General features: G+C 65.2%; 37 protein-coding genes and 17 pseudogenes (1 of these 54 only partly in view). 29 read left to right on the top strand and 25 right to left on the bottom strand.

The window, feature by feature from the left end:
- On the top strand, positions 1 to 233 hold a 233-nt coding region (locus tag FQ389_RS04320), incomplete at its 5' end, for a TIGR04255 family protein (protein WP_144206152.1).
- A 59-nt stretch (positions 234 to 292) separates the two neighbouring features.
- Here the strand turns inward: FQ389_RS04320 and FQ389_RS04315 are convergent.
- Positions 293 to 973, bottom strand: a complete 681-nt coding sequence (locus FQ389_RS04315) for a class I SAM-dependent methyltransferase (RefSeq protein ID WP_456085314.1) — start codon at positions 971 to 973, stop codon at positions 293 to 295.
- 131 nt (positions 974 to 1,104) lie between these two features.
- Between FQ389_RS04315 and FQ389_RS04310 the strand changes: the two are divergent.
- A pseudogene (locus tag FQ389_RS04310) lies at positions 1,105 to 1,488 on the top strand (deaminase); the annotation flags it as partial.
- Here the strand turns inward: FQ389_RS04310 and FQ389_RS04305 are convergent.
- A complete protein-coding gene (locus FQ389_RS04305; protein WP_144206150.1) occupies positions 1,467 to 2,531 on the bottom strand; it encodes an oxygenase MpaB family protein in 1,065 nt (354 codons plus the stop codon). The pseudogene FQ389_RS04310 and the gene FQ389_RS04305 overlap by 22 nt on opposite strands.
- A gap of 68 nt (positions 2,532 to 2,599) precedes the next feature.
- On the opposite strand from FQ389_RS04305, the gene FQ389_RS04300 reads away from it, so the two are divergent.
- The 5 genes and pseudogenes from FQ389_RS04300 to phoU all read left to right on the top strand — a co-directional run bounded on the left by FQ389_RS04300 (position 2,600) and on the right by phoU (position 8,051).
- A complete protein-coding gene (locus FQ389_RS04300) occupies positions 2,600 to 3,211 on the top strand; it encodes a TetR/AcrR family transcriptional regulator (RefSeq protein ID WP_144206149.1) in 612 nt (203 codons plus the stop codon).
- 158 nt (positions 3,212 to 3,369) lie between these two features.
- The gene (locus tag FQ389_RS04295) at positions 3,370 to 4,392 is read left to right on the top strand and encodes an acyl-ACP desaturase (RefSeq protein ID WP_144206148.1); all 1,023 of its coding nucleotides are present in this window, start codon (positions 3,370 to 3,372) and stop codon (positions 4,390 to 4,392) included.
- A 19-nt stretch (positions 4,393 to 4,411) separates the two neighbouring features.
- The gene (gene dusB / locus FQ389_RS04290; protein ID WP_144206147.1) at positions 4,412 to 5,545 is read left to right on the top strand and encodes a tRNA dihydrouridine synthase DusB; all 1,134 of its coding nucleotides are present in this window, start codon (positions 4,412 to 4,414) and stop codon (positions 5,543 to 5,545) included.
- 735 nt (positions 5,546 to 6,280) lie between these two features.
- Positions 6,281 to 7,097: pseudogene (locus FQ389_RS23055) on the top strand (LCP family glycopolymer transferase); the annotation flags it as partial.
- Positions 7,098 to 7,385: 288 nt separating this feature from the next.
- Positions 7,386 to 8,051 (top strand): phosphate signaling complex protein PhoU, encoded by a 666-nt coding sequence (phoU, locus tag FQ389_RS04280; RefSeq protein WP_144206146.1) that lies wholly within the window; start codon positions 7,386 to 7,388, stop codon positions 8,049 to 8,051.
- Between the two features lie 3 nt (positions 8,052 to 8,054).
- Here the strand turns inward: phoU and pstB are convergent, their stop codons facing one another.
- The 6 genes and pseudogenes from pstB to FQ389_RS04250 form a co-directional block, all read right to left on the bottom strand.
- Positions 8,055 to 8,831: a phosphate ABC transporter ATP-binding protein PstB gene (gene pstB / locus FQ389_RS04275; protein ID WP_144206145.1), complete on the bottom strand. Its 777-nt coding sequence runs from the start codon at positions 8,829 to 8,831 to the stop codon at positions 8,055 to 8,057.
- Positions 8,810 to 9,764, bottom strand: a pseudogene (gene pstA / locus FQ389_RS04270) (phosphate ABC transporter permease PstA). The gene pstB and the pseudogene pstA overlap by 22 nt, the downstream one beginning before the upstream one ends.
- Positions 9,761 to 10,536, bottom strand: a pseudogene (gene pstC, locus FQ389_RS04265) (phosphate ABC transporter permease subunit PstC); the annotation flags it as partial. The pseudogenes pstC and pstA, both read right to left, overlap by 4 nt.
- Positions 10,537 to 10,719 (bottom strand): hypothetical protein, encoded by a 183-nt coding sequence (locus FQ389_RS04260; RefSeq protein WP_144206144.1) that lies wholly within the window; start codon positions 10,717 to 10,719, stop codon positions 10,537 to 10,539.
- Between the two features lie 152 nt (positions 10,720 to 10,871).
- Positions 10,872 to 11,801: a mycothiol synthase gene (mshD, locus tag FQ389_RS04255; RefSeq protein WP_144206143.1), complete on the bottom strand. Its 930-nt coding sequence runs from the start codon at positions 11,799 to 11,801 to the stop codon at positions 10,872 to 10,874.
- The gene (locus FQ389_RS04250) at positions 11,798 to 12,607 is read right to left on the bottom strand and encodes a winged helix-turn-helix transcriptional regulator (RefSeq protein WP_144206142.1); all 810 of its coding nucleotides are present in this window, start codon (positions 12,605 to 12,607) and stop codon (positions 11,798 to 11,800) included. The genes mshD and FQ389_RS04250 overlap by 4 nt, the downstream gene beginning before the upstream one ends.
- A gap of 143 nt (positions 12,608 to 12,750) precedes the next feature.
- Between FQ389_RS04250 and lmeA the strand changes: the two genes are divergently transcribed.
- From lmeA to FQ389_RS04205, 10 genes and pseudogenes are all read left to right on the top strand, one after another.
- Positions 12,751 to 13,563: a mannan chain length control protein LmeA gene (lmeA, locus tag FQ389_RS04245; RefSeq protein WP_144206157.1), complete on the top strand. Its 813-nt coding sequence runs from the start codon at positions 12,751 to 12,753 to the stop codon at positions 13,561 to 13,563.
- Positions 13,560 to 13,982: a thioredoxin family protein gene (locus tag FQ389_RS04240; RefSeq protein ID WP_144206141.1), complete on the top strand. Its 423-nt coding sequence runs from the start codon at positions 13,560 to 13,562 to the stop codon at positions 13,980 to 13,982. The genes lmeA and FQ389_RS04240 overlap by 4 nt, the downstream gene beginning before the upstream one ends.
- A 5-nt stretch (positions 13,983 to 13,987) precedes the next feature.
- Positions 13,988 to 14,098 carry an Ms5788A family Cys-rich leader peptide gene (locus FQ389_RS22080; protein ID WP_407662756.1) on the top strand — a complete coding sequence of 37 codons (111 nt, stop codon included), beginning with the start codon at positions 13,988 to 13,990 and terminating at the stop codon, positions 14,096 to 14,098.
- A gap of 117 nt (positions 14,099 to 14,215) precedes the next feature.
- Positions 14,216 to 14,704, top strand: a complete 489-nt coding sequence (locus FQ389_RS04235) for a DUF4395 domain-containing protein (RefSeq protein ID WP_144206140.1) — start codon at positions 14,216 to 14,218, stop codon at positions 14,702 to 14,704.
- Positions 14,705 to 14,849: 145 nt separating this feature from the next.
- Positions 14,850 to 15,071: pseudogene (locus FQ389_RS04230) on the top strand (sulfurtransferase); the annotation flags it as partial.
- Position 15,072: 1 nt separating this feature from the next.
- Complete coding sequence (locus FQ389_RS04225; protein WP_144206139.1) at positions 15,073 to 15,375, top strand: DUF1416 domain-containing protein; 303 nt, start codon at positions 15,073 to 15,075, stop codon at positions 15,373 to 15,375.
- A gap of 164 nt (positions 15,376 to 15,539) precedes the next feature.
- A pseudogene (locus tag FQ389_RS04220) lies at positions 15,540 to 16,112 on the top strand (FABP family protein); the annotation flags it as partial.
- Positions 16,113 to 16,363: 251 nt separating this feature from the next.
- Positions 16,364 to 16,888: a hypothetical protein gene (locus FQ389_RS04215; protein ID WP_144206137.1), complete on the top strand. Its 525-nt coding sequence runs from the start codon at positions 16,364 to 16,366 to the stop codon at positions 16,886 to 16,888.
- A gap of 25 nt (positions 16,889 to 16,913) precedes the next feature.
- Positions 16,914 to 17,129, top strand: coding sequence for a hypothetical protein (locus tag FQ389_RS04210; RefSeq protein ID WP_144206136.1), 216 nt, complete (start codon positions 16,914 to 16,916; stop codon positions 17,127 to 17,129).
- Between the two features lie 210 nt (positions 17,130 to 17,339).
- Positions 17,340 to 17,816: pseudogene (locus FQ389_RS04205) on the top strand (sensor domain-containing protein); the annotation flags it as partial.
- Between the two features lie 142 nt (positions 17,817 to 17,958).
- Here the strand turns inward: FQ389_RS04205 and FQ389_RS04200 are convergent.
- Positions 17,959 to 18,819, bottom strand: a complete 861-nt coding sequence (locus FQ389_RS04200; RefSeq protein WP_144206156.1) for an aminodeoxychorismate lyase — start codon at positions 18,817 to 18,819, stop codon at positions 17,959 to 17,961.
- 98 nt (positions 18,820 to 18,917) lie between these two features.
- Here FQ389_RS04200 and ygfZ point away from each other — a divergent pair, with 98 nt between their 5' ends.
- Positions 18,918 to 20,012: a CAF17-like 4Fe-4S cluster assembly/insertion protein YgfZ gene (gene ygfZ / locus FQ389_RS04195; RefSeq protein WP_144206134.1), complete on the top strand. Its 1,095-nt coding sequence runs from the start codon at positions 18,918 to 18,920 to the stop codon at positions 20,010 to 20,012.
- Between the two features lie 147 nt (positions 20,013 to 20,159).
- Complete coding sequence (locus FQ389_RS04190; protein ID WP_144206133.1) at positions 20,160 to 20,339, top strand: DUF3073 domain-containing protein; 180 nt, start codon at positions 20,160 to 20,162, stop codon at positions 20,337 to 20,339.
- Between the two features lie 63 nt (positions 20,340 to 20,402).
- Here the strand turns inward: FQ389_RS04190 and purM are convergent, their stop codons facing one another.
- From purM to FQ389_RS04175, 3 genes and pseudogenes are all read right to left on the bottom strand, one after another.
- Positions 20,403 to 21,497 carry a phosphoribosylformylglycinamidine cyclo-ligase gene (purM, locus tag FQ389_RS04185; protein ID WP_144206132.1) on the bottom strand — a complete coding sequence of 365 codons (1,095 nt, stop codon included), beginning with the start codon at positions 21,495 to 21,497 and terminating at the stop codon, positions 20,403 to 20,405.
- A gap of 71 nt (positions 21,498 to 21,568) precedes the next feature.
- Positions 21,569 to 23,105, bottom strand: a pseudogene (gene purF, locus FQ389_RS04180) (amidophosphoribosyltransferase).
- A 134-nt stretch (positions 23,106 to 23,239) separates the two neighbouring features.
- Entirely contained in the window at positions 23,240 to 23,629 is a 390-nt protein-coding gene (locus FQ389_RS04175; RefSeq protein WP_144206130.1) for a sterol carrier family protein, read from the bottom strand.
- Between the two features lie 85 nt (positions 23,630 to 23,714).
- Here FQ389_RS04175 and FQ389_RS19010 point away from each other — a divergent pair.
- Positions 23,715 to 24,839: pseudogene (locus FQ389_RS19010) on the top strand (MCE family protein).
- A gap of 20 nt (positions 24,840 to 24,859) precedes the next feature.
- On the opposite strand, the gene purL reads toward FQ389_RS19010, so the two are convergent.
- The 4 genes and pseudogenes from purL to FQ389_RS21140 all read right to left on the bottom strand — a co-directional run bounded on the left by purL (position 24,860) and on the right by FQ389_RS21140 (position 27,971).
- On the bottom strand, positions 24,860 to 27,136 hold the full coding sequence (gene purL / locus FQ389_RS04145) for a phosphoribosylformylglycinamidine synthase subunit PurL (protein WP_186296263.1): 2,277 nt from the start codon (positions 27,134 to 27,136) through the stop codon (positions 24,860 to 24,862).
- Between the two features lie 50 nt (positions 27,137 to 27,186).
- The gene (locus tag FQ389_RS21150) at positions 27,187 to 27,333 is read right to left on the bottom strand and encodes a hypothetical protein (RefSeq protein WP_313901954.1); all 147 of its coding nucleotides are present in this window, start codon (positions 27,331 to 27,333) and stop codon (positions 27,187 to 27,189) included.
- A 136-nt stretch (positions 27,334 to 27,469) separates the two neighbouring features.
- Positions 27,470 to 27,628: pseudogene (locus FQ389_RS21145) on the bottom strand (transcriptional regulator); the annotation flags it as partial.
- Positions 27,582 to 27,971, bottom strand: coding sequence for a helix-turn-helix domain-containing protein (locus tag FQ389_RS21140; protein WP_313901953.1), 390 nt, complete (start codon positions 27,969 to 27,971; stop codon positions 27,582 to 27,584). The gene FQ389_RS21140 and the pseudogene FQ389_RS21145, both read right to left, overlap by 47 nt.
- A gap of 381 nt (positions 27,972 to 28,352) precedes the next feature.
- On the opposite strand from FQ389_RS21140, the gene FQ389_RS19005 reads away from it, so the two are divergent.
- Positions 28,353 to 28,493 carry a hypothetical protein gene (locus tag FQ389_RS19005; protein WP_260860485.1) on the top strand — a complete coding sequence of 47 codons (141 nt, stop codon included), beginning with the start codon at positions 28,353 to 28,355 and terminating at the stop codon, positions 28,491 to 28,493.
- A 3-nt stretch (positions 28,494 to 28,496) separates the two neighbouring features.
- On the opposite strand, the pseudogene FQ389_RS22075 reads toward FQ389_RS19005, so the two are convergent.
- Positions 28,497 to 29,560 (bottom strand): annotated as a pseudogene (locus FQ389_RS22075) (phosphotransferase).
- Positions 29,561 to 29,610: 50 nt separating this feature from the next.
- On the opposite strand from FQ389_RS22075, the gene FQ389_RS04125 reads away from it, so the two are divergent.
- The 4 genes and pseudogenes from FQ389_RS04125 (at position 29,611) to FQ389_RS22070 (ending at position 32,632) form a co-directional block, all read left to right on the top strand.
- Positions 29,611 to 30,084: a TetR family transcriptional regulator gene (locus tag FQ389_RS04125; protein ID WP_407662753.1), complete on the top strand. Its 474-nt coding sequence runs from the start codon at positions 29,611 to 29,613 to the stop codon at positions 30,082 to 30,084.
- Positions 30,012 to 30,584 (top strand): TetR/AcrR family transcriptional regulator, encoded by a 573-nt coding sequence (locus tag FQ389_RS04120; RefSeq protein WP_186296258.1) that lies wholly within the window; start codon positions 30,012 to 30,014, stop codon positions 30,582 to 30,584. Before FQ389_RS04125 ends, FQ389_RS04120 begins: the two co-directional genes overlap by 73 nt.
- A 79-nt stretch (positions 30,585 to 30,663) precedes the next feature.
- Positions 30,664 to 31,561: pseudogene (locus FQ389_RS04115) on the top strand (zinc-binding dehydrogenase).
- A gap of 39 nt (positions 31,562 to 31,600) precedes the next feature.
- Entirely contained in the window at positions 31,601 to 32,632 is a 1,032-nt protein-coding gene (locus tag FQ389_RS22070) for a DUF427 domain-containing protein (RefSeq protein WP_407662752.1), read from the top strand.
- Here FQ389_RS22070 and purQ read toward each other — a convergent pair.
- The 3 genes and pseudogenes from purQ to FQ389_RS04090 form a co-directional block, all read right to left on the bottom strand.
- Entirely contained in the window at positions 32,599 to 33,273 is a 675-nt protein-coding gene (purQ, locus tag FQ389_RS04100; protein WP_144206125.1) for a phosphoribosylformylglycinamidine synthase subunit PurQ, read from the bottom strand. The two genes, FQ389_RS22070 and purQ, sit on opposite strands and share 34 nt — an antisense overlap.
- Positions 33,270 to 33,509, bottom strand: a complete 240-nt coding sequence (purS, locus tag FQ389_RS04095) for a phosphoribosylformylglycinamidine synthase subunit PurS (protein WP_144206155.1) — start codon at positions 33,507 to 33,509, stop codon at positions 33,270 to 33,272. The genes purQ and purS overlap by 4 nt, the downstream gene beginning before the upstream one ends.
- A gap of 69 nt (positions 33,510 to 33,578) precedes the next feature.
- Positions 33,579 to 34,166 (bottom strand): annotated as a pseudogene (locus FQ389_RS04090) (ATPase); the annotation flags it as partial.
- On the opposite strand from FQ389_RS04090, the gene FQ389_RS04085 reads away from it, so the two are divergent.
- Positions 34,143 to 34,781, top strand: a complete 639-nt coding sequence (locus FQ389_RS04085; protein WP_144206124.1) for an MBL fold metallo-hydrolase — start codon at positions 34,143 to 34,145, stop codon at positions 34,779 to 34,781. The pseudogene FQ389_RS04090 and the gene FQ389_RS04085 overlap by 24 nt on opposite strands.
- 48 nt (positions 34,782 to 34,829) lie before the next feature.
- On the opposite strand, the pseudogene FQ389_RS23050 reads toward FQ389_RS04085, so the two are convergent.
- Positions 34,830 to 36,176 (bottom strand): annotated as a pseudogene (locus tag FQ389_RS23050) (FAD-dependent oxidoreductase); the annotation flags it as partial.
- A 38-nt stretch (positions 36,177 to 36,214) separates the two neighbouring features.
- A pseudogene (locus FQ389_RS04075) lies at positions 36,215 to 36,922 on the bottom strand (DUF2334 domain-containing protein).
- 176 nt (positions 36,923 to 37,098) lie between these two features.
- On the opposite strand from FQ389_RS04075, the pseudogene FQ389_RS04070 reads away from it, so the two are divergent.
- Positions 37,099 to 38,728: pseudogene (locus FQ389_RS04070) on the top strand (DHA2 family efflux MFS transporter permease subunit).
- 176 nt (positions 38,729 to 38,904) lie between these two features.
- A complete protein-coding gene (locus tag FQ389_RS04065; RefSeq protein ID WP_144206123.1) occupies positions 38,905 to 40,545 on the top strand; it encodes a DHA2 family efflux MFS transporter permease subunit in 1,641 nt (546 codons plus the stop codon).
- Here FQ389_RS04065 and FQ389_RS04060 read toward each other — a convergent pair.
- Positions 40,542 to 41,105, bottom strand: coding sequence for a TetR/AcrR family transcriptional regulator (locus FQ389_RS04060; protein ID WP_144206122.1), 564 nt, complete (start codon positions 41,103 to 41,105; stop codon positions 40,542 to 40,544). The genes FQ389_RS04065 and FQ389_RS04060 overlap by 4 nt on opposite strands.
- Positions 41,106 to 41,197: 92 nt before the next feature.
- Here FQ389_RS04060 and FQ389_RS04055 point away from each other — a divergent pair.
- Positions 41,198 to 41,642, top strand: a pseudogene (locus tag FQ389_RS04055) (DoxX family protein).
- Here FQ389_RS04055 and FQ389_RS04050 read toward each other — a convergent pair.
- Both FQ389_RS04050 and FQ389_RS04045 read right to left on the bottom strand, forming a co-directional pair.
- A complete protein-coding gene (locus FQ389_RS04050; RefSeq protein WP_144206121.1) occupies positions 41,580 to 43,733 on the bottom strand; it encodes a S9 family peptidase in 2,154 nt (717 codons plus the stop codon). The pseudogene FQ389_RS04055 and the gene FQ389_RS04050 sit on opposite strands and share 63 nt — an antisense overlap.
- Positions 43,730 to 43,893, bottom strand: the end of a protein-coding gene (locus FQ389_RS04045) for a phosphoribosylaminoimidazolesuccinocarboxamide synthase (RefSeq protein ID WP_144206120.1). It continues 742 nt past the right edge of the window; the window shows 164 of its 906 coding nt (coding positions 743-906); its start codon lies beyond the right edge, outside the window; it ends in the stop codon at positions 43,730 to 43,732. Before FQ389_RS04045 ends, FQ389_RS04050 begins: the two co-directional genes overlap by 4 nt.

Here is a 43,893-nt window from a genome sequence, read left to right as displayed (position 1 = left end):
GCCCGGGACTGGGCCAGGTGCTCGACCCGAATTACTACCTGCGCCGCACCCTACCCGCCCAGCCCGGACCGTTCTTCCAGCTGGACATCGACAGTTTCTGGACACCGGTCGCGTCCATCCCGGAATACAACCGCGATGCAGTCCGTGCAACGTTCCACAACCTCTACGAGCCGGCCCGGGCGGCGTATCGCGAGCTGCTCACCAGTCGCCTGCACGACGACCTGCTGCGCTGACGAGCTGCTTTCGCGAAAGCACCGCGCTGCTGTAGGTGACACCGGCGAGCCGTACTCGGTCATCCGGTCGTGGTGCGCACGCCATCGTGGGTCGGCGAAAACCGCTGTGTCAGGGACGAACTCGAATGCCAGTCGGCTGCCCGGGGCACTGAGTTCGGTGATCTTGTCGAACAGCACGTCCTGCGCATCGTCCGGCAGGCACACCACCAATCCCCCCGCGCTCCACGCCGATGGGGTCTACGGGTCGAATCCCGCGGCCTGCAGTGCGCCGCCCAATCGTCGCGCAGATCCACTGCGACCGTGCGTCGCTCGGCCGTCGGATCGGCGCCGAGATCACTCAAGGTCTGGGTCTTGAACTCGATCACGTCCGGCATGTCGATCTCGTAGAAGACGGTTCCCGCCGGCCACGGCAGCCGATACGCGAATCCAGGCCCTAAGCGAGGATGACCGCCTGGGCGATGCCGCTCCGGGTGGCGTCGAGAAAGTGCTGGTCGTAGAAACGGGTACGGGTGGCCATCCCTTCTGCCGTGCGCCGCGGGCCGAAATCTTCCGCTCACCGGGATTTCCCCGTTGACCATCCGGACGTACACGCCGATTCCGACCGCACGTACCAACGGCGCGGCGTAGGGGTCGTCGATCAGCTTCTTGTCGTTGGACAGCGCCCGGTGCGCGGCCACCATGGTGGCCGTCGCCCCCACGCTCGTCGCGAGATCCCAGCGATCACTTTCGGTGCGCGTCATGCCGCTCCCTATGTCGAAACCCTATAAATATAGATAAGCTAGTTATTACCACGGGCTCGGCTCTCGCGCCGTACGGAACTACCCTGCGAGCTATCTGACCCGTCTGCGTGCGCCGGAGAATCCGTGACCGACACGCCGAGAACCTCGCGATCCGCGAAGCGTGCATGAAGCTAGGAACCGAGCACCTGGTCGATGCCAGCATCTACGTGCTGGCCCACCCATGCCCGATGTGCCTGGGCTCGCTATACCACTGCTCGCCCAAAGAAGTCATCTTCTTGATCACCCGCGACTCCTACGAGGAGTACTACCTCGATGACCGGAAATACTTCGAGGTCTCAACGTTTTACGACAAGTTCGCAAAGAACTGGGACCAACGCCGGCTGCCGATGCGCTACGAGCCCTACGATACGGCCGCGGACGTCTACCGGTTCTGGAATGAATGCCACGGCGAGCGGCGTGCGTCGACGGTCATCCCACTGGCCTCCAGCGGAGCTCAGGAAACCTTGGGGCAGTAGTGCATCGGGTTGTCTCGCTCGTCCAGCGACGGCAGGTTGCGCGCCGGAGTATGAACGAGCGGAGCGTCGGCCGGGATGCGGCCGGAGGCCCGATCCAATCCCGCCCGCGCCCGCGGGTGCTTGCGGAATCGTGTTGGCACACAGGCGAACACGATGCGAATTAGGTCGCCGAGGAGCCGGTGCAGCCACTCGTCGCGGCGCGACCATCGGTAGCCCATCAACCGGCGCACCGGAGGATCGTAGAGACCGACGGTGAACCAGACGAAGAACGGTGCCAGCAGTTTGCGTTGCGCGGCCCACAGCATGTCCGGAAGCCATTGTGCAAAAGTAGGTTTGGGCAACTCGGTGAGGTCGAGTACCGCACGAGCTGCCCAATTGTCCTCTAACACGTTATTACACATGTGGTCCCAGTAGGCCTGAAACTCCTCCCATGACGCCGGCACCGGCCGCATGCTCATTCCGTACATTCGATACCACTGGACGTGTTCGTCGAATAACTGACGCTTCTGCGCTTCGCTCAGTCCTCCGCAAAATCGTTCTGCCACAATGATTGTCCCGACGAAAAAGGTGGCATGCGCCCAATAGAAAACGTCAGGGTTCAGCGCGTGATAGCGGCGTCCCTGCGCGTCGACACCCTTGATGTTCACGTGGTAATCGCGCACCTCGGCGCCGGTGATCGGCGCCCTGTCCCCATCGAAGACGACGCCGCCGATCGGATACAACGACCGCAGTAGCCGGGGCCAGCGCTCCCGAAAAAACGTCGAGTGATCGATGACCGCGGCACCGAGCTGGGGATGCATGTTTTGCATCGAGCCCGCCCACGGACCCTGCAACATGCCGCGCCAATCGCCGAAGTACCGCCACGTCAAAGACTCTGGACCCAGGGGCGTCGGCGGGGCCTGATACCCCTCCGCAGACACCGGGCAGCCGCCGGCGACGGCCTCGGAGGCGCCGGGTCCAATTGCCACCTTGTGGACCGTGGTCGTGTCCCTACCAGCTTCGGCGCTGGTCAGTGGGCAGGTTGCGGACGTATCTTGGGTCATTGTTGGGGTTCCTACGTTGTGTCCAAAATTCTGACTACGAGTGTTGTCATTTTAAGCTTAGGAGCGATGTGCAGACCAGTCAACGACGGGGCCGTTGGTCGGGCGTCCCCCTGGAAAGTCGCCACGCCCTCCGTCGCGACAACCTCATCGCCGCCGGCGTGCAACTGCTGGGCAGTGAGCGGGGGCCAGCGCTGACCGTCCGCGCGGTATGTCGCAAGGCGGCGCTGACCGAGCGATATTTTTACGAGAGCTTTTCCGACCGTGACGAATTCGTCCGCGCCGTATACGACGATGTCTGCGCGCGCGCTATGACGGCGCTCACATTCGCGGACACTCCGCGTGAAGCGGTCGAGCAATTCGTGGAATTGATGGTCGACGATCCAGTCCGCGGGCGGGTGTTGCTGCTGGCTCCCGCCGTCGAGCCGATCCTGACCCAATCGGGCGCCGAGTGGATGCCCAGTTTCATCGATCTGCTGCAACGCAAGTTGTCCAGCATCGGCGATCCCGTTCTGCAGAAGATGATCGCCACCAGCCTCGTCGGCGGCCTGACAAGCCTGTTCACCGCCTACCTGAACAGACAACTCGGAGCCACCCGCAAACAGTTCATCGACTACTGCGTGAACATGCTTTTCAACACCGCGGCCCCGTATGTTCCGCCGACGGAAGGGGTATCCGGATAGCGACGATTTCCGTCCGGGCGAGAGCAGTCGTTGGCATTAGCCAGCGGCTGTCCTGTGTAGGCCGAATCGTGATCGACGCGCCAGAGCGGAAACTTGATGCAACTGACCGACACAGATATATTGACTGCAACCATTAGACACAGATAACTGGGGGTGTCATGCGAGCCGAGTTTACGGACCTGCACCTTTTGCATGAGCTGGAGCCGGTCGTCGAGAAGTACCTGAACCGGCACCTCTCCATGCATAAGCCGTGGAACCCGCACGACTACATCCCGTGGTCGGACGGCAAGAACTTCTATGCGCTCGGCGGGCAGGACTGGGACCCCGAGCAGAGCAAGCTTTCCGATCTCGCCCAGGTCGCGATGGTGCAGAACCTGATGACCGAGGACAACCTGCCCTCATATCACCGCGAGATCTCGATGAACTTCGGCCTGGACGGCGCGTGGGGCACCTGGGTCAACCGGTGGACCGCCGAGGAAAACCGGCACGGCATCGCGCTGCGCGATTACCTGGTGGTGACCCGCGCGGTGGACCCGGTCGAATTGGAGAAGCTGCGCATCGAGGTCGTCAACCGCGGGTTCAGCCCGGGACAGAACCACCAGGTCCGGGACGACCTGTTCGCCGAGAGCCTGTTCGACTCGGTCATCTACGTGACGTTCCAGGAGCTGGCCACCCGGATCTCACACCGCAACACCGGCAGGGCCTGCAACGAGACGGTCGCCGACCAGTTGCTGGGCAAGATCTCGGCCGACGAGAACCTGCACATGATCTTCTATCGGGACGTCAGTGAGGCCGGGTTCGAGGTCGCGCCGAACCAGGCAATGGCGTCGCTGCACAAAGTGTTGCGCAACTTCCAGATGCCCGGCTTCCAGGTGCCCGAATTCCGGCGCAAGGCCGTCTTCATCGCCGTCGGCGGGGTGTACGACCCTCGCATCCACCTCGACGAGGTCGTGATGCCGGTGTTAAAGAAGTGGCGCATCTTCGAGCGGGAAAACTTCACTGGCGAGGCGGCCGCGATGCGCGACGACCTTGCGCTGCTGATCAAGGAGCTCGAGCAGGCCTGCGACAAGTTCGAGGTGTCCAAGCAGCGCCAGCTCGAGCGGGAAGCCCGCACCGGCAAGAAGGTCACCGCGTTCGAGCTGCACCAAACCGCTGGCAAGCTGGCCATGAGCCGCCGCTAGCCTGGCACCGGACACAGAATTGCAGATCGGTCCGATCACGCTCGCCAGCCCGGTGGTGCTGGCCCCGATGGCGGGTGTGACTAATGTCGCATTCCGGACGCTGTGCCGTAAGTTGGAGCAGGCCAAGGTCGGCACGGTCAGCGGGCTCTATGTCTGCGAGATGGTGACGGCGCGTGCGCTGGTGGAGCGCCACCCCGTCACCATGCACATGACGACGTTCGCGCCCGACGAATCGCCCCGCTCGCTACAGCTTTACACCGTCGACCCGGCCACGACGTACGCGGCGGCCAAGATGATCGCCAACGAAGATCTCGCCGACCACATCGACATGAACTTCGGCTGCCCGGTACCCAAGGTCACCAAGCGCGGCGGCGGTGCCGCGCTGCCTTACAAGCGGCGGCTGTTCGGCCAGATCGTGGCCGCCGCGGTCCGCGCGACCGAGGGCACCGACATCCCGGTGACCGTCAAGTTCCGCATCGGTATCGACGACGAGCACCCCACCCACCTCGACGCCGGCCGGATCGCCGAGGCGGAAGGCGCTGCGGCCGTGGCGCTGCACGCCCGGACGGCGGCCCAGCGCTACAGCGGCACCGCCGACTGGGAGCAGATCGCCCTGCTCAAGCAGCACGTGCAGACCATCCCAGTGCTCGGCAACGGCGACATCTACTACGCCAGCGACGCCCTGACGATGATGGCCAGTACCGGCTGCGACGGTGTCGTCATCGGCCGCGGATGCCTGGGCCGGCCCTGGCTGTTCGCCGAACTGTCGGCCGCGTTCACCGGCAGCCCCGCCCCGGCGCCACCGACGCTCGGCGAAGTCGCCGCGATCGTGCGCCGACACGGCGAGCTGCTCATCGCGCATTACGGCGAGGACAAGGGCATGCGCGACATCCGCAAACATGTCGCTTGGTACCTGCACGGCTTCCCGGTTGGATCCGACCTGCGCCGGGCGCTGGCGCTGGTCAAGACGGTCGACGAGCTCAACGGGCTGCTGGACCGGCTCGACGCCGCCGTCGCATTCCCGGAGGCGGCCAACGGGCCGCGCGGCCGGCAGGGATCCGCTGCCCGAGTCGCGCTGCCCGAAGGCTGGCTGGACGACCTCAACGACTGCATCGTCCCGGCGGGGGCAGACGTCATGCACTCCGGCGGCTGAATCCCGCTCGAAATAGCGCCCGGATGGATTAAGTAAGTACGATATGGACCTTGCTGGATTGCACTTGGGTGGCGGTCCGGTTCGTCGGTTACCCAGGGGCTACTGAAGACAGCGTGACCTGAGCAATAGCGAAGTTGCAGCGCTTTGGCGGGACACTGCGGTGATTTTTGACGCACGGACATCACTGACGGCGGCTCAAGGCTTCGGAGGCGAGTGAAGACATTAGTAACGGCGAGGTTAGACGCCACTCGGGCTATCGCCGCTCCCCCGACCGGCAATCGGCCGGCATCGTCGTTTTGGGGGCGGCGCCCTGGGAGCGGTTCTCTGCGCCGCCGCCCGACAACACCGTTCACCGCTGGCACTGCCCGCCCACGGCCGCGGCCGGCGTCGGCAACAGCGAAGACGGTACCCACAACGACACCCGGGACGACACCGTCAAGCCATCGGCGTCCAGCGGCAGCGACGCATCGGGCGGTCAGCGTGGCCGACCTGATCGCCAAAGTCGGTGCCGACACCGGCGGCCGCCGCCACCGCCGGGCAGCGTTCGACGACGAGCAATCCGTCGACGAGGAAGCCTTCGACGCCCAATCCTTCGATCGGGACGCGGACCTGTTCGTCGACATGCAGGACACCCAGGTCATCGATCCCCCGTCCTACTCGCACGCCGTCGTCGCCGAGATTCCGGAATTCGAGTCGCCGGATTCCGCGACCGCCGACGAGGCCAAGCCGGCTCCGGTCAGGCACAAACGGTTCCGCCGAGCGAAATCTCTCGATGCGCCGAAACCTAAGTCGCGCCGTCAGGGCATACTGCTGGCCGCGCGTTCGCTCGCCGCGCTGGTGGCGGTCCTGGCACTGGTCCTGACCGGCGGCGCCTGGCAGTGGAGTGCGTCGAAGAACCACCGGCTCAATATGATCAGCGCGCTCGATCCGCACTCCGACGACATCGTCGACCCGAGCAGCTAGTACGGAGACGAAGACTTCCTGATCGTCGGCATCGACTCCCGGTCGGGCGCCAACGCCGACATGGGCGCGGGCGACAGCGAAGACGCCGGGGGCGCCCGCTCCGACACCGTGATGCTGGTCAGCATCCCGGCGAACCGTAAACGGGTGGTGGCCGTCTCGTTTCCGTGGAACCTCGCGATCACCCCGATCCAGTGCGAAGCATGGAATCCCGACACCCAGAAGTACGGGCCGCTCTATGACGAGAAGTCAAAGACATGGGGCCCGAAGATGGTCTACACCGAGATCAAGCTGAATTCGGCCTTCTCCTTCGGCGACCCTAAATGCCTGGTGAAGGTCATCCAGAAGCTGTCCGGGTTTGAGCATCAACCGGGTTCATCGCGGTCGAATTCGCGGGCTTCGCGAAAATGGTCGAGGCCCTCGGCGGTGTCGAGGTGTGGAGCAAGACTCTCCTACACGACTACGGGCTCGGCACGGTGCTGGAGCATTCGGGACGCAGCTCATCGACGGTCTGACGGCGCTGAACTATGTGCGGTCACACCAGGTCACCACCGAGTTCAACGGTGACAACGAGCGCATCAAACGCCAGCAGCAGGCCGCCGCGACGGTGGCCTCCGCATTCGCCATTCAAAGGTCGCGCGAGTTTCCGGCTATGGGCAGGTCGTGCAGGTGGTACTGGAGCCCGACTTCAGGTCGGTCAACCCGCCCGCACCCAGCGGCTCGTCGCTCACCGTCCAGATTGACCACAGCCCGGGGCAGCGCACCCACCAAATTGCCGGACGACCTGACGGTGACGAACGCCGCCGATACCACCTGTGAATAACGGGATTTCGCCGCGCTAGACCACCGTTTTCGACGCCGGGAAAGTAGGCTTGGCGTCATGCGGACCGCCTACCACGAGCAACTCTCGGACTTATCCGAGCGGCTGGGCGAATTGTGCGGGCTGGCCGGGGTGGCCATGGAGCAGGCCACCCAGGCGCTGTTGCAGGCCGACCTCGTCCTGGCCGAACAGGTGATCTCCGGCCACGAAGAGATCGCGCGACTCAGTACGCGCGCCGAAGAAAGCGCTTTCGTATTGCTTGCATTGCAGGCGCCGGTGGCCGGTGATCTACGGTCGATCGTGAGCGCCATCCAGATGGTCGCCGACATCGATCGCATGGGTGCACTGGCCCTCCACGTTGCCAAGATCGCCCGCCGACGGCATCCACAGCACGCGTTGCCCGAGGAAGTCAACGGTTACTTCGCCGAAATGGGCAGGGTGGCAGTCGAATTGGGCGACAGTGCGCAAGAGGTCGTGCTGTCTCGAGACCCGGAGAAGGCCGCGCGGATACGCGAAAAAGACGACGCGATGGACGACCTGCACCGCCACCTGTTCTCGGTGCTGATGGACCGCGAGTGGCGGCACGGCGTCGCGGCCGCCGTCGACGTGACGTTGTTAGGGCGGTTCTACGAACGCTTCGCCGATCACGCGGTGGAGGTAGCCCGGCGCGTCATCTTCCAGGCGACCGGTCGATTGCCAGAGGACGAGACGACTCCTACGCCGTAGCCCTCAACCGAAGCGCCCGGAGATGTAGTCCTCGGTCGCCTTCTGGGACGGGTTGGAGAAGATCTTCTCGGTGTCGTCGATCTCGATGAGCCGACCGGGCTTTCCCACCGCCTCCAGATTGAAGAACGCGGTGTGATCGCTCACCCGGGCGGCCTGCTGCATATTGTACGTGACGATGACGATCGTGTAGTCTTGTTTCAGCTCGCTGATCAATTCCTCGATCGCCATCGTCGAAATCGGGTCCAGCGCCGAGCACGGCTCATCCATGAGCAGAACGTCGGGTTGCACGGCGATGGCCCGCGCGATGCACAGCCGTTGCTGCTGCCCTGCGGACAGTCCGCCACAGGGTTTGTTCAACCTGTCCTTGACCTCGTCCCACAGGTTGGCGCCGCGCAACGAGTGCTCGGCGACCTCGTCGAGCAGCTTGCGGTTGTGCACCCCTTGCAACTTCAGGCCGGCCACCACATTGTCGCGAATCGACATGGCGGGGAACGGGTTTGGCCTCTGGAACACCATACCGATCGTGCGGCGCACACCGACCGGGTCGATCCCGGACGCGTAGATGTTCTCGTCGTCGAGCAGCACAGTGCCCTCGACCCGGGCCCCGGGGATGACCTCGTGCATCCGGTTCAGGGTGCGTAGCACGGTCGTCTTACCGCAGCCTGACGCTCCGATGAACGCCGTGACACTGCGCGGCAAAATCGACAGCGTCACGTCCGCGACCGCCTGAAACGATCCGTAGTAAATGTTGACGTCTTTCAAGTCCAAGCGCTTGGCCACGCAGCACTCCTCCTTAGGACTTTTGGAGCGAACATCATTGACACAACCCTGGCTCCGATATTGATCACCGCGATCAGCAAGATCAGTGTCAACCCGGCGCCCCACAGCCGCTCCGTGGGTACTGGGTTGACGCCCGAACCGGCCGCCGTCTGATTGACCATCATGCTAGGCAGCGTCCCCATGAATCCCCGCAGTAGGTCGAAGTTCATGGCCTGCGAATAACCCACTAAAATCAGCAGCGGTGCCGTCTCTCCCATCACCCGGGCACCCGGGCCACCCCCAGCGTGATGACAGTGATGATGCCCGAGCTCCCCGTCGTAATCACCACTCTGACAACGGTTTTCCACTTCGGCGCCCCCCAGCGCATAGCTGGCCTCGCGGAGCTCTATCGGAACGATCCGCAGCATCTCCTCGGTCGTGCGCTCGATCACCGGGAGCATCAACAGCACCAACGCCAACGCCACCGCGAAGCCCGAACGCGGCAGGCAGAGCGTAGCCACACACAGCGCGTGATGAACAACGCCGCCACGATCGAGGGCACGCCAGACAGGATGTCCACCATGAAGGTCGCCACCCGGCCAGCCGGGTGCCGCCGCCATACGCGACCAGGTAGATGGCGAGCATGACACCGATCGGGATGGAAATCGCCGCAGCCACCAAGCCCTGCAACAAGGTGCCCACGATCGCGTTATATGCACCGCCGCCGGGCAGAAACGGCGTCGTCCCCGCCTGTGAATGCGTCCACTACGCCGACGACGCGACCGCGCGCCAACCCTTGGCGACCACCGCGTACAGAAGCCACAGCAACGGGGTCAGCGCGATCACCATCGACAACGAGACCAGCACTGCCGCAATGACGTTCGCGACCCGACGACGCCCGCCGAGGCGGGACAGTTTGCGCGCCTTGAGTGGACGGTCGAAGATCGAGGTCATCGCCTGCCCCTGACGGCGCCGGCGACCACCCCTCGTGCGAGGGCGTCGACCACGAAGGTCAACAGGAAAAGCACAACCCAGCGGCGGATGTACGAACCGGCCTTGTAGCGGTCGTTGAATTCCCATGCGGTCGCGGCGATCTTGGTCGCGAACGTCGAGCCGCCGTCGAACAGTGACCAGCCGCACGACCGTTGCGTGCCACGCAGAATGATCAGCAGCTCGACCGTTTCTCCCAGTGCGCGGCCCAGACCCAGCATCGCCCCGCTGACGTACCCCGAGCGCCCGAACGGCAACACAGTGGTCTTGACCACCTCCCATCGGATCGCGCCGAGCGCCAGCGCGGCCTCGATCTGGTCGACGGGTGTCTGCACGAAAACCTCACGGGTGACCGCGGTGATGATGGGCAAGATCATCACCGCTAAGACTAGCCCGCCGGTGAAGATGGTGCCGCCGCCCGCGGCCGACGCACTGCCGTTAGCAAATAGTGAAGCACCAGCCCAGTGAGTGATTCAGCCAAGTCGCAACCGGGCGGAGTTGCGGCGCGAGGACGTAAAGACCCCATACGCCATAGATGTATCGAGGGAACCGCAGCCAGCAGGTCGACCGTGTACGCGAGTGGCCCAGCAAGCCGTCGCGGTGCGTACTGTCTGAGGAAGATGGCGACTCCCAACGCGAACGGCATGGCCAGGACCAAAGCGAACAACGACACCAGCACCGTCACCTGCAGGAGGTCCATGATCCCGAAATGCATGGCCGAGGTGTCGCTGGTCACTCACTGCAGTCCGGTGGCCCCTTCGGCCGTCAGCTCGGCCTTGCCGTCACACGTAACGGTGCCGGGGTTGACAGTCGCCGCGCCGTGGTGATTGTTGTCGTCGCCGCAGGCTGTCAATCCTGAACACGTCATCGTCACCGCCAACCCCGCCGCCAGCGTGTTGGCCGCACTGTGAAGCCTCACCGATCTCGCTTTCTGATGCAGACCGTCGCATGCAACCGACGCTGGAAACTATGCGCCGACGCTGCTCGCACAAGAGTGCCTAATCGGTGAATCCGAGATGAATAATCCGAGATGAATAATGTGCTTGCACAGCACGTCTGCCTGCGTTTTCGTCAGCCCGGAGCGTACGCGGTGTCGACGCTGTAGGTGGTGAAGCCCTGTCGTTGATAGGTCCGCATCGCGGGCAGATTATCCGATTCGACATAGAGCAACACGGTGACTTCGTTTGCGACACCGCCGGAGTCCGGTGTCCCGAACAGTCGGCGAGCCAGCGACTCGATTCCGACTGCCGTCAACATCTGCCCCAACCCGCGTCCTTGCGCTGCGGGATCGACACTAAGGACGTACACCTCACCCAGTCCCGGTTGATCGAGGTGCAACTTGGTCCAGTGAAAGCCCAGCAGCCGTCCCGCGTCGCAGAACGCCAGGAACAATCCCGCCGGGTCGAACCATGGCTCGCTGCGCCGCTCCACCAGATCGGCCTCCGTCCAGCCTCCCTGCTCGGGATGATCGACGAAAGCGGCGTTGTTGACCCGCAACAGCTCGGCGTCATCGTCGATGCCCGCATAGGTACGCACCCGCACATCGGGCATGGGATCCACCGGCTTGGGCACTTCACGAAGCGTCCGCCGCATCTGGAGGAGTTCGCGCACCGGAACCAGACCCAGCGCCGACGCGGTCGCCTTGGCCGGGTCGAGCGTGCCGTGCGCCCAGAACCGATTGGTGCCACCGGTTTTTGCGATGGTTGCGTGCGCCATCGCCGCGCCGATGCCGCGCCGACGGGTCCGCGGATGTACCACCATCTCGGCCATCCCGGGGCTATCATCCCGCGGTGGACTGAGGTTGAGATAGCCCTCGATGGTGTCGTTCTCGGTGACCAGCAGATGGTGGGTGCGATCGTGGCCGAGTTCGCGCAGGACCTGTTCACCGACGGGTGCGATCCCATCGAATTCGGTTACCGCAGAGATCAATTCGCGGACACCGTGCTGTTCTTCCGGGGTCAGTGCGGAGCGCCAGTCGGGCCTCCAGTCCGACCACGTCACTGACTGTGCAACGGGTCGGCCAACGGGTCTTGCAATTCTTCTGCGTCGCCTTCGTCGTCGTCGACGTCGTCGGGCGCCGCGATCGGCGGTCGACCGCGCGCCGGCCGGACGGCCTTGTAGCCGACGTTGCGCACCGTGCCGATCAGGGCCTCGTACTCGGGTCCCAGCTTGGCCCGCAACCGCCGGACGTGGACGTCGACCGTGCGGGTGCCGCCGAAGAAGTCGTATCCCCACACCTCGTGCAGCAGCTGCGCGCGGGTGAAGACCCGGCCGGCGTGCTGGGCGAGGTACTTGAGCAGTTCAAACTCTTTGTGGGTGAGATCGAGCGGGCGGCCCCGCAGTCGGGTGGTGTAGGTGCCTTCGTCGATCACCAGCTCGCCCAGGCTGACCTTGCCCGCGCTCTCTTGGTCGGCCAGCCCGCCACGACGGCCCACCACCAGCCGAATCCGGGCGTCGACCTCCGCGGGCCCTGTGGCGGGCAGCAGGATCTCGTCCAAACCCCAGTCGGCACTGACGGCCACCAGGCCGCCTTCGGCCACGATTGCCACGACCGGAACCGACCGGCCCGCCGTGCTGAGCAGCCGGCAAAGCCCGCGCGCCGCCGACAGGTCGGTGCGCGCATCAACCAGCACCGCGTCCGCGGTGCCTGCCTCGAGTAATGACGATGGCTCGGGCGGCGCCGTCCGCACGGTGTGAGGGAGCAGTGACAACGATGGCAGGACCGGGTCCGGATGCAGCTCCGAGGTCAGTAGTAGTAGTAACTCCAAACAAGCCCCTCCAGCTCCGGGGGGAAAGGCATCTCCCATATTCGCAAGCCACACGGCGTTAGTGGCCAGGTCACCCTACGATAACGTGCCACTAGGCGTTTGTGCGTGTGGATGTTACGTACTGTGAGAGCCGCCACGAGGTGCGAGGGTCCGGGGATCCTCACCGCGAACTGCGTCACAATATGCGGGTGCGCAGGGTCCTGACCGGTGTGATCGCGGCGGTATCCGCCGTGGCGGCGCTCGTTTTCGGTGCTGTCGGCGTGGACTACGGAACCAGCATCTACGCCGAATACCAGCTCTCGCGCAGCGTGCGCAGCGCGGCAAACCTGGGCTCGGACCCGTTCGTGGCCATCCTGGCCTTCCCCTTCATCCCGCAGGCCTTGCGCCGTCATTACAACGAGCTGGAGATCAAGGCGAACGGCATCGACCACGCGGTGACCGGGAAGGCCACCCTCGAAGCGACCATGCACGCGATCGACCTGACGTATGCATCGTGGCTGATCAGGCCGCATGCGAAGCTGCCGGTGGGCAAGCTGGAGAGCCGCATCATCATCGACTCGACACATCTGGGCCGGTACCTGGGCATCAACGATTTGATGGTCGAGGCGCCGCCGGCCGAGACCAACGATGCCACCGGTGGCACCACCGAATCGGGGATCTCCGGCAGCCACGGGCTGGTTTTCAGTGGCACACCGAAATCCGTCGGGTTCGACCATCGGGTCAGCATCTCGATGGATCTCTCGATGGACCCCGTGGACCCGGCGACGCTGGTGTTCACCCCGACCGGCGTCCTCACCGGGCCGGACACCGCCAACCAGGTCGTGCCCGACAACCAGCGCGAAGCGGTGCTGCGGGCGTTCGCCACTCGGCTGCCGAATCAGCGCCTTCCGTTCGGCGTAGTGCCGCGCACGGTGGGTGCGCGCGGTTCCGACGTGATCATCGAGGGCGTCACCACGAGAGTAACCGTGACCCTTGATGGGTTCAAACAATCATGACGACTGTTGTCGTGGCTATCGTGGCTGCGCTTGCCCTGGCCGCTTTACTGGGCTGGTTGCTGACGCGTCGCGCCGGGAGCCTCACCGAGGTGCCGGCGGACTCGAGCCGGGCCGCCGCGGCCGACACCACTGACCTGGGGCTGTCCACCAGCGGACCGACCGTGGTGCATTTCAGCGCACCCTGGTGCGGACCCTGCGACCGGGTACGCCGGGTGGTCGACCAGGTGTGCGAAAACATGGGCGACGTAGCGCATGTCGAAGTCAATATCGACGCCAACCCCGCGGTCGCACACCAGTTTTCGGTACTGTCGCTGCCGACCACGCTCATCTTCGACGTCGACGGGCAGCAGCGTTACCGCTCGTCCGGTGTCCCGAAGGCCGCGGACCTGCGTTCCGCGCTCGAACCGCTGTTGGCTTGATCCCGATGTCATTAGGTAAGCTGACCGATGTGTCATCCCGCATGGAGCTCATGCTCACCAAGCGCTGCGCAGTCGATCTGTGCCGCGTTGCGGGTTGTTGTTGCTGTAGCTGCTGAGTAACTGTTGCTGTAGCTGCTGTGAGTAAGTTGCGTCGCCCGCGCCACACTCAGACCAGCCCGGAGCCCCCTGGTGTGTCTACACTTTTCCGTACAACAGGCAATGAGGAATCATTCGTGTTAAGCAATAACACCACCGCCACGCCGGACCGAGTGGACGTCCGCGGTCCCAGGTTCGCGGCGTGGGTCACCACCGTGGTCCTGGTCGCCACGCTGATCGTGTCGGCGTCGAGCTCGCTAGCCGGCGCCATCATTCTGGGGCTGCAGGTCGTGGTCTTCGCCATCGGCGCCGTCGGCGGCCCCCGCCGGCATCCGTATGGCCGCCGGCATCCGTATGGCCGGGTGTTCGCCACGCTGGTGGCGTCCCAGCTGGGTCCCGTCAAGGAGCGCGAGCCAGCACCGCCGCTGCAGTTCGCCCAGCTGGTGGGGTTGATCTTCGCGGTCGTCGGTGTGGCCGGGTTCGTCCTGGGCGCGCCCCTGTTGGGCGTCGTCGCCACGGCTTTCGCACTCGTGGCCGCGTTCTTGAATGCGGCCTTCGGCATCTGCCTCGGCGGTCAGCTGTACCCTCTCGTGGGTCGCCTACGACCGTCTGCCGGTCGCGCGTAATCCCCCGATCCACTACGTAGTGAAAGGACCCCTACCATGGCACGTTCCGACGTCCTGGTCTCCGCCGAGTGGGCTGAGAAAAATCTCGACGCCGCGAACGTCGTATTCGTTGAAGGTCGACGAGGACACCAATGCTTACGACGACGGTCACATCGCTGGAGCGATCAAGCTCGACTGGCGCACCGATCTGCAGGACGCGGTTAAGCGCACAAAGGAAACGATTGCCTACTGCCGAATTGGGGAACGTTCGTCGCACACCTGGTTCGTTCTTCAGGAATTGCTCGGGCACAAGAACGTCAAAAACTACGACGGCAGTTGGACGGAATACGGCTCCCGGGTGGGTGCCCCGATCGAGTTGGGAAGCTGATATGTGCTCTGCACCTAGGCAAGGACAGACGTTGCCCGCCAGTGTCGACCTCGAAAAAGAAACGGTCATCACCGGCCGCGTTGTGGACCGCGACGGCCAGGCCGTTGGCGGCGCGTTCGTTCGCCTGCTGGACTCGTCGGACGAGTTCACGGCGGAGGTGGTGTCCTCGGCGACCGGTGACTTCCGGTTCTTCGCGGCGCCGGGCGCGTGGACGCTGCGCGCGCTGTCCAAGGCCGGCAACGGCGACGCGGTCGTGACGCCGTCGGGCGCGGGGATCCACGAGGTCGACATCAAGATCGCCTGACCGGCGGCTGCGCGCGATGTGGTCCCCCGGCGGCGCGGTCCCCGGCAGCAGGCGAATAGACTGGCCCACGTGGTGCTGTTCTTCGAGATCTCACTGGTCGCGGCCGTTGTGGTCATCTCCTGGTTCGCGTTGTACACTCTCTACCGGCTCATCACCGACGAGTCGTGACTCCCGGCAAGGACCCTAAGGGACCGACCGGTTCCACGGGTTCCGCCGAGCGAGCTAAGGTGACCGCCGACCGCAATATCCCGGCCTTCGACGACCTGCCCGTCCCGGCCGATACGGCGAACCTGCGCAAGGGCGCCAACCTCAACGACGCCATGCTGCCGCTGGTCGGAGTCTGGCGCGGCGAGGGCGAAGGCCGCGGTCCCGACGGTGACTACCGGTTCGGTCAGCAGATCGTGGTCTCCCACGACGGTGGCGACTACCTGAATTGGGGAAGCCCGGTCCTGGCGGCTCGACGCCGGCAGGAGCCCGGCTTGCGCGAGACCGGCTACTGGCGGTTCGTCCGCGACCCCGACGACCCGAGCGAATCCCAGGCCATCGAGCTGTTGCTGGCGCATTTATCCGACTATATCGAGCTGTTCTACGGGCGACCGCGTAACCAGTCGTCGTACGAACTGGTGACCGATGCCTTGGCGCGGAGCCGGTCGGGTGTTCTGGTCGGCGGCGCCAAGCGGCTGTACGGCATCGTCGAGGGTCGCGACCTGGCCTACGTCGAGGAGCGGGTCGACGCCGGATCTCAACACCAGCATCAACGACGACTCGATCCAGGTCGTCGGCCGGTTGCAGTCCTAACTCGCTATTGCTCGACACCCAAGAGGGGCAGGTGCAAGACGCCTGGGAGCGCGCGGCACGGTTGATCCACGAACGTTACGTCTCAACGATCGACCCGGACGGTCCGCGCTCTCCGGCCGCGATGCCGTGGAGCGATCTCAACGAGTTCTAGCGCGGGTCCAACCGGCGGCAAGTCCGTAACGCGTTGTGGATGGTCGAGCTGATCGCCGGTCACACCTGGAACACGTGGGGCAGCCCACCCGCGCAGCTATCCAGCAGCGCGATGGCCGAATTGGCGCCCCTCGAGCAGCTCGACCGGATGGGCTTCGACCACGACTCGGCGCTGCGCATGGCCCGGGTCGAGCACGAGGACTGGTGCCGCTACTACCGCCACAACGGCTGGCGACGCGACTCCCCGCGCGACGACTCCCGCAAGATCCACAACAAACTGGTCGACTGGTCGGAGATGGAAAGTGACCCGGAGCTGCTGAACGCCGCGGTACGTAGCCTGGCGGGCACGCTGTGGAGCCTGCGTCGGCTGGGTTTCCGTTCCCGGTCGCTGTGGCAGTTCTTCACCCGGGTGGGGACCGTCACCGCCGAACAACGAAGCGCCCCATGGACATGGACGTCGACTCTGGGCACAAGATGCGTACCTCGAGCAACTGGCTGCAGTCCAAGCCGAGTCAGGCGGAGTTGCGTTACGCCAGGCCCAGGGCCGTCCGATCCTTCCCGTTAGGATCGGCAATGTCGACAGCATGCGCGTGAATCCCATTGCGGCATTACAGATCATCGACTACCGTGAACCGACCGTTGACGCCGGTATCCAGTTGGTCACCGCGGTGCACGGGCTGCGCAGCAAGCCGGTGCCGCTGCCCGAAGAACCGCCGGTGCCGTTCGGTTACATCACGCGGCTGGGGAACAACAAGACAAGACCAAGTCGGCGTCGCGCACCGCCAACGCGAATTCTGCTCCGATAGAAGAAAATTCGCCTCCGAGTGCGGGAAAGCTGGACACCCTGCTGATCAACGCGCAAGACGTCGGCAGCATTGTGGCCGACCCATCGCTGGTGCCGGGGTGAGAGAATCAACCAGCTGCGCAACCCCAGGTGGACGCTGTACGACCCCGAGTGTGCGCCGGCACCTACGAACCCGCCGTAGCGGCAGTATACCAGGGCGCGGCCGGGCTTCACCGCGGTGAGCGGTCTGATCGTGCACACGCCCGCCCAGGACCCGCCGAACCGGATCATCGAAACGGTGGCGCGGTTCTCCTCGCCCGACAGCGCCAGCGCTTTCGTGCAGGCGTCGGCGGGCAAATGGCGGGCCTGCGCCGGGAAATTGGTGACGGAGACCCTCAAGGGCCTCGACTTCGACTGGAACTTCGGGCCGGTCGAGGGGACCGTGCCAAGGATAGCGCAGCAACACACCCGAGGCGACAACGTCAAGACCTGCCACCACGTGCTGCACGCGCAAGGCGCTGACTTGATCGACGTGACGGTGTGCGGCCCGAACGCCGCGCCCGGCCAGGCGAGCAAGATCGCAGCACATCGCGGCGAAGACGGCCCAATAACGGCCCCAGACATGGAGCGACCCCCGAGCAAGGTCCCTGGTTGGACAGACCGGGATGCTCGGGGGCCGGGTAGCTACAGGGAATTCGCAAGCGCGTAATTTCGCCAGCTCTTCCGAGCCATGCAGCTAGCGTGTAGCCACCTCACATGTCCATGAAGCTATCAATTTCGCGGACCACCTCCTTACCTGTGTAGGGTCGACCGTACCCGCCGTTTTACGAGCCGACAACACAATTCGGCGTTCAGCGATCGCTGATGATCGCGGCATCTACCAGTTCGGCGAACTCGTCGGCCATCGGCGAGCGAAGCAGTCGGCGACCGTCGAGCGTGTGCACGCGGGCCGCCAAAGTCATGCTAGATACCAACCAAATCCCTTGAGCGGCATGCAAATCCGCGACACGCAACGCGCGGTAGTCACAGTCGTAGCCTTTGCTTCGCGCCACCTCAAACAACGCCTGCTGGGTGGTGCCGCGCAAAATCAGATACCGCGGTGGTGGTGTCAGTAGGCAGAGGTTGCCGTCGGCGCCCGTTTCGGCGATCACCACCGTCGAGCGCGGACCTTCGAGGATGTAGCCGTCCGTGCTGACGAAGATGACGTCACCGGCGCCTTGGTCGGCCGCGTGCCGCAACGCGGCCATGTTCACCGCGTAGGACAAGGTTTTCGCGCCAGCCAGTAGCCACGGCATCTCGTCGATCCCGGTCGCGGGCAACCCCCGGGCCAGGCTGAGGGCGGCAACGCCGTCGCGGCGCACCGCGGCGACCCGGTCGGGCACGTCGGTGATCATCACGTATGCCGTCGGCGCCGACCCGCTTTCGCGGCCGCGGCTATAGATCAACCGCAGCGCGCCTTCGCGCGCCGAACCGTTCCATTCCCGGATCGCGGTGTCGATGGCATGCCGCCACCGCGGCAGGTCCGGCTCCGGCAGGTTCATCAGCTTCGCCGACTGGGTCAGCCGCTGCAGGTGCGGCTCAACCAGGCAGGCGCGGCCGTCGCGCACCAGCAGTGTCTCGAAGGCGCCGTCGCCGCGCACCGCGGCGAGGTCGTCGGCGTACAGCAGCGGAGCACCGGGTGGGTGAACCGCGCCGTCCAGCGTGACGAGCACACCCGTCTGACCTGCCATGTCGACTGAGCCTAGCGGTCGTGTGCGGGTGCTGGCCGGGTGCCCGGATCGGTCGAGTTGACATCCGTAGAGTTGACGTTGTGCCTCCCGTTCCCGCACCCGAGTCCGGTCCCGACGCCAGCGCGATCTGGCATTACGGAGATCCGCTGGGTGAGCAGCGCGCTGCCGAGACGGATGCGGTGTTGGTGGACCGCGCGCACCGTGCGGTTCTCACCCTGACCGGTGCGGACCGGCAGAGCTGGCTGCACAGCATCTCGACCCAGCACGTCAGCGCGCTTCCCGACGGGACCAGCACACAAAACCTCAGTCTGGACGGGCAGGGTCGTGTCGAAGACCACTGGTTGCAGACCGAGCTGGGCGGAACGACCTACCTCGACACCGAACCCTGGCGGGGCGAACCGCTGCTGGCCTATCTGACCAAGATGGTGTTCTGGTCCGATGTCCAGCCCGCCGCCGCGGACCTGGCGGTGCTTTCCCTGATCGGTCCGCTGCTGGCCAACCACGCGGTGCTTGATGCGCTCGGCCTGGACGCTCTGCCCGGGGAGATGGTCGCGGTCCCGCTGACCGGCGGCGGCTTCGTCCGGCGGATGCCCACCTCACCTGCCGGGCAGCCGGAGCTCGACCTGGTGGTACCGCGCGGCGATTCCGCAGACTGGCGGAGCCGTCTGGACTCGGCGGGCGTGCGGACGGCCGGAGTGTGGGCCTACGAGGCACACCGGGTGGCCGCGTTGCGTCCGCGTCTGGGCGTCGACACCGATGAACGCATGATTCCGCACGAGGTGCGCTGGATCGGGGGTCCCGGCGTCGGTGCCGTCCACTTGGACAAGGGTTGCTATCGCGGCCAAGAAACCGTCGCACGCGTGCACAACATGGGCAAAGCTCCCCGAATGCTGGTACTGCTGCACCTCGACGGCTCGGTGGAGCGCCCGTCGACCGGCGACCCGGTGCTCGCGGGCGGCCGCGCCGTCGGGCGGCTGGGAACGGTCGTCGACCACGTGGATCTGGGCCCGATCGCGCTGGCACTCGTCAAGCGCGGGCTGCCCGCCGACACCGAGCTCGCCACCGGTCTGGGCGGGGCCGTCGCGGCGGTCATCGACGCCGATTCGCTGCCTCCCGCCGAGCAGACCGGGGCGGGGCGGCTGGCCGTTGAACGCTTGCGGGGCGGTGCGGGATAATTTCCGACGAACTCCAACACGGCGGGCAGGGGGCACCGACGGCCCATCCCCGAGGCACGGTAAACTCTTGGCAGGACAATAACGACACCAGAGATCGGAGCCGCCTACTTGTTAGGCCGCTTCGTTATTGCGCGAGGGGGTCTCCCCATGGGCCGCGGCCGGGCGAAGGCAAAGCAGACCAAGGTTGCTCGAGAACTCAAATACAGCTCCCCGCAGACCGATTTCGATCGGCTTCAGCGCGAGCTGTCGGGGACCGGTGCGAGCGAACCCGGCGACCTAGAAAGCGACGACGAATCCTGGGATCGCGACGACGACTGGCGCCGCTAGAACTTACTCTGTGCCGATGCCGCGGTCATCGGCACAGTGTTAGTCCCAGTTAGGCGCAGATTTCTAAAATCTCGGGTGTTGCCCCACGAGCTTTGCGCGGGGTCCCTCTTTTCCGCCTTTGCAGACGGTGCCCAACACCCAGCAGTTCAGATGCCGTGCGGTCAAGATGGCCAGCGCGCGATCGGTGTCCTCGGGGGCGACGACGGCGATCATGCCGACGCCCATGTTGAAGGTCTTCTCCATCTCCTCGCGGGTGACCCGGCCGCGCTGGGCGATCATCGCGAACACCGGGGCGGGTGTCCAGGTGCCCCGGTCGACCTCGGCGACCAGCCCGTGTGGGATGACACGTTCCAGGTTGCTTGCCAGCCCGCCGCCGGTCACGTGGCAGAATGTACGGACGTGGGTTTCGGCCCTCAGCGCCAGGCAGTCCTTGGCGTAGATCCGGGTCGGTTCGAGCAACTCCTCGCCCAGGGTGCGGCCGAACTCCTCCACGTAGCCGGCGAGGTTCATCCGGTCGATCTCGAGCAGTACGCTGCGTGCCAGCGAGTATCCGTTGGAATGCAGACCCGAGGATCCCATCGCGATGATCACGTCGCCCGGCTTGACCCGGTCGGGTCCCAGCACGTCGTCGGCCTCGACGACGCCTACGCCGGTCGCGGAGATGTCGTAGTGATCCGGTTCCATCAGCCCGGGATGCTCGGCGGTCTCACCGCCCAGCAACGCGCAGCCCGCCAGCACGCACCCCTCGGCGATACCGTTGACGATCGCCGCCACCCGTTCAGGCACCGTGCGGCCGACGGCGATGTAGTCCTGCAGGAAGAGCGGTTCGGCGCCGCAGACCACCAGGTCATCGACCACCATGGCGACCAGGTCGAGGCCGACGGTGTCGTGCTTGTCCATCGCCTGGGCCACCGCAAGCTTGGTGCCGACACCGTCGCTGGAGGCCGCCAGCACCGGTTCGCGATAGTCACCACGCAACGCGAACAACCCGGCGAACCCGCCCAGCCCGCCGCGCACCTCAGGTCGGGTGGCTTTTGCCGCCAGTGGCTTGAACAGATCGACTGCGCGCTCGCCGGCCTCAACATCCACCCCGGCCGACGCGTAGGTAATGCCCTGGCTGCCCGGTTCTGCGCCGGGGCTTTTTCCGGGATCGGTCATCGCGATAAAGGCTACAGGTAGGCGCTTCGCGCCGGGATCAAACCTGTTTGACCTACCCGCGCGAAGCTCGGTCAGTGGTTAACTGGAACTTTGTCGAGCCACGAGTTCGCCAAGCTCCGCGCCGCGGGCCGCGTTGGCCAGCATGTGCTCGATGACGTTCTTGCCCAGTGCCGTCTCGCTGGGCAGTTCGATCGGATACTTGCCGTCGAAGCATGCGGTGCACAGCCGCGAGGCGGGCTGCTCGGTCGCGGCGACCATGCCGCGCAGCGAGATGTAGCCCAGTGAGTCGGCGCCGATGGCATGCCTGACCGCTTCGAGCATCTCGTCCTCGTCCTCAACGGCGTTGGCGATCAGCTCGGCCGGCGACGGAAAGTCGATGCCGTAGAAGCAAGGCCACTTCACCGGGGGTGAGGCTATACGCACATGGACCTCGACGGCGCAGGCCTCGCGCAGCATCCGCAGCAATGCACGCTGGGTATTGCCGCGCACGATCGAGTCGTCGACGACGATGAGCCGCTTGCCGCGGATCACCTCTTTGAGCGGATTGAGCTTCAACCGGATACCCAGCTGGCGGATCGTCTGCGACGGCTGGATGAAGGTCCGGCCGACGTAGGCGTTCTTCATCAGGCCCTGGCCATAGAGGATGCCGGACTCCTGCGCGTATCCGACCGCCGCCGGGGTGCCCGATTCGGGCACGCCGATCACCAGGTCGGCCTCCACCGGAGCTTCGCGCGCCAACCGGCGGCCGATCTCCACCCGCGCGCCGTGCACGGAGCGCCCACCGATGGTGCTGTCCGGCCGGGCCAGGTAGACGTACTCGAAGACGCAGCCCTTGGGGGTGGGGTTGGCGAACCGGGTGGAGCGCACGCCGTCGGCGTCGATCGCCAGCAGTTCGCCGGGTTCGATGTCGCGGACGAACGAGGCGCCGACGATGTCGAGCGCCGCGGTTTCGGAGGCCACCACCCAACCGCGGTCCAGGCGCCCAAGCGAAAGTGGCCGCACCCCATAGGGATCGCGGCAGGCATACAGCGTGGTCTCGTCCATGAACGTCAGGCAGAGGGCGCCGCGCACAGTCGGCAGCAGCTCCAGGGCGGCCTGTTCCAGCGTAGTGTCGGCCGCGCCGTGCGCGAGCAACGCGCCCAAAATGTCGGAGTCGGTCGTCGCCGGGGCGGGGGCGCGGTTGGCGATGAGTCCCGCGTCGCGGGCCCGTGCGGCCAGCTCGGCGGTGTTCACCAGGTTGCCGTTGTGGCCCAACGCGACGCCGGTACCGGCCGCCGTGTTACGGAACACGGGCTGGGTGTTTTCCCAGGTGGTGTCGCCGGTGGTGGAGTAGCGGCAATGCCCGATGGCGACATGGCCCGGCATGGCCGCCAGTGTCTGCTCGTCGAACACCTGACTGACCAGGCCGAGGTCCTTGAAGACCAGCACCTGGGATCCGTCCGCCACAGCGATACCGGCGGCTTCCTGACCGCGATGCTGCAGAGCGTAGAGACCGTAGTACGTGAGTTTGGCGACTTCCTCGCCGGGCGCCCAGACGCCGAATACGCCACACTCTTCGCGGGGTGAGTTCAGGTCCTGCTCAGGTGCGTCTGATCCGGCGACGGTCACGGTGGGCGGCTCCCTAGAGAGTGGTGACGTATCCGGAGTTTACGGCCAGGACCGGCACCGCGACGAATTCGCGCGGCGTGTTGAGCGGTTGAGTTTTCGGCGTGTCACATTAAACCTGCAGTTTAGGGTTATGCTCAGCACACATCGAACAACGGCAGCCAGTAGCCCATTTCACCCGCCCGCGCGCCCGATGACCGTAGCGCCCCGCTCGCCTGGGCGTCGGTGAGCGACAGCATTCCGGTGACCAGCATCAGCCACGTCCGCGGGTCCGTCTCCACCACGTTGGGCGGCGTGCCGCGGGTGTGTTTCGGGCCGGCCACGCATTGGACCGCGACGAACGGCGGGATCCGCACCTCGACGCTGGCTCCGGGCGCGAGGGCGGCCAGGGTGCGGGCCGTGAGCCGGACGGCCGCCGCGAGGGCGCCGCGCTCCGGCGCCGGGCAGGATTCGTCGCGCAGCCAGTCCGCGACGGCGATCACGGCTGCACGCGTCTTGGCCGGATCGGCACTATCACAGGCTGCCATACCTTAGGGTCTCAAAGTCTTGGAGCGTCGTCGCTCGCGGCCGCCGCCCCCTTACAAGGCCGTCGTCCTCTTGACGATCGTGGTCATGGGACTCGTCGGGTTGACCCTGCACGCACAGTTCCGCGGCGACCTCACCCCGAAGACGAAGCTGACCATAGTCGCCCCGCGGGCCGGTTTGGTGATGGATCCCGGCTCCAAGGTGACCTATAACGGGGTCGAAATCGGCCGGGTGTCCCGCATTTTCGCGATCGACCGCAACGGCAGACCCGCCGCCAAGGTGGGCTGGACGTGATGCCGAAATACGTGGCGGCGATTCCGGTCAACGTGGTGGCCGAGGTCAAGGCGACCACCGTGTTCGGCAACAAGTACGTCGCTCTGCGATCTCCGAACAACCCTGCGCCACAGTCTGTTATGCCGTCGACCGTGATCGATGCTACATCGGTGACAACCGAATTCAACAGCTTGTTCGAGACACTGACCTCGATCGCCGAGAAAGTCGATCCGGTCAAGTAAACTTGACGCTGCCCAGGCGTTGACGGGGCTGGGCGAGAGATTCGGCGCCTCGTTGATCAACGGCAACGCGATCCTCGATGACCTGAACCCACAACTGCCCACGCTGCGTTCCGACATCGCGCAGCTGTCGGCGCTGGGTTACACGTACGCCGACGCCGCACCCGAGTTGTGGGACGCGCCCGACCATGCGGTGACGACCGCGCGGACGCTCGACCGGCAACAAGGCGACCTGGACGCGGCGCTGCTGGCGGCGGGTTGGGCGATAGCGGGGCCGATGTGTTCGCTCGGGACGGACCGTATCTGGCCCGTGGGGCGGCCGATCTCACTTCCTCCAGCCAGCTGCTCGTCGAGTACATCTCCGAGATCTACTGCACTATAAGCAATTACAACTAGGTTGCGCCGATATTAACAATGCGCTCAGGGACAACGGCTATGCGCTGGGCGCCCACTCCTCGGGATCTGTTGCGGGAGCACCGAATCCGTATATCTATCCGGAGAACCTGTCAACTCCAGGGGCGGGCCCGGTGGGCGGCCTGGTTGCTGGCAGTCGATCACCCGCACGCTGTGGCCGGCGCCCTACCTGGTGATGGACACCGGCGCGAGCATCGCCCCGTACAACCACTTCGAGGTTGGTTCACCGCTGGCCGTGGAGTATGTGTGGGGTCGCCAGGTGGGCGACAACACGATCAACCCGTGAACCGTCACAACTGGCGTGGCTCAGCCAAACAAGCGCGGCAACACCGCTTCGGAGGTCGCACGCAGTTCGGCCAACGGCACCGTGAACAGGCCCTGGACTTCCACTTCATCCGAATCCTGGTCGACGACGCCGATGCGTACGGCCGGAAGCCCCCGCGCCTCGCACATTGACCGGAATCGACTTTCCTCGGTGCGCGGCACCGCCACCATTACCCGGCCGGCGGATTCGGAGAACAGCATCACAAACGGATCGGTGCCCTCGGGAAGGACTATGCGGCAACCGGTTTCGTCGGCCAGCGCCGATTCCACGATGGCTTGGGCCAGGCCGCCTTCGGACAGGTCGTGGGCGGCGGTCACCAGTCCGTCGCATGATGCCGCGTTCAGCACCTCGGCCAGCAGCTTCTCCCTGCCCAGGTCGACCGCGGGGGGTACCCCACCCAGGTGCTCCGCGTTCACCTGCGCCCAGATCGATCCGTCGAACTCGTCACGGGTGTCGCCGAGCAGCAGCAGGCTCTCCTCCGGCTCAGTTCCGAAGGCGATGGGGATGCGCCGGTCGACGTCATCGATCACACCGAGCACCCCGACCACCGGAGTGGGCAGGATTGCGACCGAACCGGTCTGGTTGTAGAAGCTGACGTTGCCTCCGGTCACCGGGATGCCCAGGGCCACACAGCCATCCGCGAGACCGCGGACGGCTTGGGAGAACTGCCACATCACCCCGGGGTCTTCGGGCGAACCGAAGTTGAGACAGTTGGTCACCGCGACCGGGACGGCGCCGGTGACCGCGACGTTGCGGTAGGCCTCGGCCAGCGCCAGTTGAGCGCCGGTATAGGGGTCGAGCTTGGTGTAGCGGCCCGAGGCGTCGGTCGATATCGCGATGCCGCGGCCGGTGGATTCGTCGATGCGTAGCACCCCGCCGTCGGCGTGCTCGGCCAGCACGGTGTTGCCGCGCACGTAGCGGTCGTACTGCTCGGTGATGAACGCCCGGCTGCACAGGTACGGACTGCCCAGCAGCGCAAGCAAGGTCGCGTGCAATTCGTCGCCGGTGGTAGGCCGCGGCAGCTCGGCCGTGGTGTCCGCGTTCAAGGCGTCCTGCGATTCGGGGCGGACCACCGGACGCTCGTACACCGGGCCCTGGTGCGCCACAGTGCGGGGCGGCACGTCGACGACCGTCTCGCCGTGCCAGGTGATTTGCAGCCGGTCACCGTCGGTGACCTCACCGATGACCGTCGCCAGCACCTCCCACTTGCGGCACACCGCCAGGAACGCGTCGACGTTTTCGGGTGCGACCACCGCGCACATCCTCTCCTGGGACTCACTGGACAGGATCTCGGCCGGGGTCATGTTGGCCGCCCGCAGCGGAACGGTCTCGAGCTCCACGCGCATCCCGCCATCGCCAGCGGATGCGAGTTCCGAAGTCGCACAAGATAATCCGGCACCGCCGAGGTCCTGGATGCCAATCACCAGCCCGGCCGCGTACAGCTCGAGGCAACACTCGATGAGCACCTTCTCGGTGAACGGGTCACCCACCTGCACCGATGGCAGCTTCTTACGGCCGGGACCGCCGCCCTCGTCGCCGCCGAAGGTGTCCGACGCCAGGACGGACACGCCGCCGATCCCGTCGAGGCCGGTGCGTGCACCGAACAGGATGATCTTGTTCCCGGCGCCGGAGGCGAACGCGAGGTGCAGATCTTCCTTGCGCAGCACCCCCACGCACAGCGCATTGACCAAGGGGTTGCCGGCGTACGACGCGTCGAAGACGGTCTCGCCGCCGATGTTGGGCAGACCCAGCGAGTTGCCGTAGCCGCCAATTCCGCGGACCACGCCGTCGAGCACCCGGCGGGTGTCCGGCGCGTCGGCGGCGCCGAAGCGCAGCTGGTCCATCACCGCGACCGGACGTGCGCCCATCGCCATGATGTCGCGCACGATGCCGCCGACGCCGGTGGCCGCGCCCTGATAGGGCTCGACGTAGGACGGATGGTTGTGCGACTCTATCTTAAAGGTGACGGCCCATCCGTCGCCGATGTCGACGACGCCCGCGTTCTCGCCGATCCCGGCCAGCATCGCGGCGCGCATCTCTTCGGTCGTGGACTCACCGAAATAGCGCAAGTGGACCCTCGACGACTTGTACGAGCAGTGCTCACTCCACATCACCGAGTACATCGCAAGCTCGGTGTCGGTGGGCCTGCGACCGAGGATCTGGCGAATCCGCTGGTACTCGTCGTCCTTGAGGCCCAGTTCGTGGAACGGCTGCGGGTGATCGGGGGTGGCGGCTGCGTGTTCGACGGTGTCCGCCACGTGGGTGCGGGCGCTCGTTCCGGAGACAGTCACGCCCACAGTCTAGAGAGCTAACCGCCACGCAGCAGGCGGTCGCTTTCGGGGTCGGCCGGATAGAACAACTCGACGGCCAGTTCGGCAAGCGTGATGTCGAGCGGCGTGCCGAACGTCGTCAACGTGGTGAACATCGACAGGCGGCGGCCGCCGGCGTCGAGCACGAACGGAACCAGCAGCGACGCCCCGTCCAAGGGCGTGGTTCGCGCTCGCGCGGCCGCCGCGACGCCGGGGTACCGGCCGGACCTCTTCGCCGAGCGTCTGCAATCCCGGGTCACCGGTGAGCGCGATGGTGCGGCGCAGCTGGTGCAGCAAATAACCCGCCCATTCGGCGAAGTTCAGGGTGCGGGCGACGAGCCCGTCGGTATGCAGGCACAACCGGTAAACGTTGGCGGGCGGTCTGAGCAGTTCCTCAGACAGTCCCGCGGTCAGCGCGGACGCGGCGGCGTTGGCGCCCACGATGTTCCAACAGCGATCGATGACCACACCCGGATACGGGGTCGTGCGTGTCGAGGAGACGCTGCACCGCGTCGCGTGCCGGGGACAGCGCGGCGTCGTCGAGCGGGCGCGCCTGATAGCGCTGCGCGAAGCCGGCGGCCAATAACAGCGTGTTGCGCTCGCGCAGCGGGATGTCGAGACCTTCTGCGAGCGTGAGCACCATCTCCGGGCTGGGCCGGGAACGGCCGGTCTCGATGAACAGATGCCGCGCCGACACTCCCACGCTCAGCGACAGGTCGAGCTGGCTGACCCGTCGACGGGTCAGCCATTCACACAACAAGGCACCGACCGGCGCATGGCTCATGCCCTAACGGTAGCCAGCGGTGGTAGCCACCGCGATGACCTCGGAGGTAATTGTGCGCCGCACCGCGCCGGAACACGCTGGGGGCGAACGTGCTCGAACGAAGCGCCCGAGGGATGGAGGAATCATGACCAACACCGCATCCGCCGCACCGCGGTTCGGCGCCGAGGTGTTCGCGGCGTTCTGGGCCGCTCCCGACATTTCGCGCGGGTTGCCCATTTTGGCCGACGACATCGTCGGCTACTGACCGAGCGACCCCAAGCCGGTCCGGAGCATCGAGGCATACACAGCCTAGATCACCGAAATACTTTATGCTGCACCGGATTTTCAGCTCGAGGTGGTCGACAGCGCGACCGTCCCGGGCGCGGTCAAGGGAGGGGAACTGTGTTCTTGCACTATACTGGTCGGGGCACCGGGCCGGCCGGCCCGTTCCGGCTGCGGGGGTTGGACCGGGTTCGTACCCGCGACGGGATGGTCGTGGAGAACGTCATCCGCTACGACCCGCTGTTCCTCGAGCAGCGCTGAGGCTCATTCGACGATCTGGGCCAGCGCCGAGGCGGTGTCGAGTTCGGCGTAGCGATCGAATACCGTTGCGCCAGTGTGACAGACACGTCGGTGCGCTGCCACGCCCCGGCGCTCGCAGTGACCAGCCACAGCGTCAGCCCGTGGGCGACGGAGCCCGGTAACGCAACCAGATCTCCTAGGCGCCGGGGAGCTCGTCGGCCGGCAGACCCAGCGCGTCCTGGTATTCCGTGAGCAGGTCGCGCTCGCTGCGCCACCGGTCCTCGACGGTCAGCGCACCCTGAAGGAAGTAGCCCAGGTCCAACGACCAGTTGCCGCGGCGAGTGACCTGCCAGTCCAGAAAGCCGACCTCGCCGCTGGGTAGCAGGTAGGTGTTGCGATGTGCGGGTCGCCCTGCAACAGGGTCTGAGGCGCGGTGGTCAGGGTCGCGACGTAGGGCTTCCAGATCGAGTCGATCAGCGTGTCGATTGTCAACGACGTCACCGCGGCGGGCGTGTCGGCGCCGAGTCGTTCGAGCGCGACCGGCAACGGCGCCGCCTCCATGCCCCGCCACGGCAGGAATGGCTCCAGCCAACCCAGCACCGGCTCACGCCGCACCCGCTCACCAGTGCCGGCCGGGTGCATGCGGGCCAGGCCGCGCACCCCGGTGGCGGCCTGCTCGACCGTCATCGGTCGGGTGCCGTCGCGCGGGTCGACACCCCTCGCCCGCAAATCCTCCATCACCATCACGAAGTCGTAGTCGGCCTCATCGATCAGCGGCGTGGACCACCGGATGCTGCCAGCGGCAGCTCGATCCCACACGTGAAAAGCCGAGGTTCGTGAAACTTGCCGCTGGTCAGCCGGATCAGCATCTTGTGCGCGGGGTCGGCGGCCTTGACGAAGACGGTGGCCGGTCCGTTGCCGTGCCAGTAGGTGATACGGAGCCGCGCCCGGCGGTTGGTGCCGTCATCACGCAACTCAACGGTGACGGTGTCGACCACCGCATCGAGAAAATCCGCGGCCAGCGCCGCCGACAGCCGCGCCGGCGTGATCTCTTCCCAGGTCCTCGGCACGGACAACGACGCACTCACCGGTGAGTCCTTTCATAGAAACGACACGTATCGTTTCCTAACTCGTCACGATGAAGGTAGCCGACCCCGCGCCGGTGCCCGGCGAACGGGTGGGGCGTCCGCGCGACAGCCGATTGCACGACGCGATTTTGGACGCCACCCGCGAACTCCTGACCACGGGCAGTTACGCCGAATTGTCGATGGAGAGTGTCGCGGCCCGCGCGGGGGTGGGAAAAAGACGCTGTACCGGCGGTGGACGTCGAAGGCGCCGCTGGTCGCCGAAGCGGTGCTACAGGCGTACAGACGGTCGGGGTCGTTCCGGTCGCACAGACCGGGCCATCCGCGACGACCTTCAAACGCGGCTCGACGAGCACGCCGAGTTCTTGGCTGAGCCGTCCAACGCCGCACTGGTGCGAGCGCTCGTCGCCGACACCAGCGGCCCAATGGTGGAACCGCACGGCAGGCCGGCGCGATGCTCGGGCGCAAGGCCGCGTCGGTCAGCGGGTCGCAGCTCACCCACTATTTCGCAGACAAGGGCACCTTGATCCGCGAGGTGGTCAGGCGCCAGATCGCTGGGGTGCTCGACTTCCATCGGCAGTCCAGCCGGGACCTGGATTCATTCACCGATTTCGAGCGCTGGATCGATCTCAACATGCGCTACCTGCGACGTATCGGGACCTCCGGCGGTACGCCCACTGACCACGCACTGGTTGCGCAGTTGGCCAAGTCCGACGACACGACGCGCGCCACCCTGGCGACCGGCTACTGGCAGTGGGTGGCGTTACTCGAATCCGCGATCCAGCGCATGAAGGGCAACGGCGTCCTGATCCCCGGCGCCGATCCGCGACGCCTGGCCCTGGCCATCATCACCGCGCACCAGGCGGCGGCACCTGCGGGTGGCGGTCACCGCCGCCGTCGACTACGTGCGGTCCCTCACCGTCGAGGCAAGCAAACGTCGGCCGTCGATCGTCGCACAGCGGCAACGACGCAAATCCTGAGCCACCCGCGCCAGCACTGGACATATTTGGGTCTTCCAGCCCAATAATTATTGGGTCAGACGGCCCATAATTGCTGCGTGTGTCGATATCAACGTCTCCTCGTCGATATCGAAAAGAGGCAGTTCCATGAGCACCACCAGCGGCACCCTGCCCACCGCCCCAGCCGTGTTACGCGAGCAGCCCGGCGGGGAAACCATGCGCTCCATCGTCCTGAACGGGTTCGGCAGACCCGACAGCCTGGTCTACACCGAAATTCCCAAGCCACGGCCCAAACACGGCGAAGTGGTGATCGAGGTGAAGGGGTTCGGGATCAACCATGCCGAGCTGCACATGCGCCGCGGCGAATGGGCCGAGGCCCGGAAGTCAGCGGCATCAAATGCATCGGGATCGTCGATTCCTGCCCCGGCAATGAATTTCCGGTCGGCGCCAAGATCGCCGCGCTGATGGGCGGCCTGGGACGAACGATCAACGGAAGTTACGCCCAATACACGCGGGTGCGGGCAGCCAACCGCCTGCCCTATCTGGCTTTGGGCTGTGGGGCCGGTGCGAATGTCATTGCCACCGCACGCAACCCGCAGCGCTTTGCGATGCTGGAGGGCTTGGGCGCCGCACGTGTCGAGCAGGAAAGGCGCGACCTCGCGGCGCACATCGCCGAATCCAAGCGGATCGATGCCGTGCTGGACCTGGTCGGCAACAGCACTATCCTCGACTCGCTGGACATGCTGCGCCGTGGCGGCATCGCCTGCCTCGCCGGATGGCTGGGCGGACTCGACCCGATCGGCGACTTCAATCCGCTGCTGCGCATGGCCAGCGGTGTGAACCTGAACTTCTTCGGCAGCTTCGTTTTCGGGACGCCCGGCTTCCCCCTGTCCGACGTGCCGCTTCAGGACATCGCGCGGCAGGTGGCCCAGGGCGAGCTCGACGCAACGCCGTCACGCGTCTTCTCGTTTGACCAGATTCACGAGGCACACCGGATCATGGAGGCCGGGCAGGCCGACAGAAAATGGTCGTTGTCATGAACTGAAACGGTGTAACCACACACCGTCTCTGACAACGACTTTCGATGAAGGGGGTGACGACGATGGGATTGTCATGGCAGCAAGGTCCTCTGGACACCGGATCGGTCGGCCAGTTCCTGACTGCGCAACCGTTACCGCCCCGGCTGCTCTACGCCGAGCCGTTACGTAGCCGCATGCGGGTCCGCTTTGCGGACCGGTGGATCGCCAACAGCGAGGACGTGGTGCTGCTGCATGAGCCGGGACGCTATCTGGTCGCGTATTTTCCGGCAGCGGACATTGACGGGGACGTCCTGGTCACCGAGGACTGGGTGACCGCGCACCAAGATCTCGGGGCCACCCAGTGGTTCACCGTGCGAGCCCTGCAACGGGACTTCGCGCACGCGGCGTGGCAGCACATCGCCCTGCCTGAGCATGCCGCGCTGTTGGCTGGGCGTGTGGCGTTCGGGTGGCGCGCCATGGACGCCTTCTACGAAGAGGACGAACGCATCGTCGGACGCGTCCGGTGCCTATCATCGCATCGACATCCGCTCCACCTCACGTCATCTCGTGGTGCGACGCCGATCGGGTGGTTGCCGACACACCGCCTGTTGGCATTGTACGAATCCGGCTTTGCGCCACGTTGGTACGTGCCGCGTGACGATATCGACGACTCGGAACTAAAACCCGTTGCGGGACGACCTCTCGGGTCAGCACTTTGCGGCCCAAATCCTCTACGGCCCGCGCCGTCTCCGCTAACTCCTCGGAGGTGGCGGGGGTACCACACTGTGGTGGAGACCGGGGCGCACACATCGACGGCGAGCCCGCGCGCGGCTCCGGTGACGAGCGCGACCTGGCCTTCCAGACTCTTGGTTTCTGCGTTCACGGATTCCCCCTCTACTTCGATCGTGAGCACCGTCAGCGGCCCTGACAACGACGCGCTAACTCGATGGAGGCTGCGCCTCCTACCCGTGAGGGGACCGCAGGCGACCCATAACAAACTCGGAGGAGACGGATGCGATAACCGATTCACTGAATCACGCAGTGCCGCAGCTTTCCCGTGTCGTCAGGCGGTCAGGATGGCGTCTAGGGCCGAGTAGAACAGACCCAGCCCGTCGTCGGACGGCCCGGTCAATGCCTCGATCGCATGCTCGGGGTGCGGCATCAGCCCGACCACCCGTCCGTTGGCCGAGCTGATTCCGGCGATGCCGCGCATCGACCCGTTGATGTTCTCGTGGTACCGAAAGACCACGCGCCCCTCGCCCTCGAGCTCGTCGAGCACCTTGTCCGGCGCCACGTAGCGCCCTTCACCCGATTTCAGCGGAATCAACAAGTCGGCGTCGGCATCGAAACGCGACGTCCAGGCCGTGGCATTCGAGGCGACCCGCAGCCACACGTCGCGGCAGACAAAGTGCAAACCCGCGTTGCGGACCAGTGCACCGGGCAACAGCCTGCTCTCGCAGAGCACCTGAAAACCGTTGCAAATTCCCAACACCGGCATACCCCTGCCTTTGTCGTGGATCACTTCGGACATGACGGGGGCAAGTCTGGCGATGGCACCGGCCCGCAGGTAGTCGCCGTAGGAAAACCCGCCCGGCACCACCACCGCGTCGACCTTCTTCAGGTCGGCGTCGGCGTGCCACAGGCTGATCGCCTCCGCACCGACCCGGCGTACCGCCCGAGCGGCGTCGACGTCATCGAGCGTTCCGGGGAAGGTGATGACGCCGATCCGCGCGCTCACAGCGCTTCCCGGCTGATCGACCACTCCTCGATCACCGTGTTGGCCAACAGCGATTCCGCAATCTCGGCGAGCACGGAATCGTCGACGGAATCGTCGATCTCCAGCTCAAACCTTTTGCCTTGACGGACATCTGAGATTCCGGGATGTCCAAGTCGGCCCAGCGCGCCGACAATCGCCTGTCCCTGCGGGTCGAGAATCTCCGCTTTGGGCATCACATTGACGACCACCCGTGCCACCGGCGTTCCTCCTGACGATTTGCTACCGGCCCCAACTCTACCGGCGGTCACCGGCCCCGCGCGGCTTACGGGGCCGTAGGCGATGTAGGCCCCACACAGCGGCGCCGTCATCGCATCCAGCTGTTTCGTGTCGGGCATCGACGGCCAGGGCACCTGGGGCGGCCCCGATGACCACAGCCTCAACTCGCTGATCGTGCTGCTCGCGACGTGTGCGGCCAGGTAGGTGTGCATAATCACCGGTCCGCTGATCACCGCGGCCATCCGGTTTGTCTCGTCGGTGGTGATCGACGGTGATTGCAGCGGCGCCCCCTGCTGGCAGGCTCGCAGCACCGCGACGGCATTGGTGAACACCGATTCCGCGATGGCGCTGCCGTGCGCCGTGTCGCCGCGCCAGTGCAGGATCTGGGCCTGTAGCTGCTACTGTCCGTCAGGCTGCACGACCGTCGTGACGGGTCGAGACCGCCGAGAGGCGGGGGTCCTGAGGCAGCGGCAGCGTTGCGCACAGCTCCTCGAACCGAAACCGCGGGCCCGGCCTGATCCCCGTCGTCTGTACCCTCCACCAGGCGACGGCGACCGGTATCGTCGCGAAAACTACCCGCACACAACCACCCTCGTCAGGGCACAATCGTAGACATGCAACTGACGCATTTCGGGCATTCATGCCTACTTGCCGAGTTCGACCACACTAGCGTGCTCTTCGATCCCGGCACTTTCGCGCACGGCTTCGAAAGAATCACCGGCTTGTCCGCCATCCTGATCACCCACCAGCACCCGGATCATGTCGACCCGGCACGGTTGCCGGCGCTGATCGAGGCCAACCCCGATGCCGCGCTATACACCGACTCGCAGACGGCGGCGCAGCTGGACGCACCGTTTCAGGTCGTGCACGTGGGGGACGAGCTGCAGATCGGCGAGCTGAACGTCCGGGCCGTGGGCGGACGGCACGCGACCATTCACCCGGAAATCCCTGTGATAGAGAATCTTTCGTATCTGGTGGACGACGGGGACCACCGGGCCCGGTTGATGCATCCCGGCGATGCGTTGTTCGTGCCCGACGAGCCGGTGGACGTGTTGGCCGCGCCGGCTGCCGCGCCGTGGATGAAGATCGCCGAGGCCATCGACTACCTGCGCGCGGTCGGCCCGGCCCGGGCGGTGCCGATTCACCAGGGCATCGTCGCACCTGCGGCGCGCGGCATCTACTACAGCCGCTTCGCCGAGATGACCGACACCGATTTTCAGGTGCTGCCCGAAGAATCCGGGGTCGCCTTCTAGCGCTGTGCACGTCGAATCAGCTGATGTCGTCGGCGCAGCGGCCGGCGACCCGGCCTTCGGGTCGGTCAGCCGGTGCGGCGGCACCACCCGGCCCAACCGGTCACCCAGGTATCCGTGGGCCTCGCGGATCGCGGTGATCTGACCGTCCCTTGCTGAACTTGTTGGTCACCTCGCGGTCACGCGCGGTGACCTCGGCCTCGAGCTTCGCATAGTCCAGTGGGATCACGTCAGGCAGCTTGTTCATCCCGGTTACCAACTTGCGCAACAAGTTTGCGCTGACGAAGTCCACCCCTCGGTCGACGAAGGCTTGGACCGGACCGTGCGCACCGGAACTGACCCTGTTACGCAGCAGCGCCCGCACACTCTGACCGGTCAGATCCGGATTCTGCTCCTGCCCGGAAAGTGCGAATTCTTTCTCAATGATCTCGACGTTCAAGATGAACCAGGTGTAGTCGTACCCGGATCTGGTGATGTACTCGCAGGTGCCCAGAGTGTCGAAGCCGGAGTATAACGGAACCGGCAATCGGGTCGTAGTTGGTGATGCCCTCGGTGTAATGCCACATGCGGTCCGGGTTGATCACGCAGGCCCCCGCCTGCTGGGAGATGCCGAGCTGCGGCCGTCCACGTGCGCCAGCACCCCACTGAGCATCTGCTCGGGCACCCGGCCCATGCGTTTGGGCCAGTTCTTGCGCACCAGCTCGTGGTTGCCACCGATGCCCCCGCTGGTCACAATCCGCGGAAGAACGGAATTCGAACTGCCCCAACACTTTCCGGTAAGACGGTTTGCCGCGAGGTTCAGTCGAAGGCTCCAGCACGGGGCCCCGCACCCCGGCCACCGCGCCGGCCTCGACAATCAGCTCGTCCACTTGGTGACGGTGCGCGAACCGGTCGGTCGCGATCGCGAAGCCGACGAGCGAAGATGTCGACCAACGCCGGCCTGGTGCCCCAGGTGATATGGAATCGGGGAACGGAATTGCCATGCCCTTGTGCGTTGTAGCCACCTCGTTCGGCCCAGCCGACTTACGGAAAGAGCTTCAACCGCGCTCGCGCAGCCAGCTGCGCTTCTCGCCTGCGGCGAAATCCACGTAGGCCTGCGTCCACTGCCGGCCAGTAGTCCTCTTCGCGATCGAATGCCGCAGTGCCCAACCAGTCCTGCAGGGCGAGCTCGTGGCTGTCCCGGATGCCCGGCCGACGCTGCTCGGGGCTGTCCACGAAGAACAGGCCGCCGAACGACCAGAAGGCCTGCCTGCTCCCAGGTTGGCGCTGTTCTCCTGGTCGAGGACGAGGATCCGCAAACCGCGGTCCACCAACTCGCACGCGGCCACCAGGCCGAATAGTCCCGCCCCGACGATAGATGACGTCAGCAGCGAAGTTCGCTGCCGAAGAATCGCTCATGCCGGACCAGCGTAGTGGCCAGAATCCAGTCGGCGGGCTCAGGCCGCGTCGAGGATCGCTCTGTCCGGACGCCAGTGGTACACCGTAGGAACGCAGCCGTGCATCGACGCCAGGGTCGACGGCATCCAGCATCATTTGTAGCGGCCCGCGTTTGCGTAATTGCCGTGCCGCGACGGCAACCCGTACAACGCCGCCGCGGCGTGCGATCCGCTCGGCCGACAGCACCACTATCCGGCACCACCACGGCTCGGTCAGGAAGCCTTCGCCGATGCCCAACACGCGAGCCCGAACGGTCGTGTGCTGGACCAGGGCGGTGACCCCGTGTAGATCAGCGAGAAGTCGAAAGCCATTATGCGGAAACGCTTTAACGACACCAGGCGACACCGTCCAGCCCGGGGTGGCGAACAGTCGGGTACGCAGCCCGGTGTGCTCGAGCACTCAGTCGGCGGCCATCAGGCGCAAATTGGCCTCGTGCGCACGCAGCAGGGCGAACTCACCGCGCCGTTTCTTGGTGGCCGCATCGGCGTAACCGCGCAGCATGATCTGAGTCGCCACCGGCACAGCGGGCCGCTAGCCATTCGACGGTGCGCGGATCACGATCAAGCCGGTAGTCACCGGAAAGGCGCGGAGCCACCAGCAACGAAACGGGCACCCGGCGGGCATCCATTTGGGCACAGAACGCCTCAACGTCGTCGAGGGTGCGGTCGGCTATCCCCGAGGACCGAGACGATCAATTTTCCAGGCACAACCGAAGCTTGACGAGCTCAGGTGTCGAAATGGTGAAGGACACGCAGACGAGAGGCGTATATCAACGCAAACGGCAGACGCCATTATGTATGCGCGCTCTATCGGGGGCCGGGCCGCAGCGATGACGCGGGGCGGGAGCAAGTACGTGCCGGTCCGCGTCGGAAATCGATTCGATATGCTAAGCAACGTCATGGAAAAGGCCCGTTCTGCGGCGGGCGACGCCCCGCTGCCCACCACCCCGCCGGGTTGTTGGGTGCGGGCGAATGGTGTTTATCCGGACAAATTGGATGCCCCGCTGCTGCGGATTTCCGGTGTCTGCCTGCTGGCCACGATCATGGCGATACTCGACGTCACGGTCGTCACTGTCGCGCAACGCACTTTCATCACCGAGTTCGATTCCGACCAGGCCGTCGTCGCATGGACGATGACCGGCTACACGCTCGGGTTGGCGACGGTGATCCCGTTGACCGGGTGGGCTGCCGACCGGTTCGGCACCAAACGAATATTCATGGGCTCGGTGGTGGCGTTCGTGCTGGTCTCACAGCTTTGCGCGGCGGCGTCGAATATTCTGCAACTCATCGTGTTTCGCGTAGTGCAAGGTGTCAGCGGCGGCATGCTGATGCCGCTGGGATTCGTGATCATGACACGCGAAGCGGGCCCGGGACGGCTCGGGCGCCTGATGTCGATTCTGAGCATTCCCATGCTGCTGGCGCCGATTGCCGGGCCGATCCTGGGCGGGCTGGCTGATCGATACCTCCAGATGGCGGTGGATCTTTTTGATCAACCTTCCGATCGGATTGGTGACGCTGGTCCTGGCCGGCATCGTGTTCCCCAGGGACCGACGCGGTCCGAGACGTTCGACGTCGTCGGCGCAGTGCTGCTCTCCCCGGATTGGCGACGTTCCTGTTCGCGGTGTCGTCCATCCCGCGCTGCGGCACGGTCGCCGATCGGCGGGTGGTGCTGCCGGCGACCATCGGCTTACTGCTGATCGGCGCGTTCGTCGTGCATGCCTTGGCGTCGCGCGGATCACCCGCTGATCGATCTGCGGCTGTATCAGAACCCGGTCCTAAGGCAGGACAACGTGACGATGTTGTTGTTCGCCGGGGCGGGCTTTTTTGGTGCCGGCTTGCTGCTGCCGAGTTACCTGCAGCAGGTGCTGCACCAGACGCCGATGCAAGCCGGGGTGCACCTGATCCCCTAGGATCCCCTAGGGGATCAGGTGCCATTGCTGACCATGCGACTGGCGGGGCCGTTGGTGGACCGGCAGGGCCCGGGAAAGTTGTGCTGGCCAGCATCGCAATGATCATCGCCGGCCTCGGCGAGTTCGGCTTCGGCGTGGCCAGGCACGTCACGTACCAACCGATCCTGCTGGTTGCGCTGGCGATCATGGGCCTGGGGATGGGTGCACGATGATGCCGTTGTCGGTCGCATCGGTGCAGGCGTTGGCGCCGCATCAGATCGCGCGCGGCACGACGCTGATGAGCGTGAGCCATCAGGTGGGTGGGTCGGTGGGTACCGCGCTGATGGCGATGATCTTGACCAATCAGTTCAACCGCAGCAACGACATCGTCGCGGCGAACAAATTGGCGGCGTTGCAGCAAAAAGCTGCAATTTCGGGGGTGCCCGTCGACCCGTCACAAATACCGCCGGAGGCATTGGCGCCCAGCTTTTCCGCCAATCTTTTGCACGACCTTTCACACGTCTATACGACGGTGTTTGCGGTCGCGATGGTGGTCGTGGCATTCACCTTCATACCAGCGGGATTTTTGCCAAGGAAGCCTGCCACCTTGACGGCCGCCCGATAAATGCCCGCTGCGCCGCCCCGCTTTCTGGGCGACGCGGCCCGCCGATCGGGGTAAGGCGCACGCCAGACGGCAAGAGCAGGAGGTGAAACCTCCTGCTCACGCAGTAAACACGCAGCTAAGTGCCATAGTATACCCAAGCCCCAACACAATAGAACGGCCTCGATATGCTCAGCCGCATGCTGAGCGACGCCATGGGACGAGCGCGTCCCGCAGCCCCCAGCGTCGCCGCGCCGCAAACCTCCACGCCGGTCCAGGGCGCGAGCACGCAGGACTATCCCGACAAGCTCGACGCCAAGTTGCTTCGCATCGTCTTCGTGTGCGGACTGACCTGCATCATGGCAATGTTGGACAGCACCGTCGTCGCGGTCGCCCAGGGCACTTTCGTCACCCGGTTCAATTCCGATCAGGCCGTCGTCTCGTGGTCGGTCGCGGCCTACATGCTGGCGTTTGCGACCGTGATCCCGATAACCGGATGGGCGGCCGACAGATTCGGCACTAAACGGCTCTTCATCGGCTCGGTTGTGTTGTTCATGCTCGGCTCGCTGCTCTGCGCCATGTCGCCGAACATCGCGATGCTCATCACCTTTCGGGTAGTCCAAGGTATCGGCGGCGGCATGTTGATGCCGGTGAGCTTCGTAATCCTCACGCAGGAGGCCGGCCCGAGGCGAGTCGGCCGGCTCATGGTGATCGGCGGCATTCCGATCCTGCTGGGCCCGATCGGCGGGCCGGTCCTGGGCGGCTGGCTGGTCGGCACCTACGGCTGGCAGTGGATTTTTCTGATCAACTTGCCGATCGGTCTGGTCGCGGTGGTCCTCGCCGCTTTCACTTTCCCCAAGGACCGTCCGGCACCGGCGGAAGCGCTCGACATCGTCAGCGTGCTATTGCTGCCGCCCGGCGTCACGTTGTTTTTGGCTGGGGTGTCGTCCGTGCCGGCGGAGGGCACGATCCTCAACCGCTACGTGCTGGGGCCGACGATTCTCGGATTGATATTGGTCGCCGCATTTGTCTTTCATTCCTTTCGTGTCGAGCACCCGCTTATCGACCTTCGGCTATTCAAGAATCGCGCTGTGACCAACGCGAATTTAGCCCTGCTGGTGTTCGGCGCTCCTTTTGTCGGCGTCGGTCTGCTGGTTCCGAGCTATTTCCAGCTGGTGATGCATCAAACACCGATGGAATCCGGCATGCATTTGGTGCCGGTCGGCGTGGGCGCTGTATTGACGCTGCCGCTCGCCGGGACATTCATGGACAAACACGGACCCGGCAAGGTTGTGCTGGTCGGCCTGACGACCATGGCGATCGGCCTGGGCATCTTCACCTACGGTGTAGCGACGCAGGCCGCCTTCTCCCCGGTGCTGCTGGTCGGCTTGTCGATCATCGGCCTCGGCGTCGGCTGCACCACGTCGCCGTTGTCGGCCGCGGTGCTGCAGGCACTGGCCCCGCATCAGGTCGCGCGCGGTACCACGCTGGTAACGGTCAACCAGCAGGTGAGCGGATCGATCGGGGCCGCGTTGATGACGGTGATCCTGACCCAGCTGTTCAACCACAACCAGAGCCTGATGACGGCCAACAAGCTTGTAGCAGCGCAACAACAGAGCACAGGTCAACGCCTGCCGATCGAATCCGCGTACAGCGCTTGGAAGGGTCTGGGCCCCGACTTCGCAAGCAGCGTGGCGCAAGGCTTTTCGCACGCCTACACGGCGGTGTTCGTGTTCGCCGTCGCCTTGATCGTCGTAACGATCATCCCCGCCGCGTTTCTGCCGATGAAACGACCGGAGCCCCAGGTAGATTCAGACGCCGCTCAACAGCTGGCCGACTAACCATCGAACAGCATCGTCGCGATCCGCGTCACCGTTTGCATCGGATCGGCCTCTTTGACGTCAGCGTTGACCGCACTATTAAGCCAAAGTGTCGAAAAGCCGTGTACCAGTGACCATGCTGCGAGCTGTGCCCCCGCCGAGTCGGCCTGGGCGCGAGGGTCACTCAATGTCATTACGCCCCGCGCTAATTCGTCTGCGGCGGCGGCTTCCGCCGCAGCCAGTTCGGTGTTCGCCGAATCCAGCAGCGACCTGTTGAACATCACCTGATAGTGCCCGGGGTGGTCGAGGGCGAACCGAACGTACGCCAGCGCGGCACCGGCAAAGTCACCGCGCGCGTCTCTCAGCGCGTCGGCCAGCAGCCGGAAGCCCTCTGCGGCCAGGGCAGTGAACAAGCCGCGACGATCGGCGAAGTGGTGAGCTGGCGCGGCATGTGACACACCCACGGCGCGGGCTAGCTCCCGCAGCGAGATACCGTCCGCGCCGCGGACGGCCACCAGCCGCGCGGCTTCGCCAAGGATTACGGCGCGCAGGTCGCCGTGGTGATAGTTGCGACGGTCCACGGGCCCCAGCATAGCGGGCCAATTTTGACAGTGGCTAGATTACCGCCGTACGGTGGGATCCGTATCTTGTCACTGTCTAGATGGGATGTGAGATGGCCCCGCTGATCACGTTGTTGCTGGGCAGCTTTCTCGCCGCCATTGTCGGCCGGCTCGGCGTCGGCTACCTGGACGGGTGGGGCTGCGCCGATTGCCGTCGGACTGGCCGCCATGTTCGCCCTGACCGGTATTGCGCACTTCGCGCCCCCGCTGCGGCGCGACCTCGTCGCGATCGTGCCGCCCGGGTTACCCGCACCGGCCCTGCTCGTCAGCATCACTGGTGTGCTGAAACTCGCGGGCGCCGCCGGGCTGCTGGTGGCGGCCACCCGGGTGATCGCGGCGTGGTGCCTGCTGGTGCTGATGCTGGCCATGTTTCCGACCAACGTTTACGCGTCACGGATGCCCGCGCCGCCCAAGTCGATGACGACGCGGCTGCCGTCACGCACTCTGGTCGAGGTGGTCTTTCTCGCCGCTACCGTAGCGGTCGCGGTCGGCAACTGACAGCAGCCAGGCGTACTGAAACGCAGTTTCCTGCCATGCCCGGTAACGGCCACTGACGCCGCCGTGACCGGCCGCCATCTGGGTCTTCAGCAACACCGTGTTGCCGTGCGGGTTGGCGTGCCGCAGCGCAGCGACCCATTTGGCAGGTTCCACGTAGTAGACCCGGGTGTCGTTGAGCGAGGTCATCGCCAAGATGGCGGGATAGGTCTTGGTCTCGACGTTCTCATACGGCGAGTATGACTTCATGTATGCGTAGACTTCGCTGTCGTTCAACGGGTTTCCCCATTCGTCCCACTCGGTGACGGTGAGCGGCAGCGATGGGTCCAGGATGGTGGTCAAGGGGTCGACGAACGGAACCTGGGCGAGGATCCCGGCGAACAGATCCGGCGCCATGTTGGCCACCGCGCCCATCAGCAACCCACCGGCACTGCCGCCCAACGCTACGATCCGGTCCGGGCGAGTCACTCCTGAGTCCACCAGATGCTGTGCCGCCGCGATGAAGTCGGTGAACGTGTTCTTCTTCTCCAACAGCTTGCCGTGCTCGTACCAGAGCCGGCCCATCTCCCCGCCGCCGCGGACGTGGGCAATGGCGAACACCATGCCCCGATCCAGCAGTGACAGCCGCGCTATGGAAAAGCTTGGATCCGTGCAGATTTCGTAGGAGCCGTAGCCGTAGATGAGGGTGGGTGCGGGAAAGTCCAGACCCGTCCGATACACGATCGAGACCGGGATCAGGGTGCCATCCGGGGCCGGCGCCCAGTCGCGACGCTCGACGTAGTCATACGGTCGATAGTAGCCGAGGACGGGTTGCTCCCGCAGCAGCGTGCGCTCGCCGGTGCGAAGGTCGATGTCGTAGATCCGCAGCGGCGTGACGAGAGATCCCGCCCTGACCCGCAGCTTCGGCGAAACCCAGTTCGGATTGGCGCCCAGGCCCGACGACATCAGTTCAGACTCGAACGCGATCTCGTCCGGCTCACCGTAATTGCCGTCGGAAGCGATGGGCCACAACTGGATTCGCGGTATAGCTTCACGTCGATATCTGATCACCAAATGACTGGCAAAGGCGTCCGCCGCTTCGATCCGAACGTCGTCGCGGTGCGGGATCAGCGTTCGCTGCCGTGTCGGATCGCTGACCGGGGCCTCGGCGAGGGTGAAGTTCACCGCGCCGTCGTTGTGCAGGATCAGGAAACGATCCTGCCCCCCGACTATCGCGTGCTCCACCGAATACTCGACGCCTTCCCGGCGTGGCAACACCACGGTGAACTGAGCCTGCGAGTCGCGCGCGTCGGCGTAATAAACCTCGGAGGTGATGGACGAACCGGAGGCAATGAAGACGTACGCTTCGCTGCGGCTGAGCCCCACCCTGAGCCAAAATCGTTCGTCGGCCTCGTGATACACCAATTCCGCCGGGTCGCCGGAACCCAGCCGATACCGCCACACCTTGTCCGGGCGGTGGGCGTCGTCCAGAGTCAGGTAGTAGACGGTCCGGTTGTCCGCGGCCCAGGTCACCCCGCCCGCGATGTCGGCGATCTCGTCCGGGTATTTCTCACCGGTACGTAAATCCTTGAACCGCAAGGTATACTGCTCGTCACCAAGGGTGTCGACGGAGTAGGCGAGCAGATGGGCATCCAGGCTCACCAGGGCAGCGCCCAGCGCGAAGAAGTCGTGCCCGTCGGCCTCCTCGTTGGAATCGAGCAGAATCTGCTCGCCCGGGATGTTGGTGTTCTCGTCCAGCGCAGGCGGATCCCAGTCGTCGGGATCGGCGACCGGGCACCGGCACTGAACTCGGTACTGTTGTCCCTCGAACGTGCGTGAGTAGTACCACCATCCGCCTTGCCGGGTGGGCACCGACAGGTCGGTTTCCTTGGTGCGTACTTTGATCTCGTCGAAAATTTTCTGCCGCAAAGGCTCCAGATAATCCAGCGTTTGGTCGGCGTAGTCGTTTTCCGCCTTGAGGTAGTCGACGACCTCGAGATTGGATTTATCGCGCAACCACTCATAGGGATCGATGAAGACGTCGCCGTGGTGCTCACGAGTGGTCGGAACGCGCTTGGCGACGGGCGGTGGCGGTGTGGCATCGGCCTGCGTCATTCCGCCGGTCCGATCCAGTCACCGAAACTCAACCCGGAGATCCGCTCATAAGCATTGATGTAGCGGTCGCGGGTGGCGTCGATGATCTGCTGCGGCAACGGCGGTGGCGGTATGGAGCCGTGCCGGTCCCAACCGGACTCGGGACTGGTAAGCCAGTTGC

The sequence above is a fragment of the Mycobacterium tilburgii genome, assembly GCF_902168065.1.
In the GTDB taxonomy this organism is placed as follows: domain Bacteria; phylum Actinomycetota; class Actinomycetes; order Mycobacteriales; family Mycobacteriaceae; genus Mycobacterium; species Mycobacterium tilburgii.
This window is presented reverse-complemented; position numbering and strand designations above follow the sequence as displayed.

What these genes read in the sequence shown, in the direction of transcription:
- FQ389_RS04315 (WP_456085314.1), bottom strand. Translation starts at nt 973, where the DNA reads ATGACGCGCACCGAAAGTGATCGCTGGGATCTCGCGACGAGCGTGGGG.
- FQ389_RS04305 (WP_144206150.1), bottom strand. Translation starts at nt 2,531, where the DNA reads ATGACCCAAGATACGTCCGCAACCTGCCCACTGACCAGCGCCGAAGCT.
- FQ389_RS04295 (WP_144206148.1), top strand. Translation starts at nt 3,370, where the DNA reads ATGCGAGCCGAGTTTACGGACCTGCACCTTTTGCATGAGCTGGAGCCG.
- phoU (WP_144206146.1), top strand. Translation starts at nt 7,386, where the DNA reads ATGCGGACCGCCTACCACGAGCAACTCTCGGACTTATCCGAGCGGCTG.
- FQ389_RS04250 (WP_144206142.1), bottom strand. Translation starts at nt 12,607, where the DNA reads ATGGGAGATGCCTTTCCCCCCGGAGCTGGAGGGGCTTGTTTGGAGTTA.
- lmeA (WP_144206157.1), top strand. Translation starts at nt 12,751, where the DNA reads ATGCGGGTGCGCAGGGTCCTGACCGGTGTGATCGCGGCGGTATCCGCC.
- FQ389_RS04240 (WP_144206141.1), top strand. Translation starts at nt 13,560, where the DNA reads ATGACGACTGTTGTCGTGGCTATCGTGGCTGCGCTTGCCCTGGCCGCT.
- FQ389_RS22080 (WP_407662756.1), top strand. Translation starts at nt 13,988, where the DNA reads ATGTCATTAGGTAAGCTGACCGATGTGTCATCCCGCATGGAGCTCATG.
- FQ389_RS04225 (WP_144206139.1), top strand. Translation starts at nt 15,073, where the DNA reads ATGTGCTCTGCACCTAGGCAAGGACAGACGTTGCCCGCCAGTGTCGAC.
- FQ389_RS04215 (WP_144206137.1), top strand. Translation starts at nt 16,364, where the DNA reads ATGGTCGAGCTGATCGCCGGTCACACCTGGAACACGTGGGGCAGCCCA.
- FQ389_RS04190 (WP_144206133.1), top strand. Translation starts at nt 20,160, where the DNA reads ATGGGCCGCGGCCGGGCGAAGGCAAAGCAGACCAAGGTTGCTCGAGAA.
- purM (WP_144206132.1), bottom strand. Translation starts at nt 21,497, where the DNA reads ATGACCGATCCCGGAAAAAGCCCCGGCGCAGAACCGGGCAGCCAGGGC.
- FQ389_RS04175 (WP_144206130.1), bottom strand. Translation starts at nt 23,629, where the DNA reads ATGGCAGCCTGTGATAGTGCCGATCCGGCCAAGACGCGTGCAGCCGTG.
- FQ389_RS21140 (WP_313901953.1), bottom strand. Translation starts at nt 27,971, where the DNA reads ATGAGCCATGCGCCGGTCGGTGCCTTGTTGTGTGAATGGCTGACCCGT.
- FQ389_RS04125 (WP_407662753.1), top strand. Translation starts at nt 29,611, where the DNA reads ATGAAGGTAGCCGACCCCGCGCCGGTGCCCGGCGAACGGGTGGGGCGT.
- FQ389_RS04120 (WP_186296258.1), top strand. Translation starts at nt 30,012, where the DNA reads ATGCTCGGGCGCAAGGCCGCGTCGGTCAGCGGGTCGCAGCTCACCCAC.
- FQ389_RS22070 (WP_407662752.1), top strand. Translation starts at nt 31,601, where the DNA reads ATGAAGGGGGTGACGACGATGGGATTGTCATGGCAGCAAGGTCCTCTG.
- FQ389_RS04085 (WP_144206124.1), top strand. Translation starts at nt 34,143, where the DNA reads ATGCAACTGACGCATTTCGGGCATTCATGCCTACTTGCCGAGTTCGAC.
- FQ389_RS04065 (WP_144206123.1), top strand. Translation starts at nt 38,905, where the DNA reads ATGCTGAGCGACGCCATGGGACGAGCGCGTCCCGCAGCCCCCAGCGTC.
- FQ389_RS04050 (WP_144206121.1), bottom strand. Translation starts at nt 43,733, where the DNA reads ATGACGCAGGCCGATGCCACACCGCCACCGCCCGTCGCCAAGCGCGTT.